We start from the raw sequence: 57,671 nt of genomic DNA, 5'->3' as shown, positions 1-57,671 counted from the left end.
CGCCACCAGCCACTCCGTCAGCCCTCCGGACGCATCGGGTACCGAGCGCACACGCGTAGCGATCGGTACCCCGCTGGTCAATATGCGGTCCTACGTCCTCGATGAACGGCTGCGGCCCTGCCCGCCAGGAGTACCCGGCGAGCTCTATCTTTCAGGCGAGGGACTGGCCCGCGGCTACCTCCAGCAGCCCGGCCTCACCGCCGAACGGTTTGTGGCCCACCCCTTCGGGGATCCGGGCGAGCGGATGTACCGCTCCGGCGATCTCGCCCGCTGGACCCCCGACGGCCGCCTGGACTTCCTCGGCCACGCCGACGGCCAGACGGTGATCCGCGGATTCCATGTCGAACCCGGCGAAGTCCAGCACACCATCGCCACTCATCCCGCCATACGCCAGTGCTACGTCACCATCCACGAAGACGGCGCCGACGACAAACGTCTCATCGCCTACCTCGTGCCGGAAGACCCACAGCACTTCTCCCCGGACAGACTGCGGAAGGACCTCTCCAACCGCCTGCCCGGTCCGATGATGCCGTCCGCCTTCCTCACACTCGACGCCCTGCCGCACGGCGGCAACGGCGAAATCGACCGAGAGGCCCTGCCCGCTCCCGAGCGGGCCGGGCCACATTCCTCGCCCGGTGACCAGGCCCGCACCGCGGTCGAACGACGGCTGTGTGCTCTCTTCGCGAAGATCCTGGTCATATCGGACGTCCATCCACGTGAGGACTTCTTCGCGGCAGGTGGCAACTCACTGCTGATCTTGCGGCTCTGCGCCCAGATCCGCAAGGAGTTCGGCTGCGACCTCACGGCACGCGAGGTCTACGATCACCCGACACCGCAGGCCCTGGCCACGCTGCTGTACGACGGGGAGTCTCCTGCGCTCCACCGGCCGCCCCTGAGGCCCGGCGCAGCAGCCGGTCAGGCCCCCCTGCTCGCGCCCGTCCAGAGAGGGCTGTGGTTCCTCCACCAACTCGACGGCTACCGCTCCGCTTACAACGTCCCACTCGCCGTCCAGCTCACCGGCCCCCTGGACCACACCGCACTCGCTCAGGCCCTGAATGATGTCGTCTCTCGGCATGATGCGTTGCGGACCCTCATTCCTGACGATGATGGCGAGCCGACCCCGCGGACCCTGCCCGTTGAGGAGCTTCCTCAGCTACTCACCGTCGTCACCGCCACGGATGAAGACCTTCCCGGCTTGCTGGAGCGTGAGAGCGCGCGGGAGTTCGACATCGAGGCCGAACTGCCCGTGCGCTCCTGTCTTTTCCGGATCAGCGGAACCAACGGCACCCGGCATGTGCTGTCGCTGGTCATCCACCACCTCGCCATCGACGGCTGGTCCATGGACATTCTGTGGCAGGAGCTCGCCACTTCCTACCAAGCCCGTGCTAATGGCCAAGTCCCCGACTGGCCTGCCCTCCACCTCAGCTATGCCGACTACGCGCGCTGGCACCACACTCTGCTCGGCACCCCCGAAGCCCCGACCATCTTCGCCCGGCACCAGCTCGACCACTGGCGGCGAACCCTCCGCGACCTTCCCGCGGAGATCCTCCTGCCCTATGACCATCCAAGGCCGGAGGGGGCTTCGCTGACCTTTAGGGAGCTCATCCTCGGCTGGGAGCCGGAGGTGCTGGACCAGTTGGAGGCACTGGCCGCCAGGTCCGGCACCTCACTGCTCACCGTGGCCCAAGCCGCCGTGGCCGCTCTCCTGACGAGGCTCGGCGCCGGCAGCGACATCCCCCTCGGCACTCCGGTCGCCGGACGGCTCGACGAAGGCTTGGGCGAGGTCCTGGGGCACTTCGTCAACACCGTAACTCTGCGCGTCGACACATCCGGTGACCCCAGCATCCCCGAACTGATCGCCCGGACCCGGGAGTCTGCACTGAGCGCGTACGCCCACCAGGACATCCCCTTCGACCGCCTGGTGATGGAACTGCGACCCCCGCGCCAAGCCAACCGCAACCCGCTGTTCCAGACCGATGTGACCTGCGTCCGGGCCGACACAGAACTCCCGCGCTTCGGGGACATCTCAGCCGAGGCCCTGCCGACCAGCTCGGCCTCCGCCAAGTTCGATCTGGCCTTCGCTTTCGTCGACGACCGCGAGGGACCGTCCGGTGGTCTCCAGTGCCACCTCAGCTACTGCACAGAGCTGTTCGACCCTGCCACAGCGCAGCGCATTCGCAGCGAACTAGACGGAGTTGTACGCGAGTTCGCCACGGCAGCCACGGCCCGTACCGCGACAGCGGCGGGCCTCGCCCAGCAGCACACCGGCTCGATCGCCGGTCAGCGCCACACCAGCCGCTGACCTCAAACCAAGGAGGCATCCCATGTCCAACCCCTTCGACAACAGTGAAGGCACCTTCCTGGTCCTGATCAACGATGAGGGTCAGTACTCCCTGTGGCCGACGTTCATCGAGGTACCGGCCGGCTGGAACGTGGCTCACTGCGAGGCCGACCGGCAGACCTGCCTCGACTTTGTCGAAGCCAACTGGACAGACATGCGGCCCAAGAGCCTGGTCACGGCGATGGGTGACAGCGATGCGTAATCCCGCTGTGACCTCTGGCGACGGTGCGGCACCCCCCTCCCGCGCCTCCAGGACCGGGACCCCAGGGCGTGTCGACGGCGCCCGTCTGCTCGACCGGATCGAACGGTTCGCGGCGATCGGCCGCGGCAAGGACGGTGGCATCAACCGGCTGGGCTTCAGCGAGACCGACCGGGAGGCACGGACCTGCCTAGCCCGGGAGGCACGGCATGCTGGACTGGAGACGGTCATCGACGCCGGCGGCAATGTCCTCATCCGGTGCCCGGCCGGAAACGGCGACCGGCCGAGCAAGCCTCGCGTGCTCATCGGTTCCCATCTGGACACCGTTGCCAACGGCGGCAAGCTCGACGGCGCCTACGGCGTATTGGCCGGTCTCGAAGTGCTAGAGACGCTCAACGCCTCTGCCACCGACACCAGTTGTGAGGTCACCGTGGTGGCCTTCGCTAACGAGGAGGGGGCGCTCTTCCCTCAGCCTTTCTGGGGTTCCATGGTGCTCGCCGGGCGAGTGGACGACCTACCGAGCGACCCCGTGGACTACTCCGGCAAGCCGCTGCGGGATGCGCTGGCCCTGGCCGGCGGTGATCTGTCCGACCTGAGGTCGGCCGCCTGGCCGCCGGGCTCGCTCGCCGCCTACCTGGAGCTGCATGTGGAGCAGGGCCCGGTGCTGGAGCGACTGGGCAAGCCCATCGGTGTCGTCGACTCGATCACCGGACGTACCCAGTTCACCGTAGTGATCCATGGGGAGCCCGGCCACGCAGGCACCACGCCGATGGAGGGGCGTCGGGATCCCCTGATCACCGCCTCCCACGCGATCATCGCCGTACAGCGGCTGGCTCGCGAGGAGGAGCTGTGCCGAGTGGCCACCGTCGGATGGCTGGAGGTGTCGCCGAACTCATCCAACACCATTCCCGAGACTGTGCGGTTCAGCGTCGATCTCAGGGACAGTTCGGCAAAGCGGCTCGCCGCCGCCGAGGCCACGTTGAGCGGAGCGCTGGCCAGCGTGGCCAACCGGGGCGACGTGCGCATCTCTGTGGAAGGGACGATACGCACCGATCCAGTGCAGACCGACGACCGATTGCGGGAAGCCATCGCCGCATCAGCGAAGGACCTGGGCCTGGCCTACGAGAGGCTGCCCAGCGGGGCCGGTCATGACGCGCAGGTGGTCGCGAATATCACTTCCATCGGCATGATCTTCGTCCCCAGCATCGGTGGGGTCAGCCATGTCCCCTGGGAAAACACAGCTCCGGACGACCTGGTCGCCGGCGCCGACGTACTTCTGCAGACGGTGCTTCGGCTCTAGGGCCGGTCCGGCACTCCCGTTCCACAGGCCCGGGCAGGCACCTGGCTCGGGCCGCGCATCCCCATCTTTCGTCCACTCATTCACCTGTGGAGATAGCCATGCCCTCTGTTCAGACCGGCACACGGATAGCAGTCTTCTGTGGAGCGCGTCCCGGTGCAACCACCAAACATCTCGCCCTGGCCGAGGAGTTCGGCGCCGCGATGGGCCGCCGAAGCCTGGGGTTGGTCTACGGCGCCGGCGGCGTCGGCGTGATGGGCACGGTGGCCAGGACGGCGCTGCGCCACGGCGTCTCGGTGACCGGGGTGATTCCCACCGAACTCCACGAGCGAGAGCGCTCGGACGCAGCCCCAGGGGAAATCTTCGTTGTCCGCTCCATGCATGAGCGCAAGGCCCTCATGTACCGGCTGTCCCACGCCTTCGCCGTGTTGCCGGGCGGACTCGGCACCCTGGACGAACTCATGGAAGTGGCGACCTGGAACCAGCTCGGCATGCACAGCAAGCCGACCGTGCTGGTCAACGCCAGCGGCTACTTCGACCCGCTGCTGAGCTTCCTCGACCACGTGGTGCGGGAGGGCTTCCTCACCTCGGTCGAGCGAGACATGGTGCGCTCGGCCGATGACGTGGAGGAAGCCCTCGATCTGCTCGCCCCGGACAGCCGAGAGGTGGACGCCGGTCCGGCCCTGGCCGGGCAGTCCACATGAGTACCAAGCCGACGGCACCACTCCCGGTCCTGACGACAGCACGGCAATTCCTCAAGGCCACTGGAGCAGGCCTGTCCCGCCTCGCCCAAGGCCACCGGACCCACTGAGCCTCAACAGACGCTCCGTACGGCCCGACCGGGCCACTTGGGCCGGCGGGACGGGCGGCGGTCCCGGACAGAGCAGAGAGCAAGGAGTGACAGGCATCATGATTCTGCGCAATGCGCGCTTCCGCCGGCTGCTGATCGGAGAGACGGTATCCAGCTTCGGTGATAGTGCCATGTACCTCTCGCTGGCTATCTGGGCCAAGGAACTGACTGGCTCGGATGCCTCAGCCGGCCTGGTCTTCCTGTTCCTCACAGTGCCCGGACTCGGCTCCCCGCTGATGGGCTACCTCGTCGACCGGGTCAACAGAAAACCGCTGCTGCTGTGGATGTACGGCGGCATGGCCCTGATCGTCCTCTCCCTGCTGATGGTCCGCACCACCGATCAGCTATGGATCCTGTATCTGGTGGCGTTCTGCTACGGCATCCTCTTCAACACCCCAGCACGGAACGCCCTGCTCAAGGACCTGCTGCCGTCCTCCGACGCGGCACAGGCCAGGTCGCTGCTGATCGCGACCCGAGAGGGGGTGCGCATCGCGTCCCCAGCCGTCGGTGCCGGGATCTACGCGGCATGGGGCGGGGGATTCCTGGCCCTGGCGGACGCCATGACGTTTGTGGTGGCCATGGTGATGCTGGCCTCCATCAAAGTGACCGAATCGCTGCCCGCAGCCTCCGGCGAGCGATTCCGTACCCAGATCGCCGCCGGATTCCGGTACATACATCAGGTGCCGTTGTTGTTTCGGCTGACGGCGGCGATCGCCAGCTTCATGCTCGTCGCCGGACTGCTCGAGAGCGCGGCCTTCGCCGCCATTGATGAAGGGCTGGGCCTGCCTGCCACCTTCTTCGGCATCGCCGCGTCCGTCCAGGGGGCCGGTTCGGTACTGAGCGGCCTGCTGGCCGGTCCCCTGGTCAAACGGTTCGGAGAGAGCCGGATCAGCGGTGTGGGTTACAGCGTGGTGGCGGTAGCGATGTGCCTGTGCGTCACCCGCGAGACGAATCTGTTCCTGCTCGGCGTCGCGCTGAACGGAATCGGCATGCCCATGGTGATCGTGGCGATGGGAACGGCCACACACCTCTACACCCCCTCGCGGCTACAGGGACGGGTGCAGTCAGCGGTCAACATGACGTCCGGCGGAACACAGTCCGTATCCATCGCCGCGGGCGCGGCAATGATCGGCATCATCGACTACCGCATCATGTACGCGCTGATCGTGCTCGCGGCACTCATGGCCGCCATCGCCATACTGAGCCGGCCAGCCTCGGCCCCTGCGGTCGTTGCCTCCCTCGCGGACGAGAGCCCGACGACCTCCGAGAAGGCAGTCGCGCGCGGACCAGAGCAGGTCGACTCGGGAGACCGGGGCCGCGATGCCGAAGGCCCGCCGGTGCGGAGGGCCGGACGATGACACTCACCGACAGGAACTGGAGAGACACGGCCCACGTGCGTGCCTCTGAAGCCGTGACCGCCACCACCGTGGCGGCGACCAACGAGCTCCGTCCCCGGCTACTGGCGGTCGAGCAAGCGCTGGAGCTGGCGCTCACGTCACTGGACCGCCGAGAGCCACTGGCGGAGGCACAGTTCGCTGTGTTGGAAGCCGCACTGCTACTGATCCGCGCGGGTGAGGCGCCCGCCGACCAGCCACCCGCCGAGCGCCTGGAGTTGCTGGGCGACGCGCTGGGGTCGGTGCGCGCCGCAGTACAGGCGACGTCGGTCACCGTGGTGCGCGCACGCGATGCGCTGCGTCGGCCTAACCGGACGAACAGCCCGCACCCGCCCCTTCCGAATCCTGTCTCATCCAGGAGCCGAGATGCCCATGTCCACTGAATCCACGCGAACTTCCACGATTCCCGACCGCCCGGTGCGGCATGAGCCGAATCCCTATGAACACCTCCTGTGCGAGATGTTCGCCACCCTACTTGTGGTCAACCGGGTAGGCCCGCAGGATGATTTCTTCGCGCTGGGCGGCCACTCCATGCTGGCGGTCCGGTTGCAGCGTCGGCTGCGCGCACTGCTCGGCATCAAGATTGCCGTGCAGGATCTGTTCCGGAACCCCACACCAGCCGGTTTGGCGGTCCGGCTGCATCAGCAGGGTGCGGAGAATCTGACCGAACCGCTGCTCGCCATCAGAGCTACCGGCAGCGATCGGCCGCTGTTCTGTGTACACCCCATTCTCGGCCTCAGTTGGAGCTATGCCTCGATCCTCCCGCACCTGGACACGGATCAGCCGGTCTACGGACTTCAGGCCACGGGCACGGCCGACGCTCGCTATGACTCGCTGGACGATCTCAGCCGGGAGTATCTGGCGCGGATCCGGAAGGTCCAGCCGAAGGGCCCGTACCGGCTGATCGGCTGGTCACTGGGCGGACTGATCGCTCACGCTATGGCCACCATGCTGCAGTCGCAGGGTGAAGAGGTTTCCACGCTGGCCATTGTCGACGCGTACCCGATCTCGGTCTTCACCGGTGACCGGGACGAGGCAGTGCTGGACGAACTCTTGGAGAGCGTGGCCGACGGCAGTCCGGGCCAGGCCGGGTCCGCAGACCATTCCTCCGTCGTCGCGGCACTGCACGAGGCGACAGGCTTGGAGGACGCCAACGAGCTGGTCGACGCCGCGCTACGCAATGACCGTCTCACCCGAGGCTTCACCCCCCGGGAATTCCGTGGGGACCTGCTGTTCTTCACCGCCCTTCAGGGACGGCCACAGGGCCTCACCGCCCAGCTCTGGCAGCCCAGCGTCGCCGGCACGGTGCATGAGCACCAAATCCAGTCCGCCCACCATCAGATGCTGCGTTACCCGGCCGCAGATGAGCTGGGGAAAATCCTCTCCCGGTGGGAGCGCAGCGAACAGGCCCGAGGTTTTGTCGAGGACTGTTCCTGAGCTCGCTCAGACAGACCCGCGCCCAGGTCAGCCACTACCGCCGACACGGCGCCCACTCCTGCCCCGCCTACGTCCCTGGGCCCACCACCAGCCGATCTCACCGATCCGCGACCCCCAAGATCGGAATGTTTCACGCGTATGGTGCGCAATCACGGGCAGCGGGCGGAGCGGCACCGCGCCGCCAGAGATAGGAACGCCCCGCTCAACGCCGAGTTCACCCTGACCCGCCGCGCGGCGGGAACCCATGTGCTCCTCGGCTAGGTCGCGGCGGAGCTCGGAGAGGACCACCGACTGCTGGACGGCTTCCGCGGGGCGGTGAGCGCGGGCCACACGCCCCGGCAATCTGAAGATCCGGCAGCTTCCCTGGCTCACCGCAGCGCTGCACGGCTCGGAAGAGGAAGTGGCGGACTGGCACATCAAGATCAAGTCGACATTCCTGCGCTTTCGGTTCACGGGCCGTCAGATTGCCGTAGTGCACCACCACCTCACACGCACGGACAGCGCTGTGGTTCGCCGGGAGCGTCGACTTCAACACCTATGGAGGAACGGTCACGCGCTGTCCCCACAAGACCGACAACGCGGTGACGGCCCGGCCGCCGTCCATCGGTCCGCCTGGTCGGCCACCCAGGCCAACGGCCTCCGTGACGGTGGCCACTCGCGACGCGTCGGCACTGACGGGACGTCAGGTCTCTGGATGCCACAGATCGGCGAATCGCATGGGAGACCTGAAGTTTTCCACGCTGATCCCCTACACCACGACAGGGGGCACGACCAGGCTAGGCCAAAGCCCTCCTGCTGGAGTACTAAAAGGTTTCAGGTACTCAGGCACCCGGTCTCTCTTGCAAGCTAAACAGCGCGAGCTGGACGGCGGATTGGACCGCCGTGCATGAGAGGCCGCTCCATCAGCTGCTACTAAGCGGAGGAAGGAGGTGTGGATCATGGAGAAACAGGTTGTGGACAGCGACCCGCAGGGTTCTGAGGCCGAACAGGCCCCGCGTATCGACATCAGCATCAAGTCCTAGGGTTGCGCAGAGTTGTGACAGCTCGTCTGATTCCCCGCAGCTTCTACTGTGGGGAATCAGTGGGGTACGGCGCAGGGGCGCGTCACGTTAATCCAAGATCTGCACCATGACCATGCGAGGAGAGACGATGCGGGTCACGCTTGTTTCCATGCCATGGGCATCGATTGATACACCTTCACTCGCACTCGGCGTACTAGCCGCAAAGCTCCGAGACACCATACCGGAACTCAGTATTGACGTCCGCTACGTCAATGTCGAATGTGCTGAGTGGATGCTTGAAGTGCTAACGGATGCCAAACGTCATGACTACGACTTCTTCGCCCTCAAGAGCTACTTCATGGGTTGCGGAGACTGGGTGTTCTCTTCAGCCTTGTACGGTGACAAGGCGTGGCGCGTGCATGAATTTGCTGATGAGCTGAGAAACCAGCTATCCGATCGCGAAATAGACGTCTGCATGCGTTTGCACGATGCCGCATCAGACTTCATCAACATCCAGGCACGCGCGATCGCAGAAACAAAGCCTGACTTGGTATGCTTCACCTCCACCTTCCAGCAGAATGTGGCTTCCCTGGCGCTGGCATGTCGACTGAAGGAACTCCTCCCACAGGTTAAATGCGTGATGGGCGGCGCTAACTGCGACGGAGATCAAGGGAAAGGGTTGCACCGCGCCTTCGACTGTATTGACTTTGTCGTGCGAGGCGAAGGCGAGCGGGTCTTCCCGGAACTGCTGCGCCGCCTCATGGCCAGCGACGGAACAGCAGACATACCGGGGTTGTGCTGGCGCGACGAGCACGGCGCGCATGCTAACCCGATGTCCGACCGACTTCTGGCATCGACAGAGATACCAATGCCGGACCACAGTGCTTATTTTGAGCGCATAGCAAAGACCGCTGTCTCCTCCTGGATAGAGCCGCGTGTTGCCATCGAAGCGGCGCGGGGATGCTGGTGGGGCGAAAAGCATCACTGCACGTTCTGCGGCCTCAACGGGTCATCGATGACCTTCCGTAGCAAATCCCCTAAAGTATTCGTACAGGAGCTCGAGGAAATGGCATCTCAATACAAGATCCTCGACTTCTATGCAGTCGACAACATCCTAGATATGGGCTATCTGGACACTGCCCTCAGAGATATAGCCCAGAGCCCTTATGACTACAGAATTCAGTACGAAATCAAGTCGAACATGAAATACCATCAGCTGGAGCGGCTCCGTGATGCCGGTATCGTCTCCGTCCAACCTGGGATCGAGAATCTGAGTTCAAAAGTGCTGCGCATCATGGACAAGGGCGTCAGTGGGGCTCAGAACGTCCGCATGCTGCGGGACGCGGAGAGCCTGGGTCTAACTGTGGCCTGGAATTATCTGTACGGGTTCCCGGGCGAAACGAGCGAACACTACCTATCGGTAATATCTCAACTGCCCATGCTGCATCATCTTCACCCCGCAGAGGGAACATCGCGTATTGCGCTAGAGCGTTTCAGTCCATACTTCGACCGGCCAGAGCTCGGATTCGCATACCGCTGGCCACACCGGCAATATGCGATGATCTATGACCTCCCGGAGAGCGAACTCCACAAAATCGCCTATCTCTTCGAAACGGTCGAGCATGGAATCGGCGGCGAGGTGCTTACCCTACTTGAACGGGCGCTCTCTCTATGGGGGGAACAGCATTATACGAGCTCCCTGAGCTACCAGGATTTTGGCGACGGAATCCTACTCAGCAACACTCGGCCTGATTTCGACTGGAGCACGGTTGAGCTACGCGCGCCAGAGGAGGTCTTCCTTTTCCGTGCTCTGTATAGGCCACGTACCCTTGCCTCCCTCATTTCCGAGCTCGGCAAGGCTGGGATCCCTCTGGACGCCGATCCCTCCTCGGTTGTCCGCGCGCTGGTGACGAAATGGCAGTGGCTCGGTCTCGTCTTCTCCGACGACGGATGCTATGTGCATGTCGTCACCACCGCTGAAAACCAACAACTATGTAGAATTCGCCGCCGCTCTGACGAGGGGCTTGCCGCATGATACAGCCTCCCGCTCAGCACTCATCGGAACGCAGCAGCGACAGGCTCCTCATCCACCTACGCGAGCCGCTCCCCTTCACGGCGTGCGAGCTCTATCGCTCCGGCATTCGCACCATTGAATTCAACCGTCCAATCGACCTCGCCGATCCTTCATCCTTGGATGTGCGAGGACTTGACATCGTACGACTTGCGTCCGCCCGCGGTATGAGAGTGATTTGGGAGCTAGGTGGGCTTAACCCGTCGATCGAGCTCACAGAGCTGAGCCATCTACACCCGCCGCGCGCGATGCACGGATCCTGCGACCAGACGGCCATCGAAGCCTGGCAAGCTGACTTCTTCCTCGGACGGTGCTGTTGGCGACAGGGGCCTGGCTTTATGCAGATCCGCGACCGGCGGAGCCGTCGCCTGGTGAAGTACACACTTACCGAGCCAAACCTGATGGCTGCCTTGCGCGAACTCGATCGGGGAGGCCCGGACATTACTGCCAACCGGATAGCCCCCCTGCTGGAAGAGCGTCTTGCCTTGCGGATCGGCAGGTTCTTCTGGCTGGCACCGTACCGAATGGTTCGTTGGCCGTCTCCTTCAATGACGGTCTGAGAACGCGGACAGTCCTGCCCGCGTTTCGCGATATTCAGCGGGCTGGAGGACCGAATCTGGGTTCTGACCCGTACTCCAGTCGCACTTCGTGATCTGGGCGGCAGGTGCATATCGCGAGCAGCCACGGGGCGAACAGCACGGCATACGCCAAGCGACGCGAAGGAGTCCACCTCGCCGAGCCGGCCTTGCGGATCGCGCGGAAGGTAGCCCACGGCAGGAACAACGCGACGAAGATGGCAACCGCCCAGATCGAGAAGGCCCACGGCATCGCATAGGCGGCGAGCCCACACAGGACCAAAATGCATGCGTGCCTCACCCACTTGCGGCGCCACGCACGAAGGCTGTGTGCCATCACCGGAACCAGGTCGAACCCGTACGACGGAACGGGAAGCGACGGACCGTTCAGCACGTGGTCCATACCCCATTGCGCGGCCGGTTCGCCCAGAGGGGGGCAATCATCGCTGCCCTCTAGATGGATCGGCCGTCTGGTGCTGCGCCGAGACTTCTTGGCCTTTCCTGTCTTGCCGCGGATGCTGCGCCACCATGCCTTGACGGCCTTCCCCCGGTCAGGACGGGCGTATACCGCCTGACACAACAACTGGGTCGCTTCGGACGATGTTGGGTCCACCTCCGCATGGCGGTTGACTCCAACAGCAGCAGGACTCGCCTGAACTGGGACAGCGGGCCACTCGGCGCCTCCGTTCGCGTCCGCCCCCGAGAGCGCAGGCCCCACCCAACTGCCATCCCACTCCCCCCAATCATCGACAGGCGGGCATTTTCACGGTGGGCCGCACGGACCGCCAGACCACAAACACGGCAATGTACGCAGCCTCGTTGGATGTCCCTGAATTGACCGAAACCACTTCTGGCCGCCTGGTCTCGAGACAGGACATCCGACGCTTCAGTGACCTTCGTGTGCTCCATCACGACTCGTGGGTAAATCCGTCATCGCCCTGATGCTGGCCATCAGTGCCGCCGACAACTGAGGCTGCGTGGCCATCAAGCCGCGCACCTCCGACGAACTGGTGCAGCGCTGGAACCCGCACGAGAAGGATCAGTTCTTCTGGCTCGATGACGCCTTCGGCGCGGTCCGCCATGAGCGCCTCCTCACACACGCCTGGGCGCGGGACCTGCCGCACGTGATGAGCGCCGTGAAGGACGGGGCCCGGGTCGTGCTGACCTCCCGCAACTACATCTACAACGAAGCCCGGCCCCTGCTGAAGCCGTATGCCTACCCTCTGCTGAACGAGCAGCAGGTCACCGTCGATGTCGCCGACCTCGCTCGGGCAGAGCGGCAGCAGATCCTCTACAACCATCTCGCTGCCGGCGACCAGTCGGCGGGCGTTCTCAGCCAGATGAAGCCGCACCTCGAGGCCGCCGCCGACGCCGAGCCATTCCGCCCCGAAGCAGCGCGCCGTCTCGGACTCCGGGCGTTCACCACCGGGCTGTCCCTGACCCGCGGGAGCATCACGTCCTTCATGGCCCGCCCCCGGCAATTGCTGATCGATGTCTATGACCAGCTGGACGTGGACGCCCACGCAGCTCTTGCCCTCGTGTACGCCACAGGTCAGGACAAGGGGCTGCCCAGTCCCCTAGCCCTTGATCAGGTCCAGCGCGACATCATCGAGCGGGCTGGCGCCGCACCCGGCACCACCAGCCGGGCCATGGCCACGCTCACCGGTACCTTCCTCACCGAGACGACCGCCCTTGACGGGCAAGCGTATTGGTCATTCCATCACCCCACTCTCTGGGAGGGCTTCGCCGCCTGGCTGACCACCCAGAGTCACCTGCTTCCCATCGTCCTCACCGGAATGACCGACGAGGCCCTGCTCTCCCGCACGGACTGCCTGCCCGACGGCAGCGAGCAACGTCAGGGCACCCTCCTGCGCATTCCGTCACCTCTGTACCAAGCGACGGCCCAGCGGATCTTCCCGCTGCTCCGACATCGCCGCGACCCGCACGCAGTGTTTTGGGATGAGTACGAGCGTGAGCAAAGCATCCTCTCCTACTTGTCGCGGAACAGCAGCGACGGCTTCCTGCGCGCCTACCTCGTAGAGGATCCCGAACTTCACGCGCTGCTTGTGGACTTCGAAGTACCGGTCAAAGACGATCTCCGTCCACGGGTACTGGCCCGCCTCCACCGCGCGGGCCTGCTCCCTGAAGACATCAGGCAGGAGGCGATCTCACACATGACGGACCTCGCCGTCACGGCACCTGACGCCTCATGGATCGAAGACGACGACTGGCAGAAGGAGGCGCGGCACGTCCTCCTCACCGATGAAGAACGCGAGAGCCTGTTCGAACACGTACGCCGTGAGCTCGTTCGGCGCCTCGAACGGCGCGTAGATGACTGGGCCTCGGAATTCGGTGGTGACACAGACAGCGACCCTGTCGATGACGCGCTGTTCTGGTACAGCGAAGCTTTCAAGCGACGGCTCGACGATGACACAGCCCGTAAGTTCGATCAGGCACGTGACATCTATTGTCAGGTCCGCGAGGCTCCAGAGAAGGCCCCTCGTGACCTGACTCCCGATCCTCCCCCCTACCGGCGAGAGACCTCGCGAAGCACCCAACCGATATCAGAACAGCGCAGCCTTTTCGACGACATTGACCACTGAACCTTCGCCGACTCACCCCGTGCCTCTGCCGCATTTTTTGCCCCTCGGGGAGATCAAGGTTCGGCGAGACCTCGCGGAGTTGCCCACCGGCGAGGCAAGGGCGTTCGCATCCACTCCCTAATTCGGCATGCTAAGGGTTGTCCCGTAACTGAGATGACGGTTGCCGGGATGCGCGTGCCCTCCAACGGGGCGCCCGGAATCTAGCGTTACTCCCTGCCCCAGCGGGTGTCGCAGCAGTTTGGTATGGCTGTAGTTGGGCGTGCCGGCCTGCGATCCGGGTGGCTGGGTGATTGATCCCCTTCCCTCACAAGTTGTGTGCGTCCCCGGGTTATTCGGTCGGCGCCGGGTTCTTGAGTATCTCTGTCAGGGCGGAGATGCTGTGGTCGCCGTAGCCGGCCTCGACGGCTCGCTTCAGCAAGTCATGGAAGGGCTTGTGCCACTCCATGTCGAGGTTCGCTTCTTTGCCGAGTTCCTCGTCATGCGCGGCTCCGGCCAGGAACAGACTTACCGAGGACGCGGGCTTGCTGTAGTCGCCGCAGTCAATCTCCTCTGCGAAGACCGGCAGCACCGAGTTGATCATCTCGAACCACTTGATGCTGAACCGCACCATGGAGGCCACCTCAAGGCCACGCGCCTGCACCACTGCAGCACCCTGGAAGAAGCCGACGAGCGCGGGCAACAGGGTGCCGCCCACCGCCATCTCGTACAGGGCAGCGAGATCGGCGTCGGTACCGAGGTAGACGGTGTCACCGCCCAACACCCGCAGCGTCGATTCGAACTCGTCGAAGACGGTGTTGTCGCCGCCGTAATACAGGAGGGTGTCCTCAGCTCCGACGGCAGACGGCACGTTCTTGATCGCCCCGCCGAGGTAACGCGCACCGTGCCCGAGCGCCCATTCGGCCATCTGACGGGCGCCGGCTGGCGAACCGCTGCTCAGGCTCACAAGGGCCCGCCCCTTGAGCGTGGCAGTGGCCGGTTCCAGAGCCTCGATGGTGCTCTCGTATGTGGTCAGACAGGCGATGATCAGCGGACTCGCCGCGACTGCCTCGTCCATCGTCTGCGCGTGAACAGCGCCCTTGGACACGAGCGGCACGGCCTTCGATGCTGTTCTGTTCCAGACGGTGGTCCGGTGTCCGGCGTCAATGAATGCCTCAGCCAATGCGCTGCCCATCGAGCCCAGCCCGACGACGGTCACGGGAGTGCGGTGGTGCCCGGTCATACGTTTGCTCCTGCCTGATGCCGATGCATCTGAAGCGCGAAATGGGTCGAATAGCTGGCATCCCACGGCAGGGAGTTGCTGCCCCCTCGGTGCGACGCCTGATCCATGCTGCGGCGGCACCAACACTTCTACAAGTACCTACAATTCTGTCTGGTACCCACAGTTTTGTTAGGGGAAGCGCTGGTGCGGAAGCGGAGTTATACCTGCGGCCTGGATGCTGCCATCGACGTCATGGGAGGGAAATGGAAGGGATTGATCCTGTTCTGGCTCGGCGAGGGGCCGCTGCGCTTCGGCGAGTTACGCCGAACGGTGGTCGGCATCAGTGAGCGGATGCTGATCCTGCATCTGCGGGAGCTGGAGGCCAGTGGCCTGGTGCACCGTGAGGTCCATCACCAGGTGCCACCAAAGGTGGAGTACTCACTGACCGAGTTCGGTCACTCGCTCCTTACCGCTCTCACCCCGCTCGGCCAGTGGGGCGAGGACCACATAGAGCGTCTCGAAGCCCTCCTTGAGCCGGGACCACGGGAAGACAGTCGAGATCACCGCCGCGACGCCTCGGCCCCTTGACCTACTGCCCGGCCCTCAAAAGGCACCCCATAACTGATCTTGGTGTGCGACGATCCCGATCGTGGCAGGTGTGATCACAGCATCAGAGACGTTGGACAGCCCCGTTCACAGGACTTACCCCACGGCTCTTCACTCGTTTGGTGGCCGCAGTGCGCCGCGAGAACGCGGCTGCGCCCGCGCGGGGGCGGCCGTGGAAACTTCCTCTGGAAGACCGAGTGCTACTCGTGACCACCTATTGGCGCACCAACCTGACCTTGCGTCAACTGGCCCTGTTGTTCGGCATTTCGAAGTCCGCTGCAGACCGTGTCATCGACCACCTCGGGCCGATGCTCGCCCTCCAGCCACGCAAGCGGTTCCGCAAGGGCACCGTCCTCATCGTGGACGGCACCCTGGTGCCCACGCGTGATCGCTCGGTGGCCGAGCAGTCGAAGAACTACCGGTACTCCACGAACCACCAGGTCGTCATCGAAGCCGACACCCGCCTCGTGGTCACGGCCGGCCAGCCCCTGCTCGGCAACCGCAACGACTGCAAGGCATGGGAGTTGTCCGGTGCGAAGGCCGCTGTCGGCCAGACGACAGTAATCGCCGACGGTGGCTACCACGGCACCGGGCTGATCATCCCGCACCGTCGCGAACCCGGCCAGAGCGAACTCCCGGGCTGGAAAGAGGAACACAACCGCTCACACCGCAAGGTCCGCGCCCGCGTTGAGCACACCTTCGCCCGAATGAAGGGATCGAAGATCCTGCGCGACTGCCGCCTCAAGGGCGACGGCGTTCACCACGCGATTCTCGGTATCGCCCACCTCCACAACCTCGCCCTCGCCGGATAGACCGAGGACGCCCAGCCACACATCTGACTCGCCCAACCGATCATTGCGGGACAAGCCTTGAAGCCTGTTGCAAGGCTCTGAGCTGGGCATCTCCGTTGTATGGCTGGGGTGTTAAGGGCTGAGCGGGTGTGGGTGGAGACGTTCACCGGGTTGCAGGTGACGCAGTTTGCGCGTCTGCTCAAGGTGGTGCGGGAGCGGGGCGGCAACGGCACCTTGCGGGGCCGGCCGTGGTCGCTGCCGCTGGCCGAGCGGGTGCTGATGGTCGCGGGGTACTACCGCACGAACCTTACGATGCGGCAGCTCGGCCCGCTGTTCGATGTCTCCTCCTCCACGGTGTGCCGGGGCATCCAACGGCTGAGCCCTCTGCTCGCGCTCGAACCCGTCGCCCGCCCGGCCGATGCGGCAGAACGGTTGTGGATCGTGGACGGCACACTGATCCCGGTCCGTGACCGGAGTGTGGCGGCTTCCAGCCACAACTACCGATTCTCTGCGAATGTGCAGGTCATCGTGGACGCCGACACCAGGCTGGTGATCGCGGCCGCGCGGCCGGTGCCGGGCACCACCGCGGATGCCCACGCCTGGCGCACATCCGGGCTGAGCCGGCACTGCGAGGGTGTGACCGTTCTGGGCGACGGTGCCTATCTCAACTGCGGGATGGCGGTACCGCGCCGCAAACGCCCCGGACGGGCTCTGCTCCCAGGCGAAGAGGACGACAACACCGCCCACCGCAAGGTCCGTGCTCGCGTGGAACACGTCATCGGCCGCATGAAGAACTACAAGATCCTCCGCGACTGCCGCCAGCGCGGCGACGGCCTCCATCACGCAGTCCAGGCCGTCGCCCACATGCACAACCTCGCCCTCGCCTCATGAGCAGACAACCCCGCTCACGGGCTGCGACCTGCCCGAACACAGGCTTGTGCAACACGCTTTAGGCCCGTCAACGCCCGCTCAACTCTTCCCGTGCCGTGACGACGAAGCACTCACGCGCAACATCGACCCGCGCCTTGAGGAGGCAGTTGCCGCTACCACGAGCAGGACCCTGGTCCCGGCCCGGGCAAGGCGGATCAATGAGCGCATCGCCCGCTACATCCGCGATGCCGGGGGCGAATGGCCGCCGAAGGAACTCGCCGCCCTGGACAACAACCCTGGCCCCCTACCGTTTACGCCGAAGGACGCCACCCACGCGGCCGTGACTGTGCTGCTCAGCGGAGGCTCTTCGATCACGCCGCAGGGCCTTGGGGACATTGCCGCACCGTGCAGCCGGACACAGGGGCGAATCCCGTAGCGTCCCTGGCCGAGTCCATCGCCGAGGACGTACCGGAGGCCTCCGATGCCGTCTTCGATGGGGAGGGGGATTCACCCTGTTTCCCGATGGGGACATCTGCAGCACCCTCCCCGACCTGGCCGCCGCCGTTCCCCTCGACGATCTTCGCGCCGCCACAGGCCGGGGGAGTCCGTCCACCGTGGGCCCTGGACCTGACCGAGCAGGTCGAAGCTGAACTCGACGGCCGGGCAGCCTGGCGACGCGGTGAGCGAGTGGGTGCAGATCCGATGGTTGCCGAGCGGCACGCTCTACCTGCTCGCCGAGTTGCGCCACCGCAGATGGACTCTCGTCGACTGCGCTAACTCCGCGCTCTCACTACTCCTTGTGCGAGAGACGTTCCGCGCCCTCGCTGGGCGAGTCGCAGATTGCCAGTGGCACCTGATGAGTGCCCCTGGCATCCCTCCCCCGGCCCTCCACTCGCTGTTCGCCATCTGACCTCGCGCAACAGTCGTCCGGCCACTGCACCAGTTGCCCTGCTCGACAACGTCAGCGGCGCCCCGATGCATAGAACGGCCCCGGAGGACGAGCTAGTGCTCTGACCGGGAACGTTCGCCGGGTCGGTGGAACACGATGAGATAACTGAACCGTTCGGTAATGTGTTCGTCCGGGAGGGCCCGAATCGCTGCTGCCAGGTGGCAACGGCAGCCACAGCCGTAGACACGTCCCATGACCACGGACGTTCGGCGCGGCCTCCGGCCCCTGATCCCAGAGAACGGACCACGAGACGGACGGGGGAACACCGATGACGACCGCTCACGCCTTATCCGGAGTTGGGAGCAGCCCACCGCCAGAGAGCGACACGGTCATCGACGTACGGGATCTGCGGATGCGCTACCGCAACCAGGACGTATTGAAGGGTGTCGGCTTCACGGCCCGGCGAGGCGAAGTCGTCCTGCTGCTAGGCCCGAACGGCGCGGGCAAGACGACCACGATCGAGGTCCTGGAAGGCTTCCGGATGCGATCGGCCGGTGACGTGACCGTCCTAGGCACCGATCCGGCAGGCGGGGACGAGCGGTGGCGTGCGCGCCTGGGCATCGTGTTGCAGTCCTGGCGCGACCACGGCAAGTGGCGGGTGCGGGAACTGCTGGCCCATCTTGGCTCGTACTACGCGCCGTACTCCACGGCCCTCGTGCGGCGGCCGTGGGATGTTGACGAGCTCCTCGCCGCAGTGGGTCTGACCGAGCAGGCGGACAAGCGGGTCGGAACTCTGTCCGGCGGGCAGCGCAGGCGTTTCGACGTGGCCGTCGGCATCGTAGGCAGACCCGAGGTGCTGTTTTTGGACGAGCCGACGGCTGGTCTGGACCCGGAGGCGAGGAATGAGTTCCACGGCCTGGTACGCGGGCTGGCGGACGAGAACACCACTGTTCTGCTGACTACGCACGACCTTGCCGAGGCGGAGAGGCTCGCCGACCGGATCCTGATTCTGGCCGGTGGCCGGATCGTGGCCGATGGCTCGGCCGAGGAGCTGTCGCGGCAGGCGTCGGCCGAGGCCACTGTGCGCTGGACGCGGGACGGGCGGCCCTTCGAGGAGGCGACGGCCGAGCCCACCCGGTTCGTCCGTCGGCTGTTCGAGGAGCACGGCGAGGCGATCGGCGGGCTGGAGGTGCGCCGGGCGAGCCTGGAGGACACCTACCTGACGATGGTGCGGGAGCTCGAGGCGGGGAGCGTTCCCGATGAGCGGACGGGGCACGCTTTCGGGGAGGGATCGCGATGAGTCCGGTGTGGTACGCGGCGGGAGTAGGAGTGCGGCGCGGCTGGACGGAACTTCGGCAGACCTTCACCACCGGCCAGGACGTGTTCGGTTATGTGCTCTGGACGGTCCTGCTCCTCGTGCCGCTGTTCCTGCTCAAGGACGACCCGCTGAAGGGCGCCGGCATCTCGACCGGCGCGTTCATGCTGCCGAGCATGCTAGGCATGACGCTCGCGTTCACAGGCATGATGACCACGGCACAGCTGCTCGCGACCGAGCGCGAGGACGGCACCCTGCTGCGGGCCAAGGCCGTGCCGCACGGCATGGTCGGCCACCTGGTCGGCAAGATCATCATGGTGTCGGGTACGGCTCTCGTCTCCATGGCCCTCCCCTTCGCCGTCGGCGTGTTCCTGGTGGACGGGGTGGCCCGGCAGGGCGGCGGAGCGCTGCTGACGCTGGTGTGGGTGGTGCCGCTGGGTCTCCTGGCGACCCTGCCCATGGGCGCCGTCATCGGCTCACTGGTCAGCAGTCCGCGCACCGTCGGCTTGCTGATGCTCCCGGTGATGGGACTCATCGTGATCTCCGGCATCTACTTCCCCCTGTCCGAGCTGCCCGAGTGGCTGCAGACCGTCGGGCAGATCTTCCCCGTGTACTGGCTCGGCCTCGGTCTCCGCTCGGCGCTGCTGCCGGCCGATGCGGTCGCCGCCGAGATCGGCGATGCCTGGCGGCACCTGGAGACAGCGGGCGTGCTGGGTGCCTGGGCAGTCGCCGGGCTGCTCCTCGCACCGTCCGTCCTGCGCAGGATGGCCCGCCGCGAGTCCGGGGCCGCGATGGCGGAACGGCACCGGAAGGCGATGCAGCGGGTCGGTTAGTGATGTGCCGGGGATGTCGGCCCGGCTCCTGGTCAGGCCGCGTTGGGCAGAGGGCGTCCGCCCCAGCGGATGCCCTTCTCGCTGCGGATGCGGGCGCGTTCCTTGCGCTGGGCGGCGAGCACGTCGGGGTGGCGGGCGTTCGCGTTGCGCCAGCGCAGGTAGCGGTGCAGTGCCTGGGTCTGCGCGGGGTGGCTGCGGTGGTGGGAGTTGGCCAGGGTGAACTGCCGCAGCGGGCCGAAGTGGGCCTCGATGGGGTTGGCCCAGGAGGCGTAGGTCGGGGTGAAGCACAGCTCGACCTTGTTCTTCTTCGCCCAGCGGCGGATGTCCGCGCCGGTGTGGGCGAAGAGGTTGTCCAGGATGATGTAGATCGGGGCGCCGTCGGGTCGGGCGGCGCGGATCGACTTCAGCGCCGCCAAGGTGTTGGCGGTGCCTTTGCGACGGCGGTTGACGCCCCACAGGCGGTCGTCCCCGACGGAGTAGCAGCCGTGAAAGTAGGTGACGCCGTGGGTACGGCGGTAGGTCGCCGGCAGCCGGTTGGGCTTGCCCTGCTTCGCCCAGCAGGAGCCCGCGGTGGGCCGGATCCCCCAGGGCCCGAACTCGTCGAAGGCGAAGACTCGGTCGGGGAATCGGTCCAGCACCTGCTCAATGCGGTTGAGCTTGGCGTCGCGATCAGGATCGGGCGATTCCTTCCAGGTCTTGGTGCGCTGGAAGGTGATGCCGCGGCGCAGGAGCAGGCACCGTAAGGCTTCACGGCCGATGCGGATGACGCGTCCGTGCACTTTCCGCAGGTAAGAGGCGAGTTTGCGGATCGACCAGCGAGTGAAGGGCTGGCCGAGCCTGGTGGGGCGAGTGGTGGCCGTCCGGATGACGAATTCCTCGTCGTCAGGGCTGAGCAGGCGGGGACGGCCTCCCGCCCACTGAGGGTCCAGGCAGGCCAGGCCGATCTCGTTGAACCGGTGGATCACATCGCGCACGGTGTCCTCGTCTGCCTGGACCAGTTGGGCGATCACCGGCACCCGGTTCCCGCCCGCCGAGGCCAGCAGCATCACCGCGCGCCGGTAGCGCACCGAACTCGTGCTACCCCGGCGCACGATCTGCTGCAGCTTCTGCCCCTCCTGGTCGGTCAGTCTGCGTACACGGACAGGCTCAGCCACCAACGCCTCCACCGGTCGAATGGACATCACCGCACATCCAACCGTCAGGATCACCAACCCGGCGAACCTACGTGGTCACAGCACTAGCCACGCTGCCGAGCCGATGCCGGCCTTTACCGCCACTCGGGGTCGGGCTTGGCGACCCCCGTTGCCGTGGGCCGAGTGTCGCTCCTCTTCACATTATCGACGAGCGCCGGATTGGCGAACGTCGAGCTCCCCGGCCCATTGCACAACCAGTGCACACTCGGCCGGGACCTCCTGGGCAATCCCGGGAAGTGGAAGGAACTACTCCGAATCCGCTACCGCGATTGCCCAGGTCAGCAAGTGTGCAGGTCAGGCCCAGGCTGTCACCGGCACGAACGAACTGTCCTGCCGGAACAGATCCGTCCCGTTCGACCGTTCCACCCGCAGCTCGTAGTTGTAGTGCCGCAGGTAGTACCCGGGGTAGTTGTACGACTCGAAGCGGAGCGAGCCGCTCGACGTGCCCGTGCGGGCGACGAACGTGGCGTCCTTGGCGAACGTCGAGGTGCCGTCGTTGGTGTCGAAGCGGGCCCGGAAGTCCCAGTGGCGCAGGTACCTGCCGGAGGAGTCGCGGAAGGAGTAGCCGCCCGCGTCGGCGAGGCCGGGCACGACCGTGAACGTCGATGCCTGCTTCTCTGCGGTCGTGCTGGAGGTGGTGACCACCGGGAGGTTGAGCAGGGAGGACTGCACCTGCCAGTGGCGGGTGGAGTAGTTGGCCGACCGGAAGGAACGGGTGACGTTCTTCGCCAGGGCCGGGCCGCCCGAGACGGTCTCCTTGATGACCGTGAAGTGGCGTGCCGTTCCCGAGACGGCGGGCAGGGCGGTCGGGGCGGACCAGGTGGCGAAGGTGTCGTAGCTGTCGCTGTAGTAGTACGTGCCGTCGCCGTAGCCGTCGAAGAAGAGCCGCCAGCCGCCGTTGTCGAGCTGGACCAGGGCGGGGCCCTCGCGGTAGCTGCCCCAGCCCGCCCAGTTGCCCGTGCGGGAGATCCTGTAGGGGCCGGTGAGGTTCGACGCCGTCGCGTACTCGATGTACTTCGTCGTCTCGTTCTTCGTGAAGGCGTGGTAGGTCGAGCCGAGCTTCACGATGAACGTGTCGATGTGGTTCGCGCCGATGCCGGACAGCGCCACCGGTGAACTCCACGCCGTCAGCGCCGAGTTCGTGGCCTTGAGCAGGTACGGGGTGAAGATCCACTCGTCGTCGGTGGTCGAGCAGGACACGATGACGTTCACGCTGCCGTCGCTGTCGACGAACCACTCCGGCGCCCAGGCCCGGGAGAGACCCGCGATCGGGACCGTGTAGTCGTAGAGGAAGGTCCAGTTGACCCGGTCGGTGCTGCGGGCGAAGCCGATGGTGGTGCTGGTGTCCTGCCAGGTGTGGGTCGTGTAGGTGATGTAGTAGGAGCCGTTGGTGTGCTTGAAGATGCTCGCGTCGCGGATGCGGTTGCTGGGCGGCGTGTAGGCGGAGGCCTTGGCCAGCCGGAAGTCGGTGGCGTCGTCCGACTGGTAGACGTTCACGGTCCCGTCGTTGCTGTTCAGGAACGGCACGATGGTGTAGCGGGTGGCCGAGCCGCTCGGCGGTGCGGCCGCCAGCGCCGTCCCGAGCAGGCCGGGGGCCTCACCCAGGATCAGCGCCGAGGCGGGCAGGGCGGCCATCGCGCGCAGCAGACTGCGGCGGGACGGGGTGTGGGGGCGTCTGGTCACGGGCGGCTCTCCCTCAACGCGGTTCGATATCACGAACGCAGTTCGGAAATTCGATCAGAAGTTAAGGGTGGGGTTCGCGCACGTCAATGGTTTGAGCAGGAGGAAGCGGGACCTGGGAGAAACCTGTGGTGAACCTGGGAGCCGCACCGGGCGAAACCGTTCCGCAGCCGGGCCCTGGAGGTTACCGTTCGGTAGACGATGTCGTCCCGGAGGTGCCCCGCATGACACCCGACCGTGCCGCAGGCCTCGCCGAGTCCGCCCGAGCGCTGGCCGGCGGGGAAGTGACGTCGCGGGCGCTGGTCGCGGAGGCGCTGGCGCGGATCGAGGCGACCCAGGGCACGCTCAACGCCTTCCGGGTGGTCCGGGCCGAGGCCGCCCTCGCCGAGGCGAAGGCCGCCGACGTGGAGCTCGCCGCCGGGGTGCGCAGGCCGCTGCTGGGCGTGCCGGTCGCGGTGAAGGACGACATGGACGTGGCGGGCGAGCCGACCGCGTTCGGCTGTTGCGGTGAGTTCCCGCCGGTCGCGCAGGACGGCGAGGCGGTACGGCGGCTGCGCGCGGCCGGGGCGGTCATCGTCGGCAAGACGAACACCTGTGAGCTGGGGCAGTGGCCGTTCACCGAGGGGCCGGCCTTCGGCGCGACCCGCAATCCGTGGCACCCGGACCATACGCCGGGCGGCTCGTCCGGCGGTTCGGCAGCCGCTGTGGCGGCCGGTCTGGTGCCCGCCGCGCTCGGCTCGGACGGCGCCGGTTCGGTGCGGATCCCGGCCTCGTGGACCCATCTCATCGGCATCAAGCCACAGCGCGGCCGCATCTCCACCTGGCCGCGCGGCGAGTCCTTCCAGGGCATCACCGTCAACGGCACCCTCGCCCGTACGGTTGCCGACGCCGCCCTCCTCCTGGACGCCGCCGCCGGCAACCACGACCTCGACCCGCACCGGCCGCCGGCGGTCGACGCCTCCGCGGCCGTGGGCCGCGACCCCGGCCGGCTGCGGATCGCGCTCTCCCTGAAGCCGCCGTTCACCGCCGTGCCCGCCCGTCTGCAGCCGGAGGTGCGGGCCAGGGTGGTCCGACTCGCCGAGAAACTGGGCTCGTTGGGGCATTTCGTCGAGGAGGCCGATCCGCCGTACGGCCAGATCGGCCTGACCTTCGTCCCGCGCGCCACGGTCGGTATCGCCGAGTGGGCGAGCGACGCGCCCTTCCCCGCACTGCTGGACCCGCGCACCCGGGGCGCCGTGCGGCTGGGCCGGCTCCTCGGCGGGGCCCCGCTGCGGGCGGCCCGGCGCGCGGAGGCGGTGCTGCACCGTCGTATCGGCGCGTTCTACGAGTCGTACGACGTGATCGTCGCGCCCACAACGGCCGCTCCCCCGCCCCGGGTCGGCGCGATGCTCGAACTCGGCGGTTTCGCGACCGACCGGGCGATGATCGCCGCCTGTCCCTACGCCTGGCCCTGGAACGTGCTCGGCTGGCCCGGCGTGAACGTCCCCGCCGGATTCGTGGACGGACTGCCCGTCGGCGCCCAGCTGCTCGGGCCGGCGAACAGCGAGCCGCTGCTGATCTCGCTGGCCGCGCAGTTGGAGGCGGAGCTGCGCTGGCACGAGCTGTGGCCGCCGCAGCAGGGCGAGCAGGTGCGGGCCCCGGTCGTCTGAGACGCCGCCGGCCCGGCTCGGGCAGGCTCTACCCTGTGACGATGGACGATGCGTCGATGGTCGGGCTCATGGGGCGGGTCACCGGCACGGTGGGACCCGGGCTCGTCGGCGAGGTGATCGTGCGGGTGCGCGGCGGCGCCGAGCACTTCCTCGCCTATCCGGCCACCGGCACCGAGCGCATCGAACGCGGCACGGTGGTGATGGTGGTGGAGTACCAGCCGCCGCGCACCGTCTACGTCCAGGCGGCGTACGACAGTTGAGCCCGCTCGTCCGCAGGTGAGAGCCGTCTGCGTCAAGGTTGCGGCAAGGATCCGCCAACGCCTGTACGTCCGGGTCGCCGAGGCGCACACTCCCCTTCGTCCGGTGCCGAAAGGGCACCATGCAAAGGGGGCGAATGCCGATGGTTGTCGGCGTCGTTGCGGGGGTGGCGGTAGGGGCCGTCCTCGTTCTGATCGGTCTGTTCAAGATGATGTGGCGGGTCGCCGAACCCAACGAGGCCCTGGTCATCTCCGGTTCCAAGCACCGCACGGAGGGCCTGGAGGAGGGCATGGGCTTTCGCATCGTCACCGGGCGCGGCACGCTGGTGCTCCCCGGTGTGCAGGCGGTGCGCAAGCTGTCGCTCGACCTGAACGAGACCGAGTTGCAGGTGGACTGCGTGACGCACCAGGGCATTCCGCTGAAGGTGCGGGGCGTGGTCATCTTCAAGGTGGGCGACGACTTCGTGTCGATCGCCAACGCGGCCCGCCGCTTCCTGGACCAGCAGAAGCTGATGTCGGAGCGGGTGCACAACGTCTTCGCCGGTCATCTGCGCTCCATCGTGGGCGGGTTGACGGTGGAGGACATGATCCGTGACCGGGAGAAGCTCACCGGGCAGACCCGGGCGGCGTGCGGTACGGAGATGGAGAAGCTGGGTCTGATCGTGGACTCGCTCCAGATCCACGAGATCGAGGACCCGACCGGGTACATCCAGAACCTGGCCATGCCGCACGCGGCGGCCGTTCAGCGGGACGCGCGGATCGCGCAGGCGGAGGCGAACCGGCTGGCCACGGAGGCGGAGCAGCAGTCGTACGCGCGGATGGCCGAGGCGACCCGGGACAGCGAGATCCTCCAGGCGGGCTACCAGGCCGAGCGCGACAAGGCGGGCGCCAAGGCCCGGCAGGCAGGTCCGCTCGCCGACGCGGCCGCCCGGCAGGAGGTGGTCGTCCAGGAGACGCGGGTGGCCGAACTGGAGGCGCATCGGCGCGAGCAGCAGCTCCAGGCCGATGTCCGCAAGCCCGCGGACGCCGCGGCCTACGAGAAGCGCACGCTGGCCGAGGCCGAGCGCGACGCGCGGATCTCGGCGGCGCAGGCCAAGGCGAAGGAGACGGAACTGGCGGCCGCCGCCGAGGCGACCCGGGTCAAGACGGCCGCGGGCGCCGAGGCCGAGGCGACCAAGACGCGCGGCACGGCGACCGCCGCGGCGACCCGGGCCACCGGTGAGGCGGAGGCCGCCGCCGCACAGGCCAAGGGACTCGCGCAGGCCGAGGCGACCAAGGCCCAGGGGCTGGCGGAGGCGGAGGCCATCAAGGCCCGGGCCGCCGCCCTCGCCGAGAACCAGGAGGCCGTGGTCGCCCAGCAGCTCGCCGAGAACTGGCCGGAGATCGTCCGCGCCGGCGCGTCCGCTTTCGGCAACGTCGACAACATGGTGCTGCTCAACGGCGCCGACGGGATGGCGGACATGTTCGCCAAGGCCCTCACCATGGGCGGTACGGGGCTCGGGCTGGCGCGTCAGCTGCTCGCCTCGATGAACCAGAACGGGCAGGTCCCGAAGGAGGCTTCGCCGCTCAACGGGCTCGCGCAGAAGGTTCCGGTGGACGAGAAGTGAACCTCCAGGGGTCTTCGGTGGCCCTTCACGCGTAACTCACGGGGGCAGCCCCTAAGGTGCCCCCGTGAGCACGTACACCGACGAGAACGTCCCGGGCCGTCACGGCCCCACCGCCACCACCGAGGCCGAACCCCGCGCGGTCGGCAAGGTGCGTACCGAGTACTCGCCCGCGCACGACGGCGACCCCGACCCCGGGGAGATCGTCTGGACCTGGGTCCCCTTCGAGGAGAACGACGGCCGGGGCAAGGACCGCCCGGTGCTCGTGGTCGCCCGGGAGGCGGCCGGCACCTTCCTCGCCGTGCAGCTCTCCAGCAAGCGGCACGACGGGGACCGCGAGTGGGTCGCCATCGGCAGCGGACCGTGGGACCGGACGGGGCGCGACTCCTGGGTCGACGTGGACCGCATCCTCCGGCTGCACGAGCAGGGCATGCGCCGGGAGGCATGCGCCCTGGACCGCGGGCGGTTCAACCTGGTCAGGCAACGGCTGCACGAGCGCTACGGCTGGACCTGACGCCACGACTTGGGCTGACGCCACGACTGGGGCTGACGCTCGGGGAACGCCCTGGCGAACGCGGCGCGCACGGGGCTGTCGGGCTTGCGGTCCAGGATGCCGAAGACCACATGCTCGAAGGCCCCCGCGAACCGACCGCCGGGCCCGAGCAGCCCCTGGAACGCGCCCGCCACCTGCGCGGGGTCGTTCTGGAACACCCCGCACCCCCAGGCGCCCAGCACCAGCCGCCGGTACCCGTGCGCCGCGGCCGTCTCCAGCACGCGCTCGGCGCGGATCGCCAGTGCCCGCGGCAGCTCGGCCGTGCGCTCGGGTGTCGTACGCCGCACCACGCCCGCGTTCGGGGCGGCGGCGGTCAGGAAGCCGGCGGTGTAGGGCTCGTCCAGCAGGCCGCCCCGGTCGTCGCGGAAGACGGGCACGCCGGGTGAGTGGATGACGCGGTCCGTGTAGAAGGGGTCGCGGTGGGCCCGGTGATGGTCGTAGAACGCGCGGGCATCGAGCAGGCAGGTGTACAGCGCCGAGGCGCGGCACAGGGCCTCCTCCTGCGCCTGGGCGCCGTTCAGGAAGCCGCCGCCCGGATTGCGGGCCGAGGCGAAGTTCAGTACGGCCGTGTCGTCGCCGAGGCGGCGGGCCGCCTCCAGGCTGCTCTCGCCGGTGACCTCGAAGAACGTCTCGGCATCGGATGTCCGCGGCACCGGGACCGGGTCCGGCCCGTACATCCGGGTGCCCTGCCGGGCGGCCTCGACGGCCGCCGCGATCGACACCTCGCGCCCGTCGGACGCGCGGTACGCCCCAGCCGCGACCACCTGCTCCGTCTGCTGTGCGACGCCGCGCAGACGCGCGCTCATGGCGCCACCCCCGTGCGCGCCATGAACGCGCTCCGCGCGTTCTCCCCCGTCGTGCTCATGCACCGATCCTGGGTGATGCTGGTGATGCCGTGCAACGGAGTTTCCCGCCCCCGCGACAGACGGGGAACGACCGGGAAATCCCCTGCTAACGCCCGGAGAGCGGAGGTTACCGACCCGGAACGTGCCGGTACGCACCCTTGTGCGAGGCGACACGAGCGTCTTGGGTGGGACGAGTGTGCCCGCCCGCCCACAAGATCCGGGCCGGGCGGCATCGTGGACTCTCAGGAGGATCCCGACATGTCAGATTCGGTGAGTGACTGTACGGAGCAGCCCCGCACCGCGGTCACCGAAGCCGAGGTGGAGGCCCTGGTCAGGGGCATCTGCTTCAAGACCGGCCCACCCCGCACCCTCGGGGTCGAAGTGGAATGGCTCGTCCACGAGCTGCGCAGCCCGCAGCTCACCGTGACACCCGAACGACTCGAAGCGGCCTACGCCGCACTACGGACCGTGCACCTGAGGTCGGCGCTCACCGTCGAGCCCGGCGGCCAGCTGGAACTGAGCTCGCCGCCCGCCGCCTCGCTGATGGAGTGCATCGGTACCGTCTCCGCCGACCTCGACGCCGCCCGCGCGGTACTGCGCGAGCACGATCTCGGTCTGGTCGGCCTGGGCAATGATCCCTGGCACTCGCCCCGCCGGTTCCTGCGCCAGCCGCGCTACGACGCGATGGAGGCATCCCTGGACCGGGCGGGCCCGGCCGGCCGCGCCATGATGTGCACCTCGGCCTCCGTCCAGGTGTGCCTGGACTCCGGATACGAGGAGCCCGGCCCGCTCGGGCACGGACGGCGCTGGTGGCTGGCCCACCAGCTGGGCGCGGTCCTGGTGGCCGCCTTCGCCAACTCCCCGCTGGCCGGGCGCGAGCCCACGGGCTGGCTGTCCACCCGGCAGCTGCTGTGGATGGAGATCGGCGCGGGCCGCGCGGGCGCGCCCCCGCTGAACGGCGATCCGCGGATCGCCTGGGCACGGCACGTCCTGGACGCGCCGGTGATGTGCGTACGCCGGGAGAGCGGCCCGTGGGACGTCCCGGACGGGCTGACGTTCCGGGAGTGGATGCGGTCGGGGGCGCCCCGACCGCCGACGCACGAGGACCTCGACTACCACCTCACGACGCTGTTCCCGCCGGTCAGACCGCGTGGCCATCTGGAGCTGCGCATGATCGACGCACAGCCCGGCGAGGACGGCTGGATCGTGCCGCTGGCCGTGACGACCGCGCTCTTCGACGACCCGGAGGCCGCCGAGACCGCGTATCGCACCGTGAAGCCGCTGGCCGAGCGCGCCCTGTCACTGCCCGCGCCGCACAATCCACTGTGGATCGACGCGGCCCGCTCGGGCCTCGCCGACCCCGAGCTGCGGGAGGTGGCGGACACCTGCTTCGCGGCGGCGCTGGAGGCGCTGCCCCGGCTGGGGGCCACGGCCGAGGTCACGGACGCCGTGGCGGCGTACCGGGACCGCTACGTCAGCCGGGGCCGCTGCCCCGCCGACGACCTGCTGGACGAGCTCTACGGCACGGACCGCACCCTGTACGGGAAGGACGACCGGACATGACCGACCCCGCCCACGACGCCGAAACGCTCCGCGAGCGGGCACTGACCACCCTCACCACCGCCCGTGCCCGGACGACCCTGCTGACCTCCTGTGTCGAGGACCCCGACCTCACCGCCCAGCACTCGCCGCTGATGTCCCCGCTGGTGTGGGACCTCGCGCACATCGGCAACCAGGAGGAGCAGTGGCTGCTCCGGACGGTCGCCGGGCGTGAGGCGATGCGGCCCGAGATCGACGGCATCTACGACGCCTTCGAGCACCCGCGCGCCGAGCGCCCGTCGCTACCGCTGCTGCCGCCGACCGAGGCCCGGCACTACGCGGCCGAGGTGCGCGGCCGGGTGCTGGACCTCTTGGAGAGCACGGCCTTCCACGGAACGCGGCTGACCGAGGCGGGCTTCGCCTTCGGGATGATCGCGCAGCACGAGCAGCAGCACGACGAGACGATGCTGATCACCCATCAGCTCCGCAAGGGCCCGCAGGCCCTGCACGCCCCGGACCCGGAACCGGCGCCCCTGCTCACTGGGCCGTCCGAAGTGCTGGTCCCCGGCGGCCTGTTCACCATGGGCACCTCGACCGAGCCGTGGGCGCTGGACAACGAACGCCCTGCGCATGTGCGCGAGGTGCCGGCGTTCCACATCGACACGACGCCGGTGACGAACGCCGCGTACCAGGCGTTCATCGAGGACGGCGGCTACGACGACGACCGCTGGTGGACGGCGGGGGGCTGGGCGCACATCCGGCAGCACTCCATCCACGCCCCCCTGTTCTGGCGCCGGGACGGCAAGCAGTGGCTCAGGCGGCGCTTCGGCGTCACCGAGGTCGTACCGCCCGACGAACCCGTGCTGCACGTGTGCTGGTACGAGGCCGACGCCTACGCCCGCTGGGCCGGGCGCCGGCTGCCCACCGAGGCCGAGTGGGAGAAGGCCGCCCGGCACGACCCGGCCGGTGACCGCTCGATGCGCTACCCGTGGGGCGACGCCGACCCCGCTCCGGAGCACGCCAACCTCGGCCAGCGGCATCTGCGCCCGGCACCGGCCGGCAGCTACCCGGAGGGCGAATCGCCGCTCGGTGTACGGCAGTTGATCGGTGACGTGTGGGAGTGGACGGCGAGCGACTTCCTGCCGTACCCGGGGTTCCAGGCGTTCCCGTACAAGGAGTACTCGGAGGTGTTCTTCGGGCCCGAGCACAAGGTGCTGCGGGGCGGCTCGTTCGCCGTGGACGCGGTGGCCTGCCGGGGCACCTTCCGCAACTGGGACTATCCGATCCGGCGGCAGATCTTCTCCGGGTTCCGCACGGCCCGCTCCGCGGGGGACGTCTGATGTGCCGTCACCTGGCCTACGTAGGCCCCGAGGAGCCGCTCGGCACCCTCCTCGTGGAGCCGCCGCACGCCCTGTACCGCCAGTCGTGGGCGCCTCGGCGGCAGCGGCACGGGACGGTCAACGCCGACGGTTTCGGGGTCGGTTGGTACGCCGACGGGGACCCGGTGCCGGCGCGGTACCGCCGGGCCGGGCCCATCTGGGCGGATCTGTCCTTCGCCGATCTGGCCCGGGTGGTGCGGTCCACCGCGCTGCTCGCCGCCGTACGGGACGCCACGCTGTCGGGCGCCGACGCGGAGGCCGCGGCGGCACCGTTCGCCGCCGGTCCCTGGCTGTTCAGCCACAACGGCGCCGTGAAGGGCTGGCCGGATTCGCTCGCGCCGCTCGTGCCGACCCTGCCCGCGGTGGACCTGCTGTCGATGGAGGCCCGCAACGACTCGGCGCTCGTCTGGGCGCTGGTCCTCGCGCGGCTCCGCGGCGGGGACACGAGTGAGCCGCAGGGGCGCTCCGCCATTCAGGACGAGGGGCAGGCTCTGGCCGACACCGTCCTGGAGGTCGCCGAGGCGGCCCCCGGCTCCCGGCTGAACCTGCTGCTCACCAACGGCGAGACGATCACCGCGACGGCCTGGGGCGACACCCTCTGGTATCTGGTCCGGCCCGGCGGCGGCACCGTCGTGGCCTCCGAGCCCTACGACGACGACCCGCACTGGCAGGAGGTCCCCGACCGCACCCTCCTCGCGGCGAGCGGCACCGATGTGCTGCTCACCCCGCTGAAGGACCCCAGTGACGCCCTGCCACCCGCACCCGCCCGACCGAGGGAGCCCAGCACGTGAGTCCGTTCCTTCTCACCCGCACCCTGCCCGAGGACGCCACCGACGCCGCCCTGCGCGCCGACGTCCTCAAGGGCCTGACCAGCACGCCGAAAGCGCTGCCGCCGAAGTGGTTCTACGACGCGCAGGGCAGCGAACTCTTCGAGAAGATCACCGAGTTGCCCGAGTACTACCCCACGCGCGCCGAGCGCGAGATCCTCGTCGACCGGGCCGGCGAGATCGCCGCGGCCACCGGCGCCCGCACCCTCGTCGAGCTGGGCTCCGGCTCCTCGGAGAAGACGCGGTACCTCATCGACGCGCTGACCGGGCTGCACACGTACGTGCCCGTCGACGTCAGCGAGAGCGCCCTCACCCAGGCCGGGCAGGCGCTGATCGAGGAGCGGCCGGGGCTGGACGTGCATGCCCTGATCGCCGACTTCACCGGCGGGCTGGTCCTGCCGGACACGCCGGGTCCGCGGCTGGTGGCGTTCCTCGGTGGCACGATCGGCAATCTGCTGCCGGCCGAGCGCGCCGCGTTCCTCGCCTCCGTCCGCGCCCTGCTCGCCCCCGGTGACGCGCTGCTGCTCGGCACGGATCTGGTCAAGGACGAGCGGGTCCTGGTGGAGGCGTACGACGACGCGGCCGGGGTGACGGCCGCGTTCAACAAGAACGTGCTGACCGTGATCGACCGGGAGTTGGGCGCCGACTTCGATCCCGGCGCGTTCGAGCACGTGGCGCTCTGGGATCCGGACAACGAGTGGATCGAGATGCGGCTGCGCTCCCGCACCGCGCAGACGGTGAAGGTGCCCGCGCTGGATCTCGCCGTCGACTTCGCGGCGGGCGAGGAGATGCGCACCGAGGTGTCGGCGAAGTTCCGCAGGGACGGTGTCCGCACGGAACTGTCGGCGGCGGGACTGGAGCTGGCGCACTGGTGGACGGACGGTCAGGGCCGGTTCGCGCTGTCACTGAGCGTGGCGCGGTGACCGACGGCTCGCGCGTTGCCCCGCCTTGGGGCACCGTGGAGTGACGCGTGTGAGAGGAGCACCCACATGTCGAACCACACCTACCGGGTCACCGATATCGTCGGCACCTCGCCCGAGGGCGTGGACCAGGCCATCCGCAACGGGATCGAGCGCGCCTCGCAGACCCTGCGCAACCTGGACTGGTTCGAGGTGACCGAGGTACGCGGCCAGCTCGAAGAGGGGCAGATCGCGCACTGGCAGGTGACGATGAAGGTCGGCTTCCGCCTGGACGACGCCGGGTAGCGCGCCGGGATACCGGGTTATCCGGGTAGCCACGCCGGATACGGTCCTCAGGTCCGCCCCTCCCGCTCCTGTGCCACCTTCAGCGCGGCGGACGGGGCGGTCCAGCGCGCCCGTACGACGGTGAAACCGGCCCGTTCGGCGTCCTCGCAGACCAGCTCGTCGTCGTCCACCAGGACCCGGATCTCACGGGTGCGGGCGAGGCGGCGCAGGATCTCCAGCTTGGTGCGCCGGGCGGGCCTGCGGTCGTCGTTGCGCCGCATGTACACGCGCCCGTCCGGCAGTCCCTGCGCGGCGAGCCAGTCCAGCGTGTCCCGCCGGCAGCGCTCGGGCCGCCCGGTCAGATAGAGGACCTCGCACTCCTGAGCGCTCTCCCGCGCCAGCGCGATGCCTTCCGCGAGGGGCGGGTCCTGCGGGGCGGCCGCGAAGAAGCCGTCCCAGTCACGCGGTTCACGCTCCAGGAAGTGCTGTCGGTGTGCCGTGTCGGCGAGGGTGTTGTCCAGGTCGAACACGGCGAGCGGGGGTCGTGTGCTGCTGTCGGTCACGCCCCTCACACTAGACGGGCCCCGCACCCCGGCAACCTCCGCGCGCCGGGCGGCCACTGCTGTGCGACATGGCACGCAGGCGGAGGCGGGAGGCCCCGGTGGGCAACACAGCGAGCGGCATGCGTCGTACGGCGATCTGGACGGCGGCGGCGGTCGGCGCGGCCCTGGTGGCGGTGCTGGGGCCGGCGAGCGAGGCGTCCGCCGCGACGACCCTGGTCGTGGCGACCGACGGGAACGACTCGGCACCGGGCAGCCTGGCCCAGCCCCTGCGGACCATCCAGCGGGCCGTGGACCTGGCGCGGCCCGGCGACGTCATCGCCGTACGCGGTGGCACGTACGCCCTCACGGACAACATCACCATCTCCACCTCGGGCACCGCCTCCCAGCCCATCGCCCTGGGCGCCTACCGGGGCGAGCGTGTGATCGTCGACGGCGAGCGACTGCCCGCCAGTCACACGCCGGTCGGCGGCAGCATCCCCCGGGCCGAACGCGGGGCGATCCACATGGAGGCCTCCCACTGGCGGATCTCCGGCCTGGAACTCGTCAACGGCCCGTACGGCGTCTACTGCGACGGCTGCAACAGCAACGTCTTTTCCAGAATTTCCACACATGACAACTACGAGTCCGGTTTCCAGCTTCAAGGGTCGTCCAGTGACAACCAGATCCTGAACCTGGACAGTTACGGCAACCGTGACCCGCGCAAGAACGGCGAGAGCGCGGACGGGCTGGCCATCAAGGAGGGCAGCGGGACCGGCAATGTGGTGCGGGGTGCCCGATTGTGGAACAACGTGGACGACGGGTTCGACGCCTGGAAGTTCGCCTCGCCGATTCTGATCGAGAACACGGTCGCGTACGGCAACGGCTTCAACCGATGGAACTTCCCGGACTTCGCGGGCGACGGCAACGGCTTCAAGATGGGCGGCGGCACCCCGGCCCCGGCGGTGGGGCACACCCTGCGCAACTCGATCGCGTACAGGAACGCCGCGCACGGCGTCACGGACAACGGCAACCCCGGCGCCCAGACCCTGACCCGCAACTCGACGTGGGCCAACGCCGGTACCGGCTTCGACGCCGACGTCCCGGGCGGCGCCGCCAGCCTCACCGGCAACCTGTCGGTCGCCGACGCCCGCGCGGCGTCCGTCGGCTCGGGAACGACCGCGAGCGGCAACTCGTGGAACCTGGGCGGGACCTGGAACGCCTCCTCGGTCCTCAGCACCGACCCGAACGCCCTCACGGGCCCGCGCTCCGCCGACGGCTCGCTACCGTCGGCCCCGGCCTTTCTCGTGCCCCGCAACGGTGCTGCTGTCGGCGCCCGGTTCTGAACCACCGGCGGGACTGTCCCTGTGAGTCACATTTGAGACAGTCCGGCCGAAAGAAATGGTCCGGACTATTTCCGGGAGGGGCCCTTTTCGCAGGCCCTCGCGAGATCGCGGGCGTATCACGACGGGCGCGAACGCGCCACCCCGGTAAGGCAATTCACCCCTCCGGTTGATTGTTCAAAGAGAGCGCTGACATACTCCGGCTTCCGGCTTTTCGAAGCCACCTCTCCCGTCCCCCTCCCCCCCCCATCAGCCCGCACCCACCAGTGTGTTCGGCATGACGCAGCAAAGAAGGTGCGCCTGTGCCCGATTTTTCACCATGGCACGACAATTCGCTCACATACAGTCCGCCGAACAACGAACCCGCGCCGTCCCGGCGGATATCTGAAGACCCCGAATTTCACTCACTGCGCCGCGCCCAACGCAGGTTCGGCGTCCGGGCGACCCTCCTCTCGGTAGGTGGATTCCTGCTGTACGTCCTGCTGTCGCACTCGCTCCCCGGCCTGATGAACGAGCGCCTGCTCGGGAACCTCACGCTCGGCCTCGCCCTGGGACTCGGGCAGTTCGTCGTGATGGGCGTGACCGCCTGGTGCTACGTCAGGCACATGCGCACCCGGGTCGACCCGATCGCCCGCGGCCTCGGCTCACGACTGCACCAGCACGAAGCCAACTCGCTCCGCACCACCGCGCCGGAGGGGGAGGCCGGCCAGGCCTTCCGGCCCGGCAACTCCAGGGGGTACCGCACGTGGTGACCATGTCCGAAGGCATCGTCGACAGGTTCAGCCTGAACCTGACGTTCGTGCTGTTCCTGTCGGTGGTCGTGGTCACCCTGTTCATGGCGCTGCTCACGGCCCCGCAGCGCGACGAGATCAGCGAGTTCTACCTCGGCAACCGCACCATGTCCCCGCTGCGCAACGGCCTCGCCATGTGCGGCGACTACCTGTCCGCCGCGACCCTGCTGGGCAGCACCGGACTGGTCGCCCTGACCGGGTACGACGGGTTGCTGTACCTCGCCGGCACGGTCGTCGCCTGGATGATGGTGCTGCTCCTCGTCGCCGAACCCCTGCGCCGCGCGGGCAAGTACACCCTGGGTGACACACTGGCCCTGCGTCTGACCCGGCTGCAACGGCCGGCCCGGCTCGCCCTGGCCGTGTGCACCCTCGCCATCACCACCCTGTACCTGGTGGCCCAACTCGTCGGCAGCATGGCCCTGTTGACCCAGTTCACCGGCGAACCCAGCGCCGCGACCCGCACCCTGTGCGTGATCGTGATCGGCACCATCGTCATCGTGTACGCGGCCATCGGCGGCGCGCCCGGCGCCACGGTCATCCAGATCATCAAGGCCGTGATGCTCATCGCGGGCGTGACGGTCACCGCCGTCATGGTGCTGCACCACTACGACTGGAACCCCAACGCCCTGCTGTCCGCGGCCGCGAACCACAGCGGCACCGGCACACAGTTCCTCGAACCAGGACTGCGCTACGGCGTCAGCACCACCAGCAAGCTCGACTTCTTCAGCCTGGAACTGGCGATCGTCCTGGGCCTGGCCGCGCTCCCCCACGTACTGATGCGCCTGCTCGCCCCGCGCAAGGTCGACGTACTGCGCTCCTCCCTCGTGTGGGCGGTCGGCCTGGTCGGCCTGGTGTGCCTGGCGGCGGGCATCCTCGGCCTCGGCGCCACGGCCGTCGTCGGCCGCGAGACCATCGCGGAGACGGACCACAAGGGCGACTCCGCCGTCCTGCTCCTCGCCAACGCCCTCGGCGGCGGCATCCTCACGGCGCTGCTGTCCTGCCTCGCCTTCGTCACCCTGCTCGCCGTCGCGGCCGGCCTCACCCTCGCCGCCGCCTCGTCCCTCGCCCACGACCTGTACGGCGAGGTGATCCGCAAGGGCCGCGCGAGCGAGACCGAGGAGCTGTTGGTGGCCCGGCTGTCGGCCGCCGTCATCGGCGTCCTCGCCATGATGCTCGCCCTCATCTCCTGGGGCGCCAACACCGCGACACTCGCCTTCCTCGCCTTCGCCATCGCGGCGTCCGCGATCCTGCCGACCATCGTGTACACCCTCTTCTGGCGCCGCTTCACGGGCGAGGGGGCGCTGCTCAGCCTCTGGGGCGGCCTGGTCTGCTCGGTCCTGCTGGTGCTGTTCTCCCCGGTGGTCTCCTCCACACCGGGCTCGTTCTACCCGGACGCCGACTTCGCCTGGTTCCCGCTGCAGAACCCCGGCATCGTCTCCATCCCGGCGGGCTTCCTCCTGGGCTGGCTCGGCACGGTACTGAGCGAGCGACAGGGGGCCCAGGAGGAGGCCGCCTACCAGGAGTTCGAGGTCCGGATGCTGGTGGGCGCCAACGAGGGGGCAGGCGAATAGGACATGCTTTCGTCATGTCTACTCGTACGTTCCTGATCGGCGCCGCCCGTGAGCGCCCGTGCACGCTCGTCGTCTGCCGGGGCTGCTGCTGCGGTGATCCCCGCAAGCACCCCGGCACCGACCACGCCTGGCAGCTGGAGCGCCTCCGCGCGGCCGGGTCCGAGCACGGTTTCCAGGTCCGTACGACCGACTGCCTGGGCCCCTGCGACCAGGCCAACGTGATCGTCGTCCAGCCGTCGGCCGCGGGGCGCCGGGCCGGCGGCCGGGCCACCTGGGTGGGCTTCGCGATGGACGACGACTGCACGGAGGAGATCGTGGGGTGGGCAGCCGCGGGCGGACCGGGTCTCGCGGAGCCGCCCGTCACGCTGGAGCTTCAGTTCATCCAGCCGCCGCGGGACGCCCGGGTGCGGTCCCGTCGCTGACACCCCAGGGCAATTGTTAATGGGATCCATTTTCATGTAGCGTCCTCGGTGTTCACCCACCGAGGAGGTCCGTCATGGCTGTCCCCAAGCGGAAGATGTCCCGCAGCAACACCCGCCACCGCCGCGCCCAGTGGAAGGCGAGCACCCCGCAGCTGGTACCCGTCACCATCGACGGCGTCAGCCACCTCGTGCCGCAGCACCTGGTGAAGGCGTACGAGCGCGGGCTGCTGCGCCCCGAGGGCTGACCGGAGATGCCGTACGACCGCCGACTGCCCGTCACCGTCCTGTCCGGCTTCCTCGGGGCCGGCAAGACGACCCTGCTCAACCATGTCCTCGGCAACCGCGAAGGCCTGCGTGTGGCAGTGATCGTCAACGACATGAGCGAGGTCAACATCGACGCCGCGCTGGTGCGCGGCGGCGAGGCCGCCCTGTCGCGGACCGAGGAGCGCCTGGTCGAGATGACCAACGGCTGCATCTGCTGCACCCTGCGCGACGACCTCCTCCAGGAGGTCGACCGGCTCGCCCGCGAGGGCCGCTTCGACCATCTCCTCATCGAGTCGTCCGGCATCTCCGAACCCATGCCGGTCGCGGCCACCTTCGCCTTCGCCCGCGACGACGGCGCCACGCTCGGCGACCTCGCCCTCCTGGACACCATGGTCACGGTCGTCGACGCCGCCAACTTCCTCGCGGAGCTGGACAGCGGCGACGAACTCGCCGAGCGCGGCCTCGACCAGTACGAGGACGACGAGCGCACCGTCAGCGATCTCCTCGTCGACCAGGTCGAGTTCGCCGACGTACTCGTGCTCAACAAGCTCGACCTGGTGGACGACGTGGCGGCGGACCGCCTGCGTGCCGCGCTGGGCCGGCTCAACCCCGCCGCGCGGATCGTCGACGCCGTACAGGGACAGGTGGCGCTCCAAGAGGTGCTCGGCACCCGGCTGTTCGACCTGGAGCGCGCCCAGCAGGCGCCGGGCTGGGTGCGGGAACTCAACGGCGACCACGTGCCGGAGACCGAGGAGTACGGCATCTCGTCCACGGTGTTCCGTGCCGAAGCGCCCTTCCACCCCGGGCGGCTGTGGACCTTCGTCACGGAGGAGCTCGACAGCGGCGCATACGGGAAGGTGCTGCGCTCCAAGGGCTTCTTCACCCTGGCCAGCCGTCCGCATGTGACGGGGCTGTGGTCGCAGGCCGGTTCCGTCGCCCGCTTCGAGCCCAGCGCCGCACGGGACGCGGAGGCGCCGTACGCCCAGGAGCTGGTCTTCATCGGCACGCACCTGCGTGCGGAGGCGCTCCGGGTCGCCTTGGCCGAGTGCCTGCTGACGGATGACGAGGGCTTCCCGGCCGCCGACCCGTTCCCGGCCTGGGACACGTACGGCATCGACGACGCCTGCGAGCACGAGCACGCGGCGCCGCTCCAGGGGGCGGCGCACTGAGTCCCTCTCCGGGCCCGGCCTGCTGGGCCGATATCTGGAGCGCATCCTCTGCCCGGTGATCAACATCCTCTCCGACGACCAGAGCCTGGTCCGGGCCGACTACCGCACGAACCACGCCCGTCCCAGGGAGCTGAAACGGCGCTACGACCCGGGCAACCTGTTCCGCCTGAACAACAACACCGCCCCGTGAGGAAGCCGGCGGGGAATCCTGCGGGCGCCACGGTGTTGAACCCGGTATGAGCTCCGTGATCGCTTCGGCCCGCTTCTCCGTCCTGGACCGCTCCCGCACCCGCGAGGGCCACTCGACCGGAGAGGCGCTGCGCGACACCGTACGGCTGGCGCGGGAGATCGAGGCGCTCGGCTACCACCGCATCTGGGTCTCGGAGCACCACGGCGTACCCGGTGTCGCCGGTTCCGCCCCGACCGTGCTGGCCGCCGCCGTCGCCTCCGCGACCCGCACGATCCGGGTCGGCACCGGCGGCGTAATGCTGCCCAACCACCAACCACTGGTCGTGGCCGAGCAGTTCGGCGTGTTGGAGTCCCTCTTCCCCGGCCGTGTCGACATGGGGATCGGACGATCCGTCGGCTTCACGGACGGCGTGCGCAAGGCACTCGGGCGGGACAAGGGGGACGCGGAGGACTTCGCGGCGCAGATCCAGGAGCTGCTCGGCTGGTTCCGGGGCACCTCCGCCACGGGGGTGCACGCGCGGCCCGCCGAGGGTCTGAGCGTGCCGCCGTTCGTGCTGGCCATGGGTGAGGGAGCGGACATCGCGGCCCGCGCGGGTCTGCCGATGGTCATCGGTGACCTCAGGAACAGGGAGAAGATGCGGCGCGGCATCGACCACTATCGCGACAGCTTCCGCCCCTCGCCCTGGGCGAGCGAGCCGTACGTCGTGATCTCCGGCACGGTCGCGGTGGCCGCCACGCCCGAGGAGGCCCGGCGGCTGCTCGTGCCCGAGGCCTGGTCGATGGCCCACTCCCGCACGCACGGCACCTTCCCGCCGCTGCCGCCCGCCGAGCGGGTCGAGGCGGTCGCGATGACCGCCAAGGAACGCGGCTTCTACGAGGGCGGCCTCGCCGGACACATCGCGGGCACGGAGGAGCAGGTCGCGCACGAGCTGGAGACGGTGCTGAAGGAGACCGGGGCGCAAGAGGTGCTGGTCACGACCAGTACGTACGACCGTGCGGCCCTGGTGGACTCCTACCGGCGGCTCGCCCGGATCGTCGGCGCGTGATCCGGGCGGGCCGCCGGCCGGGGGCGGCCGGTCCGGTGGGTCAGTCCGTGGCGCGTGGGTCGAACGACCTGGTGTCGATGGTCAGCGGCTTCGGGAACGCGCCGGCCACCGACTCCCAGCCCGTGAACTTGAAGTTGGTGCCCTCCCGGTCCCCGTCCGCCGGCGTGGCCTCACCGTCGTGGGTGATCAGCAGCCCCTTGGGGAACGACCGGCCCAGCGGGACGTTGACCACGGCTGCCCCGTCGGAGTGCTGCACCCCGTCGGTGGCGGCGCTGTCGGCGATGGCGAAGGAGCCGAGGTAGGCATTGCGGCCCTGGCGCTCGTACACGGCGAAGGTGTTGTCGCCCTGGCTGGAGGCCAGCAGGTAGCCCTTGCCGTCGGCGGCGTGGTAGATCGCGGCGCCCTCGGCGTCGGCGCTCAGGTGCTCACCGCCGAAGCCGGGGTCGTGGGCGGTGTCGATGACGCACTCCTCTTCCTCGGCGTCGTACGTCCACGGCGTGCCGTACTCCCGCACCCGGTCGATCAGCCTCGGGCGGTCGAACTCCTCGTCGTCGAGGTCGACCCGCCACAGCCCGACGTCCTCCTGGGCGGCGTACAGGACGTGCTCCTCCTGGTCGACGACCATGCCCTCGACCTGCGCGTGGTCACCGGGGTCGGCGCACGGCGTCCAGCTCTGCCCGTTCGGCAGCGTGAAGGAGGCGGGCAGGTCGAGGGTGTCCTCGGTCGCGTAGCCGACGCGCCCGTCGCGGTCCTCCAACCGCAGCAGCCGTACCCGGGTCTCCGAGCGGCGCGACACCACCGCGTACGCGTTGTCGTCGTCGCTGAAGGCGGCCAGCCCGTAGGCGGTGCGCTGGTCGTCCACCTCGGCCTCGCTCGCGGAGAAGACCGGCGCGGCGTCGGCCGCCGTCACGTCCTTCAGCGGGGGCCTGCCCGCCGCCACGGCGGCCGGGTCGATGGCGTAGGCGCGGACCCGGTCCCGGCCGCGGTCGCTGACCAGGGCCAGGTCGGTCTTCCTGCCTCCCAGTTCGAAGCCGTAGACGACGTCGACGTTGTTGAAGCGGCCGGGTGCGGCGTCCTCACCGGGCGCCGCGGGTGCGGCGATGTGCTGGAGCCGGGTGCCGTCGAGGCCGTAGACGTCGAGGCCGGCCTCCTTGAGGGTGCCGATGACGAGGCTGCGGCCCGGGTCGCGGGGGTCGACCCAGAGGGCCGGGTCGTCGGCGTCGGCGTTGCCGCCCGCCTCGTCGTCGTGGACGGCGGGGGTCTCCACGCGTGCGGAGACGGAGACCGGCTGCGGGGCGGACGCGCCCGTGACCATCAGCAGCGCGGCGGTGAGAGTGCTCAGAGCTGAGGCGCTCACGATACTCCTCGGTAGGAAGAGAGACTGGCGAGACGCTATGGGCGGCCGGTGTGGGTGAGCCGACGGCCTCGTGAACAACAGGTGGCTCGTACGGTCCCGGGGTCCCCTTCGCTTAGAATCGCGGGGTTTGCCCCCACCCACCGACCCGCCCGTCCCGGAGCCTCTACCCCATGCACTCCCCGCACGATCCGTACGTCCGTGTCCGCGGCGCCCGTGAGCACAACCTCAAGGGCGTGGACGTCGACATTCCGCGGGACGTGCTGACCGTGTTCACGGGCGTGTCCGGTTCGGGGAAATCCTCGCTCGCGTTCGGCACGATCTACGCGGAGGCCCAGCGCCGCTACTTCGAGTCGGTCGCGCCGTACGCGCGCAGGCTCATTCACCAGGTCGGCGCGCCGAAGGTCGGCGAGATCAGCGGGCTCCCGCCCGCCGTGTCGCTCCAGCAGCGCCGCTCGGCGCCGACGTCCCGCTCGTCCGTCGGCACGGTCACCAACCTCTCCAACTCCCTGCGGATGCTGTTCTCCCGTGCGGGCGACTACCCGCCGGGCGCCGAGCGGCTGGATTCGGACGCCTTCTCGCCCAACACGGCGGCCGGGGCGTGCCCGGAGTGCCACGGGCTGGGCCAGGTGCACCGGACGAGCGAGGAGTTGCTGGTCCCCGACCCGGCGCTGTCGATCCGGGAGGGAGCGATCGCCGCGTGGCCGGGCGCCTGGCAGGGCAAGAACCTGCGCGACATCCTCGACGCGCTCGGCCACGACGTCGACCGGCCGTGGCGGGAGCTGCCCGCCGAGCAGCGTAGGTGGATCCTGTTCACCGACGAGCAGCCGGTCGTCACCGTGCACCCGGTACGCGACGCCGACCGCATCCAACGGCCCTACCAGGGCACGTACATGAGCGCCCACCGGTACGTCATGAAGACCTTCTCCGAGTCCAAGAGCCCGACGCTCAGGGCCAGGGCGGAGCGGTTCCTCGCTTCCGCGCCCTGCCCGGCGTGCGACGGCAGCAGGCTGCGGCCCGAGGCGCTGGCGGTGACCTTCGCCGGCCGGACGATCGCCGAACTGGCCGCGCTGCCGCTCACGGAGCTGGCGGGCACGCTGGGCGGCGAAGCCACGTCGGAGACCGCCCGTGTCCTCACCGAGGACCTTGAGTCCCGTATCGGGCCCGTCGTCGAGCTCGGCCTCGGCTATCTCAGCCTCGACCGCGCCACGCCCACGCTCTCCGCGGGCGAGCTGCAGCGTCTGCGGCTCGCGACCCAGCTGCGGTCCGGGCTGTTCGGTGTCGTGTACGTCCTGGACGAGCCGTCCGCGGGACTGCACCCGGCGGACACGGAGGCGCTGCTGACGGTGCTGGCGCGGCTGAAGGCGGCCGGGAACACGGTGTTCGTGGTCGAGCACCACCTCGACGTCATGCGCGGCGCCGACTGGCTGGTCGACGTGGGGCCGGACGCGGGTGAGCACGGCGGGCGGGTGCTGCACAGCGGGCCGGTGGCGGAGCTGGCGACGGTCGCGGAGTCGGCCACCGCGCGCTTCCTGTTCGACGACTCCCCCGCCGCCGTACGCCAAGTGCGCGCCCCGCACGGCCAGTTGAAGGTCGGGCCGGTCACCCGGCACAACCTGCGCGGGGTGACCGCCGAGTTCCCACTCGGTGCGTTCACGGCAGTCACCGGGGTCTCGGGGTCGGGTAAGTCCACGCTGATCGGCGAGATCACCGAGGACCTGACGGGCGTGGGGCGCCTGGTCTCGGTCGACCAGAAGCCGATCGGCCGCACCCCGCGCTCCAATCTCGCCACCTACACCGGCCTCTTCGACGTCGTACGCAAGGTGTTCGCGACCACCGACGAGGCGAGGGCCCGTGGTTACGGCGTGGGGCGCTTCTCCTTCAATGTCGCTGGGGGTCCCCCCTCTGGGGGAGGGCGCTGCGAGACCTGTCAGGGCGAGGGGTTCGTCAGCGTCGAGCTGCTGTTCCTGCCGAGCACGTACGCCCCGTGCCCGGACTGCGGCGGGGCGCGCTACAACCCCGAGACGCTCCAAGTGGCGTACCGGGGACGGAACATCGCGCAGGTGCTGGACCTCACGGTCGAGGCGGCCGCGGACTTCTTCGCGGACACCCCGGCCGTGGCCCGCAGCCTCGGCACCCTGCTCGACGTCGGCCTCGGCTATCTGCGGCTCGGCCAGCCCGCCACCGAGCTGTCCGGGGGCGAGGCACAGCGCATCAAGCTGGCGAGCGAGCTCCAGCGCGCCCGCCGCGGCCACACCCTCTACCTCCTCGACGAGCCGACGACCGGCCTCCATCCGGCCGACGTGGAGGTGCTGATGCGCCAGCTGCACGGGCTCGTCGACGCCGGACACACCGTCGTCGTGGTCGAGCACGACATGTCCGTCGTCGCGGGCGCCGACTGGGTGATCGACCTGGGGCCGGGCGGCGGGGACGCGGGGGGACGGATCGTGGCGGCGGGCCGGCCGGCGGAGGTGGCGCGCGCGGAGGGGAGCGCCACGGCGCCGTATCTGGCTCGCGTGATGCCCTGAGTCCAGCTCCTGGGCTGCCCTGAAAAGCCCTTGGGGACGCGGCACTTGTGCCTCGTAGAATCGCCGCGTGCGTTGATCCCCCGCGCGACGGCGCGTGCCGTCGCGGACCGTGTGGGCGCCCGGAGGTTTCCGTGGCCGCCCCGGCAGGCATACCCGTCGCCGTCCCACCGGAGATCACGCATGACCGCGCAGCAGTCCCCCACCTACGACGCGTTCGTCGCACTCGCCACTGCCGACCCCGCCGTCGTCGGCCTCGTCCTCAAGGGCTCGCGGGCCCACGACGGCATGGCCACCGAGCACTCCGACCACGATCTGTACGTCGTCCTCGCGGACGGCGCGGCGACGGACCTCCGTCGCTTCACCGGCCACCGCACGGCCCGGCTGGATCTGGTGGTCGTCTCTCTCACCGAGTTCCGGGCCGCCGGAATGCCGGGGCACGAGCGTTACGCCCTGGCCCGGGCGCGGGTCGTGCTCGACCGGCTGGACGGGGGGATCGCGGAGATCCTCGCCGCCAAGGCGCGGCTCGGCGCCGACGAGGCGTTCCGGGCGGTCGGCGGATGGCTCGACGCGTACGCCAACTCCCTCTACCGCTCGGTCAAGAACGACCGTGACGGCGAGCCGCTCGCCGCCCGGCTGGACGCCACCGAGGGTGTGGGGCACCTCCTGGAACTGCTCTTCGCCCTGGACCGGCGCCCCCGCCCGTACAACAAGTACCTACGCTGGGAACTCGCCCGCCATCCGCTGCCGGGCTGGGACGGCTCCGCCCTGCTGCGGGACGTGGACCGTGTCTCGGCGAGCGGCGACGTGGCGGTCCAGCGGCGGCTGTTCGCCCGCGTGGAGGCCACGGCCCGCCGGGAGGGGCACGGGGCGGTGCTGGATGCCTGGGGCGAGGATCTCCGGCTGATGCGCCCCCGGTAGCGCGGAGCGTTCGGCGGCTCGGGCCAGGCTGCGGCGGTCGGCGTGCAGGCCCGGCGCGATGGCGTCCCGCACCTCCACGTAGGCGACCAGCTCGCGTGCCCTGACCACCCGCCACACCGAGGTCAGCAGCGCGTCCTCGCCGACGAAGGCGGCCGCCGTGCTGAGGGCGCCCGGGGTCGTCCGGTACCGCAGGCGGACCGGCTGGACGGGGACGCCCGCGTCGAGGGCTGCCTGGAAGGCGGCCCGGCGGAAGCGGCCCTGGGCGCGGCCGCACCAGGTGCTGCCCTCGGGGAAGAGGGCGACCGCCTCGCCGGCCCGCAGCGCCTCGGCGATCCGGGCGACGGTGCCGGGCAGGGCGCGGATCCTGTCGCGGTCGATGAAGAGGGCGCCGCTGCGGGCGGTCAGCCACCCCGCGACGGGCCAGTCCCGGATCTCCGACTTGGCGAGCATCCGGGCCGGGCGGACGGCGGCGAGCAGCGGGATGTCCAGCCAGGAGACGTGGTTGGCGACGAGGAGCAGCCCGCCGTCGGGCGCGGCGCCGCCGTCGATCCGTACCCGGACCCCCGCGGCCCGGACGACCCAGCCGCACCAGCGCCGGATCAGGGCCGCGGGTATCCGCGCGCTCACAGGGCCGGCCAGGAAACCGACGACCAGCAGGAGCAGGACCGCCGTGAGCCGCACGACGGCCAGGGATACGGTCCTGGCGGGTCCCGTCGCGTCCACGCACGCCTGCGGGGTGCAGGGCGCGTGGGGCCGCCAGAGGTTCGCCGCCTCGACGGGGTGGGCCCGCGCGACCGGTGTGCCGGGCGTCCCGGTCTGGGGAGCGGTCGCCGTGGGGACGTGCACGGCACCGAGGGGGTGGGTGCTCATGGCCGCCCGTCCGTCACGCCGGGACGAGGGAGAGGAAGTGCCGCAGATAGCGCGAGTTGACCCGGCGCATCGACAGCAGCACATACAGGTCGGCGACCCCGAACTCCGGGTCGTGCGCGGGCTCGCCGCAGACGAAGGCACCGAGGCGGAGGTAGCCGCGCAGCAGGGCCGGGAGTTCGGTGCGGGTGGCGGGGGCGGGGGCGGTCGGCTGCCAGGGGTTCAGGGGTCGTACGCGGTACTCCTCCGGGGCCAGGTGCTTGGCCTGCACCCGGTCCCAGGTCGCCGCCGCGAGCGTGCCGCCGTCGGCCAGCGGGATCGAGCAGCAGCCGGCCAGCCACTCGTGGCCGCGGTCGACCATGTAGCGGGCGATGCCCGCCCAGATGAGGCTGATGACAGCGCCGTCGCGGTGGTCGGGGTGGACGCAGGAGCGGCCGACCTCGACCAGGTTCGGGCGCAGGCCGTCGATCGGGGAGAGGTCGAACTCACCCTCGGAGTACAGCCGGCCGGCGACCGCGGCGCGCTCCGGCGGCAGCAGCCGGTAGGTGCCGACGACCTGTCCGGACACCTCCTCGCGGACCAGCAGATGGTCGCAGTACGCGTCGAAGGCGTCGATGTCGTGACCCGGCTGCGGGGTGGACAACAGGGCGCCCATCTCGCCGGCGAAGACATCGTGCCGCAGCCGCTGGGCGGCGCGCACGTCCTCCTCGTCGCGGGCGAGGCCGACGGTGTAGCGGGTGGGGGCCGTGGGCTGCGGGGGACGGTCGACGGTCAGTACGCCGGTCATGGCTTACTCCTGTCACGGGCCGGGGACGGCGAGCGGAGGCGGTGGCGAGCGGTGAGAGGTGCCGCCCCTGTTCTTCCGATGCCGGTTGGCGTACGTGTGACCAGTGCCAGGAGAGTGGATGTGCGGATGTTGAACTTGCCGCGCGCCCCAGACGCGAGACGGGGCCGGGGAGCACCACTCCCGACCCCGCCCGTCCGCACTTACCGGCGAACGTTCACTGCGACCCCCCAGGGGCGCGGGGAACTGCGCGACCAGCCACAACGCACCCGCAGCCGCCGAACAACCGTCCCCGCAACGGCGCTACCGCTTCACCTTCCGCGTAGCCCTCAGCCACTCTTTGTTCATCCCGGTGATGGACATCAACGGAATGCCCTTGGGGCAAGCCGTGGCACACTCCCCCGCGAGCGTGCACCCGCCGAACCCCTCCTCGTCCATCTGCGCCACCATGTCCAGCACCCGCGTCTCCCGCTCGGGCGCCCCCTGCGGCAGCACATTCAAGTGATTGATCTTGGCAGAAGTGAACAGCATCGCCGCCCCGTTGGGACAAGCCGCCACACACGCCCCGCAGCCGATGCACTCCGCGTGCTCGAAGGCGAAGTCGGCATCCGGCTTCGGTACCGGCGACGCGTGCGCCTCAGGAGCCGCCCCCGTCGGCGCCGTGATGTAGCCGCCCGCCTGGATGATTCGGTCGAACGCCGAACGATCGACGACCAGATCCTTGATCACCGGGAACGCGGACGCGCGCCAGGGCTCGATGTCGATCGTGTCGCCGTCCTTGAAGGACCGCATGTGCAGCTGACAGGTGGTGGTGCGCTCCGGTCCGTGCGCATCGCCGTTGATCACGAGCGAACAGGCACCGCAGATGCCCTCGCGGCAGTCGTGGTCGAACGCGACCGGGTCCTCACCGCGGAGGATGAGCTCCTCGTTGAGGGTGTCGAGCATCTCCAGGAAGGACATGTCGGAGGAGATGCCGTCCACCTCGTACGTGGACATGGCGCCTTCGGCGTCGGCGTTCTTCTGCCGCCAGACGCGCAGGGTGAGCTTCATGCGTAGCTCCGCTGGGTGGGGTGGACGTACTCGAAGACCAGGTCTTCCTTGTGCAGGACCGGAGCGGCACCGGTCTCGGTGAACTCCCAGGCCGCCGCGTAGGCGAACTCGTCGTCCTTGCGGGCCGCCTCACCGTCCGGTGTCTGCGACTCCTCGCGGAAGTGGCCGCCGCAGGACTCGCCGCGGTGCAGTGCGTCGAGGCACATGAGCTCGGCGAGTTCCAGGTAGTCGACGACGCGGTTGGCCTTCTCCAGTGACTGGTTGAACTCCTCACCGACACCGGGGACCTTGATGCGCCGCCAGAACTCCTCGCGGATCTGCGGAATGCGTTCCAGGGCCTTGCGCAGTCCGCTGTCGGTGCGGGCCATGCCGCAGAACTCCCACATCAGCTCGCCGACCTCACGGTGGAAGGAGTCGGGCGTGCGGTCGCCGTCGACGGACAGGAGCAGGCTGAGCCGATCCTCCGTCTCGGCCAACACCTCCTGTACGACGGGGTGTTCGGCGGTGACGGCCTCGTGGTGCGGATTGCGGGCGAGGTAGTCGTTGATGGTGGCCGGCAGTACGAAGTAGCCGTCGGCCAGGCCCTGCATCAGCGCGGAGGCGCCCAGCCGGTTCGCACCGTGGTCGGAGAAGTTGGCCTCGCCGATCGCGAACAGGCCCGGGATGGTGGTCTGGAGGTCGTAGTCGACCCACAGCCCGCCCATCGTGTAGTGCACGGCCGGGTAGATCCGCATCGGCACCTCGTACGGATCCTCGTCGGTGATCCGCTGGTACATGTCGAAGAGGTTGCCGTACTTGGCCTCGACGGCCTTGCGGCCCATGCGCTCGATGGCGTCGGCGAAGTCGAGGTAGACGCCCTGTCCTCCCGGCCCCACTCCCCTGCCCTCGTCGCAGACGTTCTTGGCGGCGCGGGAGGCGATGTCGCGCGGCACGAGGTTGCCGAAGGACGGGTAGATGCGCTCCAGGTAGTAGTCGCGCTCGTCCTCGGGGATCTTGCTCGCGGGACGGTCGTCGCCCTTGGCCTTGGGCACCCAGATCCGGCCGTCGTTGCGCAGCGACTCGCTCATCAGCGTCAGCTTGGACTGGTGGTCGCCGGTGCGCGGGATGCAGGTGGGGTGGATCTGGGTGAAGCAGGGGTTGGCGAAGTAGGCGCCGCGCCGGTGGGCCCGCCAGATCGCGGTGGCGTTGGAGTTCATGGCGTTCGTCGACAGGTAGAAGACGTTGCCGTAGCCGCCGCTGGCGAGTACGACGGCGTCGGCGAAGTACGTGTCGATCTTGCCGGTGACGAGGTCCCGGGCCACGATTCCGCGCGCCCGCCCGTCGACGACGATCAGGTCGAGCATCTCGGTGCGCGGGTGCATCTCGATGTTCCCGGCGGCGATCTGCCTGCTGAGCGCCTGGTAGGCGCCGAGCAGCAGCTGCTGGCCCGTCTGGCCGCGGGCGTAGAAGGTCCGGGAGACCTGTACGCCGCCGAAGGACCGGGTGTCGAGCAGCCCGCCGTACTCCCGCGCGAAGGGCACGCCCTGCGCGACACACTGGTCGATGATCTCGACGGAGATCTGCGCGAGCCGGTGGACGTTCGATTCCCGGGCCCGGAAGTCGCCGCCCTTGACGGTGTCGTAGAACAGCCGGTGGATGGAGTCGCCGTCGTTGCGGTAGTTCTTGGCCGCGTTGATGCCGCCCTGCGCGGCGATGGAGTGGGCGCGGCGCGGGGAGTCCTGGTAACAGAACTGGACGACGTGGTAGCCCTGTTCGGCGAGGGTGGCGCCCGCGGAGCCACCGGCCAGCCCGGTGCCCACGACGATCACCGTGTGCTTGCGCCGGTTGGCGGGGTTGACCAGCTTGGCCTCGAAGCGGCGTGTGTCCCAGCGCTCGTTGACGGGTCCGGAGGGCGCCTTGGCGTCGACGACCGGCTCACCCGTCTTGTAGTCCACGTAGGTTGTCATCTCTAGCTCACCACTCCGGTCATGACGCCCACGGGTACGGCGATGAAGCCGGCCGTGAGCAGCAGTGCGAGGACGTTGGCCGTGGCCTTCAGTGCGCGGTCGCGGGTGCGGCTGCCGGCGCCGAGGGTCTGGGCGGCGCTCCAGAAGCCGTGCCGGATGTGCAGGCCGAGCGCGAGCATCGCGACGATGTAGATGGTGTTGCCGTACCAGGTGGAGAAGGTGTCCACGACGTTCTGGTACGGCCGGCCCTCCTGGAAGCCGCCGGGGTGCACGGTGCCGGTCGTCAGGTCGAGGATGTGCCAGACGATGAACAGGCCGAGGATGATGCCGCCCCAGCGCATGGTGCGGGTGGCGTAGGAGGCGCGCGGCTTCTTGTGCACGTACTTGCTGGGGCGTGCCCTGATGTCGCGGCGGCTGAGCTGGTACGCCGAGGTGGCGTGCGCGACGACGGCGACGACCAGCACGACGCGGATCAGCCAGAGCGTCCACTCGTAGTGCATGAACGGCTCACCGACCGTGCGCAGCCAGTGGCCGTACTCGTTGAACTCGCCCGCGCCGAAGTAGATCTTCAGGTTGCCGATCATGTGGGCGACCAGGTACAGCAGCATGATCAGCCCACTGACCGCCATCACGGTCTTCTTGCCGACGGTGGAGTCCCACACCGTGCGTGCCATGGACGACCGTCGGTCCGTCCGCGTTGCCAGAGCCATGGAACAGGACGCTAAGGCCGTGGCAGCCCATCGGTCCAAGACATGGTCCGGCTCGTTTCGATAGGCACACTCTATGACCGCCGTATGCTGGCGGGATGCAGTTCCAGCAGCTCCAGTACTTCGTGGCGGTCGCCGAGACCCGGCACTTCACCCGGGCCGCCGACCTGGTGCATGTCGCGCAGCCCTCGCTGTCGCAGCAGATCAAGGCGCTGGAGCGGGAGTTGGGCGCGGACCTGTTTCTGCGGGCGCGCGGCAACATCACGCTGACGGACGCCGGGGAGGCCCTGCTGCCGCTGGCCCGGCGCATCCTGGCGGACGCGGACACCGCACGGCACGAGGTGCAGGAACTGGTGCAGCTGCGCCAGGGCCGGGTCCGGCTGGGCGCGACGCCCAGCGTGTGCACGGGCCTGCTCCCCGACGTGCTGCGCGCCTTCCACGACCGCTACCCCGGTATCCAGCTGCTGATCGAGGAGGGCGGCTCGCACGACCTGGTACGGGAGCTCGCCCGCGGCGCCCTCGACCTCGCCCTGGTCGTCCTGCCCCTGCCGACCCCCTCCCCCGCGCTGACCACCGTCGAGCTGCTCCGCGAGGACCTGGTGGTCGTCTCCTCACCGGAGGCGTCCCGACCGGGCGGCGGCCGGCGCACCGTGCGCATCGCCGATCTGGAGGGCGAGCGTCTGGTGATGTTCCGGCACGGCTACGACCTGCGTGAACTGACCGTGGCCGCCTGCCGCGCCGAGGGCTTCGAACCGGACTTCGCGGTCGAGGGCGGCGAGATGGACGCGGTGCTGGGGTTCGTGCGGGCCGGGCTGGGGGTGGCCGTCGTACCGCGCATGGTGGCGGCACGGGCGGGCCGGGGTCTGCGGGTCACCCCGCTGGCCCGACCCGGCCTGCACCGGACGATCGCGCTCGCCCACCGCAGCGACGTGGCTCCGCCTCGGGCCGCGCGGGAGCTTCAGCGGATGCTGCTGGAGCGGTGAGCGGGCTCTCGCAGCCGTCGGCGCGGGCCGGCCGGTCAGCCGAAGGTGATCACGCTGCGGCCGTGCGCTGATCCGTCGGCCATGGCGTCGAGGACCGCCGGAGCCTGGTCGAGGGCGATCGGTGTGACCTCGGGCAGGATTCCGTGGGCCGCCGAGAAGGCGAGGGTGTCACGCAGGTCGTGCGGGGAGCCGGACGGGGACGCGGCCACGTGCAGGCGGTTGAGGATCATGGGCTGGGTGGGCAGCGTGAGCGGTTCCGAGCCGTAGCCGAGGAGCAGGAGGGTGCCGTCGGGGGCGAGGCCGCCGACGGTGGCGGTGGCCGCGGCCGTTGACGGGGCGGCGTTCACCACCAGGTCGGCGCCGCCGTCCCAGGCCCGAAGCGCCTCGGCCGGGTCGGACTCGTCGGTGGCGACGAACAGTTCGGCGCCCAGCGCCCCGGCCTGGTCCGCGCCGCGCCTGGAGCGGCCCACGACCGCCACCCGGGCACCCATCGCGACGGCATAGCGCACCGCCAGGGCACCCACCCCTCCCAGGCCGACGACGGCGACCCGGGAACCGGCCCTGGCGCCGCCCTGCCGCAGGCCGTTGAAGGCGGTGAGGCCCGCGCACATCAGCGGAGCCGCGGCCACGGGGTCGAGGCCGTCCGGCAGCGGGGTGACGAAGTCGGCCTTGAGCAGGGCGTACTCGGCGTAGCCGCCGTCGGTGACGATGCCGGTGATGCGCTTGCGGGGGCACAGGATCTGGTCTGCGCGCACGCAGTAGTCGCAGTGCCCGCAGGAGTCGTACAGGAACTGGGCGCCCACCACGGTGCCGGCCTCGGGCCAGGCCACGCCCTCGCCGACCGCGGTCACCACCCCGGTGATCTCATGGCCGGGGACGACGGGGTACCGGGCGAAGGGGTAGTGACCACGCAGGAGGTTCAGGTCGGAGAAGCAGACGCCGCAGGCGGTGACCTTGACCAGGATTTCGCCGGCGGCCGGCTGGGGGATGTCGAGCTTGTCGAGGGCGAGCGGAAGGTTCGCGCCGGTGGCGACGGCAGCACGCATCGCGGGCTCCAGGGGTTGAGGAGGTACGCCGGGTCGTCCGGCGTCCTTCGGGTCTTCGGGTCTTCGGGCCCTCAGTGTTCCCCGCCCGATGCCCCTTCCCGCGCGATTGACGCCGAGCGGCAGGTCGGTTGGCCTGTCGGGCGCGGCCGGTCCCGCCTTGCTGCCTTCCCGCCGACCGCGGCAGCTCGCCGTTCGGGCCCCGGCCGGGGCGGGTCACCCCGCCCGGGGCCCGTACGGCCAACGCGTCAGCCTGTCGCGTCCACCAGCGCCAGTTCGTGCAGTCGGTCCGGCGGGCCCGGGCGGGCGTAGTACCAGCCCTGGGCCGTGTCGCAGCCCAGGATGCGGAGTTGCTCGGCCTGGGCGCCGGTCTCCACGCCCTCCACCGTCACCGCGAGGCTCAGGCTGTGGGCCAGGGAGACGATGCCCTCGACGATCTTGAGGTCGACGGGGTCGGCCGGGAACTGCTGCATGCTCTGGGTGAAGGAGCGGTCCAGCTTGAGGATGCTCACCGGCAGCCGGCGCAGGTTGGCGAGATTGGAGTAGCCGGTGCCGAAGTCGTCCAGGGCGATGTCGACGCCCATCTCCGCCAGGCGGCGCAGCGGCTTCAGCAGATCGTCGTCGGCGCCGATGAGGGCCGACTCGGTGACCTCCAGGCAGAGGGCATCGGGTGCCACGCCCGCGCGCTCCAGGATGTCCACCGTGTCCTGGACCAGCCCGGGGTGGGTGAGCTGGCAGGGCGAGAGGTTGACGTTGATGCGGAGGGGCCCGGCGTCGTCGAGGCGTTCCCGCCACTCGCGCGCCTGACGCACCGACTGCTCCAGTACCCAGCGGCCGAGCGGGACGATGAGCCCTGTGTGCTCGGCGAGCGGGATGAACCGGTCCGGGCCCAGGATGCCGTGCTGCGGATGCAGCCAGCGCACCAGGGCCTCCGCGCCGCGCACACTGCCGTCGCCAAGGTGGACCAGCGGCTGGTACTCGATGAAGAACTCGCCCCGCTCCAGGGCCATCGGCAGCGCCGTGGTCAGTCCGTGCCGGGTGATGGCGCGGGCGTCGGCCTCCGGGTCGGCGAGCTCGAAGCGGTTACCGCCCGCCGACTTGGCCCGGTACATGGTGATGTCGGCGCTGCGCAGCACCTCCGCCGGGCTGCGTTCCCCGGCCGGCCCCTCGACGATGCCGATGCTGCCGCGCACGGTCAGCTCCCGGCCGTCGACGCTGATCGGGGCGATGAGCGCGTTCATGATGCGGGCGGCGAGTTCGTCGACCTCGCGCTCGGTGTCGGGGCCGGTGGTCAGCGCCACGAACTCGTCGCCGCCGAGCCGCGCGACCATCTCGCCGGGTGCGGTGGTGCAGGACTGGAGCCGGTCGGCGACCTCCACGAGCAGCCGGTCGCCGGCCGCGTGGCCGAGGCTGTCGTTGACGGTCTTGAAGCCGTCCAGGTCGAGGTAGCACAGGCCGAAGCGCTGGCCTTCCCCGGCGCCCAGTGCCTTCTCCAGGCGCTCGAAGAAGAAGGTGCGGTTGGGCAGGCCGGTGAGCGCGTCGTGCGTGGCCTCGTAGCGCAGCCGCAGATTGAGCAGGCGGCGCTCGGTGGTGTCCTCCATGAGGGCCAGCTGGTACTGCGGGTCGCCGTCGGCGTCACGCAGCAGGGAGACCGTGAGGTTGGTCCACAGGACCGTTCCGTCAGGGCGGGAGAACGCCTTCTCGACGTGGTAGTGCTCGCGCTCGCCGCGGACCAGTTCGTCGTAGAGCTTCCAGGTCTGCGGCGCGTCCTCGGGGTGGGTCCACTGCATGACGTTGCGGCCGTGCATGGTCTGCTCGGAGACGCCGAACATCCTCAGCAGCGCGCCGTTGACCTGCAGGACGTTGCCCTCCAGGTCGGCGATGCCGATTCCTATGGCCGCGCCCTCGAAGACCGCGCGGAAGCGGGCCTCGGTGGCGTGCAGGGCCTGGGCGACCACGCCCTGGGCCTTGAGGGCGGCCGCGGAGATCGCCTCCTGCTCGGCCAGCGTCCGCTCACGCAGCGCCTGGGCGAACCCGGCGGCCATGGCGTGCTGCAGCCGCGCCGAGCGGGCCCGCAGGTCCTCCTGGTCGCCGTCGCTGCCGCAGTAGAGCACGAGGTAGGCGTCGACGCAGTCCAGGGAGCGGCTGAGCGCCTCGGGGTCGGTGCAGTGCACGCCGACGAGGGCGGCGCCGACCGCCTTGCCCTCGTCTCCGTCGAAGGTCCTGGACCTGAGCGCCTCGCTCAACCGCCGGGCCAGCGGGAGCAGTTGATCCTCGAACTCCGGCCGGGTCGACGACGTCGAGGTCACCGGGAAGACCGCCCGGCTCCAGATCGTCGCGAACCGGCGCAGTCTGTCCTCCGGCCCGTCCGGCCCCGCGCTCACGCCGTACGCCCCACGCCGGCGAACCCGGAGAAGGCCCACGGATCGTCGTCGTCCGGTGCGGTGTCCGGTCGCCAGAGCGGCATCGGCACCAGTCCGGGTTCCACCATGTCGTACCCCTCGAAGAACCGCGCGATGGTGTCGCGCGAGCGCATGATCAGCGGGTTGCGAATGTCCTTGTATACGTCGACCGTGCCCTTGGCCCGCTCCTCGGGCAGCGGGATTCCCTCGTACGAGGCATGCGTGAGCACCAGCAGGCTGCCGGGCGCGAGTGCGTCGCGCAGTTGTGCCACCACCTCGTACGGGTCGTCCTCGTCCTCCACGAAGTGCAGTATGGCAACGAGCAGCAACGCCACTGGCCGGTTCAGGTCGATGAGGCGATCGACCTCGGAACTGGCCAGGATCTCCCGGGGCTTGCGCAGGTCCCCGGCGACGACGTCCGCGCGGTCGTTGCCCTCCAGGACCGCCTGGCTGTGCGCGACGGCGACCGGGTCGTGGTCGACGTACACCACGCGTGCGTCGGGGCTGGCCGACTGGGCCACCTCGTGGACGTTGCCGAAGGTCGGGATGCCGGAGCCGATGTCCAGGAACTGGGTGATGCCCTCGTCGACCGCGTAGCGCACCGCGCGGCGCATGAACGCCCGGTTCGCCTGCATGATCTTGGGGAGTCCCGGCATGAACTCCATGGCCTTGCGGCCGGCTTCCCGGTCGACCTCGAAGTTGTGCGAACCGCCCAGGTAGTAGTCGTAGATCCGCGAGACGCTGGGCACCGAGATGTCGATGCTCCGAGGGGCCCAGGCGGGACGCTCCATCTGTCTCTCCATGGCGTAGGCGATCCGGTGTTCGAGCTGAGGCTACTGATCGCCCGCCAAAGGAGCGAGCGGAAACGGAAATTGACCATCCGTTCCCGGTCACTGCCTGTGGCACGTGCCGAATGGACGCCCCACGCACTCTCCACGAAAGCATCCGAAGCATTCCACAGAGTTCCGAACCATGGTGAAAGCGGCCGATGAACCGGGGTGCGTCACGGCAAACCGGTCCGCCCCCCGCGCGTGGAGCCGCGGGGGGCGGACCGGTGGGTCGGCGCGTCGGCCGTTCGTCCGGCACTCTCGCTGTCGTCGTCCCTCCCTCCGCGGTCCGTGCGTGTACGACTGGGTGAGGCGATCAACCCTGGGGAGGTGTGATCTTCTACTGTTCCGACGCGCCGACCGGCTTGCCGTCGGGGCGGATGGCGAACCAAGTGCCGCCGACGCCCTGACCGTTGGTGTCGCCGGGCTTCTTGTCACCGGCGAAGGTGTAGATCGGCACACAGTCGATGGTCTGCTGCTTCAGTCCGTCGGGCCGGTCGAAGACCACGTAACCCTGACCCCTGGGACCGGAGCCCTTCAGGTCGATGCCCTTGGTGTCCTTCGCGTCGACCGGCTCGATGACCGGCCACTTCTCCAGGCACTCGCCCGTGCACGCCGTCTTCATCGGCCAGGGCGAGTCCTTCATGAAGCGGTAGACCGTGTGGCCGTTCTTGTCGATGACGATCTCGCCCAGCTTGGCGTCCTTGCGCGTGGACAGACCGGGCAGATCGGCCGCCTCGGCCTCGCCTCCGCCCCCACCCTGCGCCTTCTTGCCGTCGGGGGCGAGCGCGTACCAAGTGCCGCCCACGCCCTGGCCCTTGACGTCACCGGCGTTGACGTCCTTGGCGAAGCGGTAGGCCGGCCAGCCGTCGACCGTCAGCTGCTTGGTGCCGTCGGACCGGGTGACCGACCCGAGCAGCGCCTTGTCGATCCCGGCACCGGCCGTGGCATCGTCCGCGGGGACCGGCGGCCACTTCGCGGCACAGTCGCCGTCACAGTTCGACTTGGGCGGATCGACGGTGTCCTTGTCGAAGCGGTAGAGCGTCACACCGGCACTGTCGGTCAGCACCTTGCCGAGTTCCTCGTTGGTGGAAACGGACAGCTCACCGGCGGAACCCGCCTGCGTGGTGGCGCTCTCCTGGCCCGCCGCACCGGCGTCGTAACCGGATCCGTTCCCCAGGCCGGTACCGGCGCTTCCGTAACCACCGGCCGCGGCCGTGGCACCGACGTTCTGGCTGCTCGCCGGCGGGGCCGATTCCTCCCCACATGCCGTCGTCAGCGCCAGCACTGCTACGGCGCTCACCACGAGCGAGGCGCTCCGCCACGAGGTCTTCATCGTCAACTCCCCAATATCACAATGGTGTTGCAGCGCCCTGCTGCGCCGCCGCACGACAGGAGGTACGCACGAGAGCCACGCTCGTGTTCAACCGGCGCACAAATTTCTTTCGGGAAGCCGTGACACCAGCCGCGTCACACCTGTGAATCCCCGCGTCGCACGCGTGTGCGCGCCCGGCGGTTACGCGTCCGCCCGCGGATCAAACCTTTCGTGGGTCATCCGTCGCCCGTTCGGGGCAAACAACTCACTCTCCGGCGTGTGGCAACGCGAACTGGGCTCAAGATCTTCGTCGTGCATGGACACGAACCGACCCAATCCACCCTCACCACACGGGTGTTGACGGTGCTGACCTTGACCTGGCTCCTCGTGTCGGCACCGGCCGGCATGGCGGAGGCCACCGTCTGCGCGTACGCCGACACCGGTCCGGACGGCGCGAGGGCGGTCGCGGTCGCCGGGACCTTCACCTGGCCGACACCCTCGCAGTGCCCGACACCGACCCCGACCCCGACACCAACGCCGTCCCCCACACCGTCGCCGACGCCGAAGCCGTCGCCCACGCCGGATCCGACGCCCCCACCGCCGAAACCCACGCCCACCCCGAGACCCGAGCCG

Annotated in this window: 49 protein-coding genes and 2 pseudogenes (1 of these 51 running past the window's edge); 36 read left to right on the top strand and 15 right to left on the bottom strand. The window is 69.2% G+C overall.

What is annotated here, in order from left to right; all coding sequences use genetic code 11:
* From ADK36_RS23705 to ADK36_RS23665, 11 genes are all read left to right on the top strand, one after another.
* Positions 1 to 2,302, top strand: partial view of a non-ribosomal peptide synthetase gene (locus ADK36_RS23705; protein WP_159391187.1) — the end only. Its footprint begins 2,423 nt before the window's first position; the window shows 2,302 of its 4,725 coding nt (coding positions 2,424-4,725); the start codon falls outside the window, past its left edge; it ends in the stop codon at positions 2,300 to 2,302.
* Positions 2,303 to 2,324: 22 nt separating this feature from the next.
* Positions 2,325 to 2,543, top strand: coding sequence for an MbtH family protein (locus ADK36_RS23700; RefSeq protein WP_048584247.1), 219 nt, complete (start codon positions 2,325 to 2,327; stop codon positions 2,541 to 2,543).
* Between the two features lie 7 nt (positions 2,544 to 2,550).
* A complete protein-coding gene (locus ADK36_RS23695; protein ID WP_199830232.1) occupies positions 2,551 to 3,840 on the top strand; it encodes a M20 family metallo-hydrolase in 1,290 nt (429 codons plus the stop codon).
* A 98-nt stretch (positions 3,841 to 3,938) separates the two neighbouring features.
* Positions 3,939 to 4,541: a TIGR00730 family Rossman fold protein gene (locus tag ADK36_RS23690; protein ID WP_048584245.1), complete on the top strand. Its 603-nt coding sequence runs from the start codon at positions 3,939 to 3,941 to the stop codon at positions 4,539 to 4,541.
* 205 nt (positions 4,542 to 4,746) lie between these two features.
* A complete protein-coding gene (locus tag ADK36_RS23685; protein WP_053198945.1) occupies positions 4,747 to 6,045 on the top strand; it encodes an MFS transporter in 1,299 nt (432 codons plus the stop codon).
* Positions 6,042 to 6,464, top strand: coding sequence for a hypothetical protein (locus ADK36_RS48945; protein ID WP_048584243.1), 423 nt, complete (start codon positions 6,042 to 6,044; stop codon positions 6,462 to 6,464). Before ADK36_RS23685 ends, ADK36_RS48945 begins: the two co-directional genes overlap by 4 nt.
* Positions 6,454 to 7,518, top strand: a complete 1,065-nt coding sequence (locus ADK36_RS23675) for a thioesterase domain-containing protein (RefSeq protein ID WP_159029242.1) — start codon at positions 6,454 to 6,456, stop codon at positions 7,516 to 7,518. The genes ADK36_RS48945 and ADK36_RS23675 overlap by 11 nt, the downstream gene beginning before the upstream one ends.
* Before the next feature lie 138 nt (positions 7,519 to 7,656).
* On the top strand, positions 7,657 to 7,779 hold the full coding sequence (locus ADK36_RS50995) for a hypothetical protein (protein WP_267887416.1): 123 nt from the start codon (positions 7,657 to 7,659) through the stop codon (positions 7,777 to 7,779).
* Positions 7,780 to 8,646: 867 nt separating this feature from the next.
* Positions 8,647 to 10,554: a RiPP maturation radical SAM C-methyltransferase gene (locus ADK36_RS23670; protein WP_234329850.1), complete on the top strand. Its 1,908-nt coding sequence runs from the start codon at positions 8,647 to 8,649 to the stop codon at positions 10,552 to 10,554.
* A complete protein-coding gene (locus tag ADK36_RS48940) occupies positions 10,551 to 11,150 on the top strand; it encodes a DUF5825 family protein (protein WP_159029241.1) in 600 nt (199 codons plus the stop codon). Before ADK36_RS23670 ends, ADK36_RS48940 begins: the two co-directional genes overlap by 4 nt.
* 992 nt (positions 11,151 to 12,142) lie before the next feature.
* Positions 12,143 to 13,768, top strand: a complete 1,626-nt coding sequence (locus ADK36_RS23665) for a hypothetical protein (RefSeq protein ID WP_053198942.1) — start codon at positions 12,143 to 12,145, stop codon at positions 13,766 to 13,768.
* Positions 13,769 to 14,096: 328 nt separating this feature from the next.
* Here the strand turns inward: ADK36_RS23665 and ADK36_RS23660 are convergent, their stop codons facing one another.
* Complete coding sequence (locus ADK36_RS23660; protein ID WP_053198940.1) at positions 14,097 to 14,987, bottom strand: NAD(P)-dependent oxidoreductase; 891 nt, start codon at positions 14,985 to 14,987, stop codon at positions 14,097 to 14,099.
* A 183-nt stretch (positions 14,988 to 15,170) separates the two neighbouring features.
* Between ADK36_RS23660 and ADK36_RS23655 the strand changes: the two genes are divergently transcribed.
* From ADK36_RS23655 to ADK36_RS23630, 5 genes and pseudogenes are all read left to right on the top strand, one after another.
* A complete protein-coding gene (locus ADK36_RS23655; protein WP_048584270.1) occupies positions 15,171 to 15,554 on the top strand; it encodes a winged helix-turn-helix transcriptional regulator in 384 nt (127 codons plus the stop codon).
* A gap of 61 nt (positions 15,555 to 15,615) precedes the next feature.
* A pseudogene (locus ADK36_RS23650) lies at positions 15,616 to 16,384 on the top strand (transposase).
* A 99-nt stretch (positions 16,385 to 16,483) separates the two neighbouring features.
* Positions 16,484 to 17,254, top strand: coding sequence for an IS5/IS1182 family transposase (locus ADK36_RS23645; RefSeq protein ID WP_053198938.1), 771 nt, complete (start codon positions 16,484 to 16,486; stop codon positions 17,252 to 17,254).
* Positions 17,255 to 18,450: 1,196 nt separating this feature from the next.
* Positions 18,451 to 19,422, top strand: a complete 972-nt coding sequence (locus ADK36_RS23635; protein ID WP_053198936.1) for an ABC transporter ATP-binding protein — start codon at positions 18,451 to 18,453, stop codon at positions 19,420 to 19,422.
* Positions 19,419 to 20,270 (top strand): ABC transporter permease, encoded by an 852-nt coding sequence (locus tag ADK36_RS23630; protein ID WP_053198933.1) that lies wholly within the window; start codon positions 19,419 to 19,421, stop codon positions 20,268 to 20,270. Before ADK36_RS23635 ends, ADK36_RS23630 begins: the two co-directional genes overlap by 4 nt.
* A 32-nt stretch (positions 20,271 to 20,302) precedes the next feature.
* On the opposite strand, the gene ADK36_RS23625 is transcribed toward ADK36_RS23630, so the two are convergent.
* The gene (locus ADK36_RS23625; protein WP_338060790.1) at positions 20,303 to 21,424 is read right to left on the bottom strand and encodes an IS630 family transposase; all 1,122 of its coding nucleotides are present in this window, start codon (positions 21,422 to 21,424) and stop codon (positions 20,303 to 20,305) included.
* Positions 21,425 to 21,757: 333 nt separating this feature from the next.
* Entirely contained in the window at positions 21,758 to 23,146 is a 1,389-nt protein-coding gene (locus ADK36_RS23620; RefSeq protein ID WP_053198929.1) for a glycoside hydrolase family 43 protein, read from the bottom strand.
* 221 nt (positions 23,147 to 23,367) lie between these two features.
* Here ADK36_RS23620 and ADK36_RS23615 point away from each other — a divergent pair, with 221 nt between their 5' ends.
* The 4 genes from ADK36_RS23615 (at position 23,368) to ADK36_RS23600 (ending at position 27,167) form a co-directional block, all read left to right on the top strand.
* Positions 23,368 to 24,792 carry an amidase gene (locus ADK36_RS23615; RefSeq protein ID WP_053198926.1) on the top strand — a complete coding sequence of 475 codons (1,425 nt, stop codon included), beginning with the start codon at positions 23,368 to 23,370 and terminating at the stop codon, positions 24,790 to 24,792.
* Positions 24,793 to 24,833: 41 nt separating this feature from the next.
* Positions 24,834 to 25,052, top strand: coding sequence for a hypothetical protein (locus tag ADK36_RS23610; protein ID WP_030961567.1), 219 nt, complete (start codon positions 24,834 to 24,836; stop codon positions 25,050 to 25,052).
* A 134-nt stretch (positions 25,053 to 25,186) separates the two neighbouring features.
* Positions 25,187 to 26,656, top strand: a complete 1,470-nt coding sequence (locus ADK36_RS23605; protein WP_048584232.1) for an SPFH domain-containing protein — start codon at positions 25,187 to 25,189, stop codon at positions 26,654 to 26,656.
* Between the two features lie 64 nt (positions 26,657 to 26,720).
* On the top strand, positions 26,721 to 27,167 hold the full coding sequence (locus ADK36_RS23600; protein WP_048584231.1) for a type II toxin-antitoxin system PemK/MazF family toxin: 447 nt from the start codon (positions 26,721 to 26,723) through the stop codon (positions 27,165 to 27,167).
* On the opposite strand, the gene ADK36_RS23595 is transcribed toward ADK36_RS23600, so the two are convergent.
* Positions 27,152 to 28,012: a TIGR02452 family protein gene (locus ADK36_RS23595; protein ID WP_053198924.1), complete on the bottom strand. Its 861-nt coding sequence runs from the start codon at positions 28,010 to 28,012 to the stop codon at positions 27,152 to 27,154. The two genes, ADK36_RS23600 and ADK36_RS23595, sit on opposite strands and share 16 nt — an antisense overlap.
* Before the next feature lie 297 nt (positions 28,013 to 28,309).
* Here ADK36_RS23595 and egtA point away from each other — a divergent pair, with 297 nt between their 5' ends.
* From egtA to ADK36_RS23570, 5 genes are all read left to right on the top strand, one after another.
* Positions 28,310 to 29,614 carry an ergothioneine biosynthesis glutamate--cysteine ligase EgtA gene (gene egtA, locus ADK36_RS23590; RefSeq protein WP_053198922.1) on the top strand — a complete coding sequence of 435 codons (1,305 nt, stop codon included), beginning with the start codon at positions 28,310 to 28,312 and terminating at the stop codon, positions 29,612 to 29,614.
* Entirely contained in the window at positions 29,611 to 30,930 is a 1,320-nt protein-coding gene (gene egtB / locus ADK36_RS23585) for an ergothioneine biosynthesis protein EgtB (RefSeq protein ID WP_053198920.1), read from the top strand. The genes egtA and egtB overlap by 4 nt, the downstream gene beginning before the upstream one ends.
* A complete protein-coding gene (egtC, locus tag ADK36_RS23580; protein ID WP_048584227.1) occupies positions 30,930 to 31,760 on the top strand; it encodes an ergothioneine biosynthesis protein EgtC in 831 nt (276 codons plus the stop codon). The genes egtB and egtC overlap by 1 nt, the downstream gene beginning before the upstream one ends.
* The gene (egtD, locus tag ADK36_RS23575) at positions 31,757 to 32,719 is read left to right on the top strand and encodes an L-histidine N(alpha)-methyltransferase (protein WP_053198918.1); all 963 of its coding nucleotides are present in this window, start codon (positions 31,757 to 31,759) and stop codon (positions 32,717 to 32,719) included. The genes egtC and egtD overlap by 4 nt, the downstream gene beginning before the upstream one ends.
* Positions 32,720 to 32,785: 66 nt before the next feature.
* Positions 32,786 to 33,001, top strand: coding sequence for a dodecin (locus ADK36_RS23570; protein WP_030052884.1), 216 nt, complete (start codon positions 32,786 to 32,788; stop codon positions 32,999 to 33,001).
* A gap of 47 nt (positions 33,002 to 33,048) precedes the next feature.
* Here ADK36_RS23570 and ADK36_RS23565 read toward each other — a convergent pair whose 3' ends face one another.
* Positions 33,049 to 33,543, bottom strand: coding sequence for an LNS2 domain-containing protein (locus tag ADK36_RS23565; protein ID WP_048584225.1), 495 nt, complete (start codon positions 33,541 to 33,543; stop codon positions 33,049 to 33,051).
* Between the two features lie 98 nt (positions 33,544 to 33,641).
* Between ADK36_RS23565 and ADK36_RS23560 the strand changes: the two genes are divergently transcribed.
* From ADK36_RS23560 to ADK36_RS23530, 8 genes are all read left to right on the top strand, one after another.
* The gene (locus tag ADK36_RS23560; RefSeq protein ID WP_234329849.1) at positions 33,642 to 34,865 is read left to right on the top strand and encodes a right-handed parallel beta-helix repeat-containing protein; all 1,224 of its coding nucleotides are present in this window, start codon (positions 33,642 to 33,644) and stop codon (positions 34,863 to 34,865) included.
* A gap of 299 nt (positions 34,866 to 35,164) precedes the next feature.
* On the top strand, positions 35,165 to 35,614 hold the full coding sequence (locus ADK36_RS23555) for a DUF485 domain-containing protein (protein WP_053198916.1): 450 nt from the start codon (positions 35,165 to 35,167) through the stop codon (positions 35,612 to 35,614).
* 2 nt (positions 35,615 to 35,616) lie between these two features.
* Complete coding sequence (locus ADK36_RS23550) at positions 35,617 to 37,224, top strand: solute symporter family protein (RefSeq protein ID WP_425315336.1); 1,608 nt, start codon at positions 35,617 to 35,619, stop codon at positions 37,222 to 37,224.
* A 14-nt stretch (positions 37,225 to 37,238) separates the two neighbouring features.
* Positions 37,239 to 37,646: a hypothetical protein gene (locus ADK36_RS23545; protein ID WP_048584222.1), complete on the top strand. Its 408-nt coding sequence runs from the start codon at positions 37,239 to 37,241 to the stop codon at positions 37,644 to 37,646.
* A gap of 74 nt (positions 37,647 to 37,720) precedes the next feature.
* Complete coding sequence (rpmF, locus tag ADK36_RS23540; protein ID WP_003996023.1) at positions 37,721 to 37,891, top strand: 50S ribosomal protein L32; 171 nt, start codon at positions 37,721 to 37,723, stop codon at positions 37,889 to 37,891.
* Between the two features lie 6 nt (positions 37,892 to 37,897).
* Positions 37,898 to 39,079, top strand: coding sequence for a GTP-binding protein (locus ADK36_RS23535; RefSeq protein WP_048584221.1), 1,182 nt, complete (start codon positions 37,898 to 37,900; stop codon positions 39,077 to 39,079).
* Positions 39,080 to 39,134: 55 nt separating this feature from the next.
* Complete coding sequence (locus tag ADK36_RS50365) at positions 39,135 to 39,269, top strand: BBE domain-containing protein (protein ID WP_234329848.1); 135 nt, start codon at positions 39,135 to 39,137, stop codon at positions 39,267 to 39,269.
* A 46-nt stretch (positions 39,270 to 39,315) separates the two neighbouring features.
* On the top strand, positions 39,316 to 40,314 hold the full coding sequence (locus ADK36_RS23530; protein ID WP_048584220.1) for an LLM class flavin-dependent oxidoreductase: 999 nt from the start codon (positions 39,316 to 39,318) through the stop codon (positions 40,312 to 40,314).
* Between the two features lie 40 nt (positions 40,315 to 40,354).
* Here the strand turns inward: ADK36_RS23530 and ADK36_RS23525 are convergent, their stop codons facing one another.
* A complete protein-coding gene (locus ADK36_RS23525; RefSeq protein WP_053198915.1) occupies positions 40,355 to 41,671 on the bottom strand; it encodes a phytase in 1,317 nt (438 codons plus the stop codon).
* A gap of 170 nt (positions 41,672 to 41,841) precedes the next feature.
* Here ADK36_RS23525 and ADK36_RS23520 point away from each other — a divergent pair, with 170 nt between their 5' ends.
* On the top strand, positions 41,842 to 44,196 hold the full coding sequence (locus ADK36_RS23520; protein ID WP_053198913.1) for an ATP-binding cassette domain-containing protein: 2,355 nt from the start codon (positions 41,842 to 41,844) through the stop codon (positions 44,194 to 44,196).
* A 180-nt stretch (positions 44,197 to 44,376) separates the two neighbouring features.
* Positions 44,377 to 45,114 carry a hypothetical protein gene (locus ADK36_RS51245; protein WP_053215137.1) on the top strand — a complete coding sequence of 246 codons (738 nt, stop codon included), beginning with the start codon at positions 44,377 to 44,379 and terminating at the stop codon, positions 45,112 to 45,114.
* A 249-nt stretch (positions 45,115 to 45,363) separates the two neighbouring features.
* Here the strand turns inward: ADK36_RS51245 and ADK36_RS51240 are convergent.
* The 5 genes and pseudogenes from ADK36_RS51240 to ADK36_RS23490 all read right to left on the bottom strand — a co-directional run.
* A pseudogene (locus ADK36_RS51240) lies at positions 45,364 to 45,984 on the bottom strand (lysophospholipid acyltransferase family protein); the annotation flags it as partial.
* A 13-nt stretch (positions 45,985 to 45,997) separates the two neighbouring features.
* Positions 45,998 to 46,768 carry a GNAT family N-acetyltransferase gene (locus ADK36_RS23505; RefSeq protein ID WP_048584216.1) on the bottom strand — a complete coding sequence of 257 codons (771 nt, stop codon included), beginning with the start codon at positions 46,766 to 46,768 and terminating at the stop codon, positions 45,998 to 46,000.
* 300 nt (positions 46,769 to 47,068) lie between these two features.
* Positions 47,069 to 47,815, bottom strand: a complete 747-nt coding sequence (locus ADK36_RS23500) for a succinate dehydrogenase/fumarate reductase iron-sulfur subunit (RefSeq protein WP_048584215.1) — start codon at positions 47,813 to 47,815, stop codon at positions 47,069 to 47,071.
* Positions 47,812 to 49,761: a fumarate reductase/succinate dehydrogenase flavoprotein subunit gene (locus ADK36_RS23495; RefSeq protein ID WP_048584214.1), complete on the bottom strand. Its 1,950-nt coding sequence runs from the start codon at positions 49,759 to 49,761 to the stop codon at positions 47,812 to 47,814. Before ADK36_RS23495 ends, ADK36_RS23500 begins: the two co-directional genes overlap by 4 nt.
* Before the next feature lie 2 nt (positions 49,762 to 49,763).
* Positions 49,764 to 50,435 carry a succinate dehydrogenase gene (locus ADK36_RS23490; RefSeq protein WP_048584213.1) on the bottom strand — a complete coding sequence of 224 codons (672 nt, stop codon included), beginning with the start codon at positions 50,433 to 50,435 and terminating at the stop codon, positions 49,764 to 49,766.
* Positions 50,436 to 50,566: 131 nt separating this feature from the next.
* Between ADK36_RS23490 and ADK36_RS23485 the strand changes: the two genes are divergently transcribed.
* Positions 50,567 to 51,451, top strand: a complete 885-nt coding sequence (locus ADK36_RS23485) for a LysR family transcriptional regulator (RefSeq protein ID WP_048584212.1) — start codon at positions 50,567 to 50,569, stop codon at positions 51,449 to 51,451.
* 35 nt (positions 51,452 to 51,486) lie between these two features.
* Here the strand turns inward: ADK36_RS23485 and ADK36_RS23480 are convergent, their stop codons facing one another.
* The 4 genes from ADK36_RS23480 to ADK36_RS23465 all read right to left on the bottom strand — a co-directional run bounded on the left by ADK36_RS23480 (position 51,487) and on the right by ADK36_RS23465 (position 57,059).
* Positions 51,487 to 52,497, bottom strand: coding sequence for an alcohol dehydrogenase catalytic domain-containing protein (locus ADK36_RS23480; RefSeq protein ID WP_048584211.1), 1,011 nt, complete (start codon positions 52,495 to 52,497; stop codon positions 51,487 to 51,489).
* Positions 52,498 to 52,742: 245 nt separating this feature from the next.
* On the bottom strand, positions 52,743 to 54,878 hold the full coding sequence (locus tag ADK36_RS23475) for a putative bifunctional diguanylate cyclase/phosphodiesterase (protein ID WP_048584267.1): 2,136 nt from the start codon (positions 54,876 to 54,878) through the stop codon (positions 52,743 to 52,745).
* Complete coding sequence (locus tag ADK36_RS23470; protein WP_048584210.1) at positions 54,875 to 55,687, bottom strand: SAM-dependent methyltransferase; 813 nt, start codon at positions 55,685 to 55,687, stop codon at positions 54,875 to 54,877. The genes ADK36_RS23475 and ADK36_RS23470 overlap by 4 nt, the downstream gene beginning before the upstream one ends.
* Positions 55,688 to 56,063: 376 nt before the next feature.
* Positions 56,064 to 57,059, bottom strand: coding sequence for an SCO0930 family lipoprotein (locus tag ADK36_RS23465; protein WP_048584209.1), 996 nt, complete (start codon positions 57,057 to 57,059; stop codon positions 56,064 to 56,066).
* Positions 57,060 to 57,671: the final 612 nt, after the last annotated feature.

This window comes from Streptomyces viridochromogenes (assembly GCF_001270495.1).
Lineage (GTDB): Bacteria > Actinomycetota > Actinomycetes > Streptomycetales > Streptomycetaceae > Streptomyces > Streptomyces viridochromogenes_A.
The sequence above is the reverse complement of the archived record's forward strand: the minus strand, read 5'-3'. Positions and strand labels throughout refer to the sequence as shown.

Excerpts from the sequence above, each read along its gene's own strand:
- ADK36_RS23660 (WP_053198940.1), bottom strand. The coding sequence starts at position 14,987 with ATGACCGGGCACCACCGCACTCCCGTGACCGTCGTCGGGCTGGGCTCG.
- egtA (WP_053198922.1), top strand. The coding sequence starts at position 28,310 with ATGTCAGATTCGGTGAGTGACTGTACGGAGCAGCCCCGCACCGCGGTC.
- ADK36_RS23490 (WP_048584213.1), bottom strand. The coding sequence starts at position 50,435 with ATGGCACGCACGGTGTGGGACTCCACCGTCGGCAAGAAGACCGTGATG.
- ADK36_RS48945 (WP_048584243.1), top strand. The coding sequence starts at position 6,042 with ATGACACTCACCGACAGGAACTGGAGAGACACGGCCCACGTGCGTGCC.
- ADK36_RS23670 (WP_234329850.1), top strand. The coding sequence starts at position 8,647 with ATGACCATGCGAGGAGAGACGATGCGGGTCACGCTTGTTTCCATGCCA.
- ADK36_RS23675 (WP_159029242.1), top strand. The coding sequence starts at position 6,454 with ATGTCCACTGAATCCACGCGAACTTCCACGATTCCCGACCGCCCGGTG.
- ADK36_RS23535 (WP_048584221.1), top strand. The coding sequence starts at position 37,898 with ATGCCGTACGACCGCCGACTGCCCGTCACCGTCCTGTCCGGCTTCCTC.
- ADK36_RS23690 (WP_048584245.1), top strand. The coding sequence starts at position 3,939 with ATGCCCTCTGTTCAGACCGGCACACGGATAGCAGTCTTCTGTGGAGCG.
- ADK36_RS23570 (WP_030052884.1), top strand. The coding sequence starts at position 32,786 with ATGTCGAACCACACCTACCGGGTCACCGATATCGTCGGCACCTCGCCC.
- ADK36_RS51245 (WP_053215137.1), top strand. The coding sequence starts at position 44,377 with ATGACCGCGCAGCAGTCCCCCACCTACGACGCGTTCGTCGCACTCGCC.
- ADK36_RS50995 (WP_267887416.1), top strand. The coding sequence starts at position 7,657 with ATGGTGCGCAATCACGGGCAGCGGGCGGAGCGGCACCGCGCCGCCAGA.
- ADK36_RS23520 (WP_053198913.1), top strand. The coding sequence starts at position 41,842 with ATGCACTCCCCGCACGATCCGTACGTCCGTGTCCGCGGCGCCCGTGAG.
- ADK36_RS23635 (WP_053198936.1), top strand. The coding sequence starts at position 18,451 with ATGACGACCGCTCACGCCTTATCCGGAGTTGGGAGCAGCCCACCGCCA.
- ADK36_RS48940 (WP_159029241.1), top strand. The coding sequence starts at position 10,551 with ATGATACAGCCTCCCGCTCAGCACTCATCGGAACGCAGCAGCGACAGG.
- ADK36_RS23530 (WP_048584220.1), top strand. The coding sequence starts at position 39,316 with ATGAGCTCCGTGATCGCTTCGGCCCGCTTCTCCGTCCTGGACCGCTCC.
- ADK36_RS23545 (WP_048584222.1), top strand. The coding sequence starts at position 37,239 with ATGTCTACTCGTACGTTCCTGATCGGCGCCGCCCGTGAGCGCCCGTGC.
- egtB (WP_053198920.1), top strand. The coding sequence starts at position 29,611 with ATGACCGACCCCGCCCACGACGCCGAAACGCTCCGCGAGCGGGCACTG.
- ADK36_RS23465 (WP_048584209.1), bottom strand. The coding sequence starts at position 57,059 with ATGAAGACCTCGTGGCGGAGCGCCTCGCTCGTGGTGAGCGCCGTAGCA.
- ADK36_RS23605 (WP_048584232.1), top strand. The coding sequence starts at position 25,187 with ATGCCGATGGTTGTCGGCGTCGTTGCGGGGGTGGCGGTAGGGGCCGTC.
- ADK36_RS23480 (WP_048584211.1), bottom strand. The coding sequence starts at position 52,497 with ATGCGTGCTGCCGTCGCCACCGGCGCGAACCTTCCGCTCGCCCTCGAC.
- ADK36_RS23685 (WP_053198945.1), top strand. The coding sequence starts at position 4,747 with ATGATTCTGCGCAATGCGCGCTTCCGCCGGCTGCTGATCGGAGAGACG.
- ADK36_RS23615 (WP_053198926.1), top strand. The coding sequence starts at position 23,368 with ATGACACCCGACCGTGCCGCAGGCCTCGCCGAGTCCGCCCGAGCGCTG.
- ADK36_RS23700 (WP_048584247.1), top strand. The coding sequence starts at position 2,325 with ATGTCCAACCCCTTCGACAACAGTGAAGGCACCTTCCTGGTCCTGATC.
- ADK36_RS23595 (WP_053198924.1), bottom strand. The coding sequence starts at position 28,012 with ATGAGCGCGCGTCTGCGCGGCGTCGCACAGCAGACGGAGCAGGTGGTC.
- ADK36_RS23500 (WP_048584215.1), bottom strand. The coding sequence starts at position 47,815 with ATGAAGCTCACCCTGCGCGTCTGGCGGCAGAAGAACGCCGACGCCGAA.
- ADK36_RS23610 (WP_030961567.1), top strand. The coding sequence starts at position 24,834 with ATGGACGATGCGTCGATGGTCGGGCTCATGGGGCGGGTCACCGGCACG.
- ADK36_RS23505 (WP_048584216.1), bottom strand. The coding sequence starts at position 46,768 with ATGACCGGCGTACTGACCGTCGACCGTCCCCCGCAGCCCACGGCCCCC.
- ADK36_RS23630 (WP_053198933.1), top strand. The coding sequence starts at position 19,419 with ATGAGTCCGGTGTGGTACGCGGCGGGAGTAGGAGTGCGGCGCGGCTGG.
- egtC (WP_048584227.1), top strand. The coding sequence starts at position 30,930 with ATGTGCCGTCACCTGGCCTACGTAGGCCCCGAGGAGCCGCTCGGCACC.
- rpmF (WP_003996023.1), top strand. The coding sequence starts at position 37,721 with ATGGCTGTCCCCAAGCGGAAGATGTCCCGCAGCAACACCCGCCACCGC.
- ADK36_RS23495 (WP_048584214.1), bottom strand. The coding sequence starts at position 49,761 with ATGACAACCTACGTGGACTACAAGACGGGTGAGCCGGTCGTCGACGCC.
- ADK36_RS23485 (WP_048584212.1), top strand. The coding sequence starts at position 50,567 with ATGCAGTTCCAGCAGCTCCAGTACTTCGTGGCGGTCGCCGAGACCCGG.
- ADK36_RS23550 (WP_425315336.1), top strand. The coding sequence starts at position 35,617 with ATGTCCGAAGGCATCGTCGACAGGTTCAGCCTGAACCTGACGTTCGTG.
- ADK36_RS23645 (WP_053198938.1), top strand. The coding sequence starts at position 16,484 with ATGGCTGGGGTGTTAAGGGCTGAGCGGGTGTGGGTGGAGACGTTCACC.
- ADK36_RS23470 (WP_048584210.1), bottom strand. The coding sequence starts at position 55,687 with ATGGAGCGTCCCGCCTGGGCCCCTCGGAGCATCGACATCTCGGTGCCC.